This window comes from Caballeronia sp. LZ032 (assembly GCF_031451315.1).
Classification (GTDB): Bacteria; Pseudomonadota; Gammaproteobacteria; order Burkholderiales; family Burkholderiaceae; genus Caballeronia.
In genome coordinates this window covers 1-57,362 of the sequence record NZ_JARUXP010000011.1, presented here as the reverse complement: position 1 = coordinate 57,362, position 57,362 = coordinate 1, and the positions used below count along the sequence as shown (strand labels likewise).

Here is a 57,362-nt window from a genome sequence, read left to right as displayed (position 1 = left end):
GCGCGGCACTGTAACTCCGAACATTGAGCCGGGGCGATTCAGACCGTCCGCAGTGCCCATTTTGAGCGGAACCGAAACCCTCAAAGCCAGAGCTGCCGCTACTAAGTTCAAGCCATCATAGGCAGTGTCACCCCATGTTGAATTACCGCTCCGGCAAGGCCTGCCAGCGCGTTCGCCGTCACATTGCCCAGCGTCTTCGAACCCGTCGCGTCATCAACGCTGTCCACCATGCCGTTCAACTGCCGCGCAAGCCCCGCCGACACGCCCGCGCCCGCCGCACCGCCGATGCTTCCACCGCCCAGCCCGCCAATCAGACCACCGCCAATGATGTATGCAATGACGCGGTTACTCCCCCCTTCATTCCACGCGTCCGCTGCCGCCTGATCGTGATTGGCCTCCGCGATATTGTGCTGCACATCCGCATACGCCCCGATTCCCTGCGCCACCACCTGACCGGCCGCCTGCGCGGCCTGCATCGTGTCCGCCTGCTGGTTCAGGATCTCGTTCACGTCGGGCGTGGTCGCGACTGTCCCGTTCGTGTTCGTCATGTCGCGACTCAGGCTCGCGATTTCCTGCGCCTGATGAGCGCCGTCGGTCAACGTGATCGTTCCCGGGCTGATCGCGCTGCGGTCGTGGAACCGGCTCCATGGCCGGTTTTTTCATGAGAAAAACACGTTTTTAACAATGACGTACATGATGAAGGCAATGATTGCAGTGAAAACGACAATACCCGCAATTTTCTGACATCGTGTTTTAGGAGTCGATCCGGGAATTCCAACCATAGTCACCACCCCAATCCTGTTCGACCTTGATCGTTGCTGAACCCACCACTGATTCCACCGATGTTCGTGTGATTTTCCGCTGCATTCTTACCACCACCAATACCAATCACCGTCGCAGTTCCATTACCCGGTGAATACGTAAGACCTCCACCGACTATCCCGTAGGCGCCAGACATACCGCCAGCATAGCCGGCAGCAAAATTATTCACTTGGCCCGGTGAAACGCTTGATCGATTGAGCCATCCCATCGTAATACTTGCTGACGCCTGAACAGGATTAGGAAGCGCCGCATTTACGCCATAGCCAAAGAACGCATTTCCATCCCGCGTAAACGTCCCCCAAACACTCCCCACAAAATAATCAATCTGGAAATTCACGAAGTCTGGCAAACGAATCAACCCGGATTCGAACCTGTCGTCGTCGGCTGATAAGACAGTCCGCTGCCTTGCGCGCCCTTCGCAATATACGTCTGCAAATCAGGATCACCCGGCCCAAGACTCTGCGCCCAAACCTGCTGCCCTGCCTGATTCACGCCATAAGGCTGCCAGTCAGTTCCATCTTGCGGCTGTGCTCCTGTCGCAAGCCGAACTCCACCTGATTCCGTCTTGCCGTTCGCTGTCAGGTTCATCTGCGCCATCTGGTCTTCGATTTGTTGCTCGGTGTACTTACCGTCGCTCTTGTCCGCCAGGTCTTTCGCAATCTTCTTTTCATCCGGATGCAACTGCCGATTGTACAAATCCGCGTTACTGGCGGTCACGGCGCCTGCTTCGCCACCTGCCAACGCGCCGCCCGCGCCCGCGACTACATTCGCTGCGAAATTTCCAAGCGTCTTCGAGCCGGTCGCGTTTCCCACACCCTCGGCTATTTCACTCAGCTGTGGCGCGAATCCCGCCGCCACTCCCGCGCCCGCGGCCCCGCCTGCTGCCGTGTCGATGCCGCCGCCACCTAAACCGCCAATCAAGCCGCCGCCGATGACGTGCGCGATCACCCGGCCCCTTCCGCCCTCGGCCGTTGCATCGGCTGTCGCCTGATCGTGATCGGCGATGGCCAGCGCATGCTTCATATCAAAGTACGCGCCAATGCCTTGCGCGACCACTTGACCCGCCGCCTGTGCGGCCTGCATCGTGTCGGCCTGTTGGTTCAGTATCTCGTTCACGTCGGGCGTGCTCGCTACCGTGCCGTTCGTGTTCGTCGTGTCGCGGCTCAGGCTCGCAATGTCTTGCGCCTGATGAGCGTCATCGGTCAACGTGATCGTGCCCGGGCTGATCGCGCTGCGCGTGGTCGCGCTCTGGTCGCCGTTCTCATGCTGGCCGATCATCGGCACCGGGCCGCCCGAGCCCGGCACTGAAGCAGTGCCGACAGCCTTGTCGGAGCTCGGACCCGGCGACAGGCCCACCGATCCGCCAACACTGTTCGCCGAATAGTGCGAGTGGTTGCCGACGTCCGCGAACGTCAGCGTACCGGTGGACAGACTGTTCTTCGCCGCGTCATCCGCCCCCGCGATGACCGCCCCCGTGAGCGCCGTATTGCCTTTGACCGACACGTCAAAGCCGCCGTCGCCCGCAACCAGCCCCGCCTGTTCCTTGACCTGCGCGTAGCTGCCATCCGCATGGCCGTTCTGTGCGCTGAAGCTCGCGCCGCCGCCGCTCTGACTGATCGCAAAGCCGCCGCCGGCGCTGCTCTGGTGCGCCGCGCTGACGGTCGTATCCTGCACGCTCGCGATGTTCAGGTTGCCGCCGACGTCCGCCGCGATATGTCTTCCGGCGATCTGTGAGCCAATCACGTTCGTATCGCCGCCTGAGACGATCGCGACGCTATTAGCGCCCGTTACGTGCGACGCGTTCTGAATCGCTGCGTCGCTGTTGGCGTCGCCGTGCGCGTTCGCCATCGCCGCCGATATGCCGAATCCGTTCGTACCGACCGACACGCCGACGCTCGCGCTCTTGCTGCTGTTGGAGCTGCGCGTCGACGCCGTGTCGGTCGTGTTGACGACGTTCACCTGATCCTGCGCGGCGAGCAACACGTCGCTTGCGCTGATGTTCGAGCCGGCGATGTTCAGGTTTCGCTCGGCTGCCACGAATGCCGCCGAGCCGCCGGCGTTCACGGTTGAGCCGCGATGGATTGTCTGCGTCTCACTCGAAACGCTGTAGCTGCTGCTCGAATCGTGTCGGCCTGCTAGTTCAGAATTCAGCAGACCATCACAGGGCATTGACCGAACTTCGTCGTAACGACATATGACTCAAATCCATTGACTTCCGGCAGGATTCGAAGTCGCAGCGCGTTGTCGAAAGAAATTGATAGAACCGATTCGCTGTCGAATTCAGCACTGGAAACTCGATGATTTAGCATGTCGAATAGCAGCGTTGAGCTCCTAAGATGCTCGCCGTGTCCATGTTGCAGGTCTGAACCATGAATTCGCTCGAACGGGCATTGGATCAGGATTTGCGAGCCGTTAGAGAAAGTAAGCACCATCGAACCAACACCAATTGTCACTCCAGTAAGCAGGCCTTCGCGCAACTCATTCAAATCTTTCTCTTCTATCATGATGTCCTCTCTAGCGTTTCGGCGGCAATGAGTTGGGCGGGAGCGGAATATGCGTGTCCCCCTTCGTTCCTGTTCCGCCTGTGGCGGGATTGATCGGTTGGCCGTCCCTTACCGAAATCCAGTAACCTTCTTGCAGGCCGGGCACGGGCGTCGTTCCCGGAGGCATTACGCGAATGTACGTACTTCCCGGCGCGCTCGGGTCTGTTCCCGGCGGGTAGTAGATGGTACTTCCGGGCGATCTACCGTCACGGCTTTCCCAACTTGAAGGGATAATCGGTGCTTGCGGCGGATTTGAGAACGGTTGCAGATTTACTGGAATCTTCGGCGTTCCGCCAAGCGCCCCAACCGGCGGCCGCAAGGTCGCCGCTCCATTGTCCGCTTGCTGAATGCTTCTCTGCCCAAGCGCCGCCCGCTCTTGGTCCAGAATCTTGCGAAGTTCCTTCTGGTCCTTCGCCGCCTGCGTCTCGTTCTTGTCGTTCTGCTGGTTGTACAGGTTCAGGCTCGACGCCGTAGCCGCGCCTGCCGGTCCGCCGATGAGAACGCCGCCGACGCCGTTCACTACGTTGCCCGTCAAGTTGCCGACCAACCCACCGCCTACGCTGTCAGCAAACGCTCGGGTATGGCCTCCCATGTATGACGACAGCCCCGCACCCGCCGCACCGCCTGCGGCGCCTCCGATACTTCCAACGCCCAGCCCGCCAATCATACCGCCACCAATTACATGTAAAGCCGCACGATTGTTCAGACCTCCGTCAGACCACGCGTCCGCCGTATCCAGATAGCTCTGCATCGCATCAAGATCGCCGCGGTAGTACGCCGACTTCGCGCCTTCGATCGCTTCATCGCGCCTACCGTCCGCATACGCACCGATTCCCTGCGCCACCACCTGACCGGCCGCCTGCGCCGCCTGCATCGTGTCGGCTTGCTTGTTCAGGATCTCGTTCACGTCGGGCGTGGTTGCGACTGTCCCGTTCGTGTTCGTCATGTCGCGACTCAGGCTCGCGATGTCCTGCGCCTGATGATCGCCGTCAGTCAGCGTAATCGTGCCCGGGCTCACCGCGCTACGTGTCGTCGCGCTCTGGTCGCCGTTCTCATGCTGGCCGATCATCGGCACCAGCCCGCCCGATCCCGGCACTGAAGCAGGACCGACAGCCTTGTCGGAGCTCGGACCTGGCGACAGACCCACCGATCCGCCGACACTGTTCGCCGAGTAGTGCGAGTGGTTGCCGACGTCCGCGAACGTCAGCGTACCGGTGGACAGACTGTTCTTCGCCGCGTCATCCGCCCCCGCGATGACCGCCCCCGTGAGCGCCGTATTGCCTTTGACCGACACGTCAAAGCCGCCGTCGCCCGCAACCAGCCCCGCCTGTTCCTTGACCTGCGCGTAGCTGCCATCCGCATGGCCGTTCTGTGCGCTGAAGCTCGCGCCGCCGCCGCTCTGACTGATCGCAAAGCCGCCGCCGGCGCTGCTCTGGTGCGCCGCGCTGACGGTCGTATCCTGCACGCTCGCAATGTTCAGATTGCCACCGACGTCCGCCGCGATCTGTCTTCCGGCGATCTGCGAGCCGATGACGTTCGTATCACCGCCTGAGACGATCGCGACGCTATTCGCGCCCGTAACGTGCGACGCGTTCTGAATTGCCGCGTCGCTGTTGGCGTCGCCGTGCGCGTTCGCCATCGCCGCCGATATGCCGAAACCGTTCGTGCCGAACGACAGACCGACGCTCGTGCTCTTGGTGCTGCTGGAGCTGCGCGTCGACGCCGTGTCGGTCGTGTTGACGACGTTCACCTGATCCTTCGCGGCGAGCACCACGTCGCTTGCGCTGATGTTCGAGCCGGCGATGTTCAGGTTTCCCTCGGTTGCCACGAACGCCGCCGAGCCTCCTGCGTTCACCGACGAACCGCGATTTATCGTCTGCGTCTCGCTCGAATCGCTGCGGCTGCTGCTCGACCCGACGCTCAATTGAACGGCGATGCTCGGGTTCCGCATCAGCGCGCCGCCGGTCGCGCCGGCGACACCCATCGCCGCATTCCCCGCGGCCGCGATCGCGTGCAGCGTCGCCGCTCGATCGTTGCCCGTGCTCGCCGATTGACTCGCGGCGCGGCTCTGCGTGTAGGCGTTATTGATCGCGTCGCCCACTGAACCTGACAGCCCGAGCGCCAGCCCGCTCGTATGTGAGGTTTCCGTCCGCGAACGCTGCGCCGTATCCTTGGCCGCGTCGATGGTGACGTTCGCGCCCGTGCTGACGAGGTCCTTCGCCGCAATCAGATCGCTGCCGGTCACATGCAGGGTATTGCCGGCCTGAATCGAAAGATTGCCCGCCAGCGAGCCGACCGTGCTCGCGTTGTTCGTCACGTTCGAAGCCTGGTCGGTCGTCGCGTGATTGTTGCTGCCATAGGTCACGGTCAAGCCGCTGGTGCCGAGCCCGGAGCGCTTTTCCTGATAGCTGCTCGACGACGTCATGGTGTCCTGCGACGTGCCGATACTGACGTCATGCGCCGCGCTCAATGCCACATCGTTGGTGCCGACGATCGTACTGCCATTGACGTTGATGTCGCGGCCACTGACGATGGTCACCGCATCCGCGGAAACCATGCTGCCTTGTGCAAGCGTCGCCGTGCTGGCGCGCGAACTCGTGACCTCCTTTCCGCTGACCGCATTGCTGTGGCTGTGCTGCTCCTGCGTGTTCTCGACGTGCGTCTCGGTCGCGGCGGCAATATTGACGTTGCCGGTCGCCGCAAGCGCGGCCGTGCCGTGGTCGAGGTTGATCGTGCTGCCTGTGACGTTGATGTCCTTGCCCGACGCCACGACGAGCGAGTTACCCGCGTTGAGCACGGTGTTCGTGAGCGTGTCGTCGGAGCGGTGCAACGACTCCGAGTAAGTGCCGTGACCGTCGGCGCCTGCGCTGTTGCTGTCGACCGTCGAGGTCGCGCGCGCGGCCTGCAGGGTGACATTGCCATTCACCGCGAGCACGCCGCCGCCGTTCAAGTCGAGGCTCGCGCCGGTCGCGGTGAGGTCGCCGGCAACGCCGATCTGCGTCGCGCCGCCCACCTTGAGCGCGCTCCCGGTCGTCTGGTTGAGATTGGTATGCGACACGCCATTGGCGCGCTCGACGACCTTGTTCTCGCCGGTCTGCACCGAGCCGAGCTCATAGTTTCCGCCGACAAGCATGGCAAGGTTGCCGCCGACGTCCAGCGTGCCGGCGTTCTGCCGAACGTCGCCGCCGGTCACGATCGCCGCATCGCCTGCGACGTTCACGGTCGCGAGCGGCCCGAGCGTGCTCACGGTGCGCGTCGCGCCCGTCGCGCTGACCTGGTGGATTGTGTTGACGGCGGTATTGAGGAGAAGATTGCCGCCGGCATTCAGTGCCAGGCTACCCGCGTTGACGGTGGCGGATGTCAGATCGACGTCGCCTTGCGTGGTGAGGGACATCAGGCCGCCGCTGCGCAGCGCGCCGAAAGCGTTGTCGATCTGCTTGCCCTGAATCGAAAGCGTGTTGCCCGCCTGTATCGTGCCGCTGTTGCTGAAGGTCTGTGCGTCCTTCAGATCGACATCGGTCGCGGCGATCAGCGGCCCGTTCATGTTCTGCTGGCTTGCCTTCGCGAGGTACACGACGGGCGCGAGCACGGACTGACCGTCGACGATGACCGTCTGCATGATGACGACGTTGCTCGTGAGCGCCGCGACCTGTTCCGGCGACAGACTCATGCCGAGCGGCAGATCGAGCGACTTCGCGAGTGACGCGCCGGCGGCCAGCAGCGCCTCATACATGGCTTGCGTGTCAGTGTAGGGACCGAGCACGGCGCAGCCGGTCAACGCCGTGACCTGATTGCGCACGAGCTGCTGCTCGTACAGCCCATCGCCCAGGCGTTTCTGTACTTTCTGCGGATCGAGGTCGAGTTGCCGCAAGAAGTAGTCGCTCGAGATGAAGCTCCGCTTGTTCGTGAAAGCCGGATTGGTCACGATGAGATAGGTCGCATCCGGCGCGCTCGTGCGACTGAACAGACCGCCCTGCGGAACCGAGAGGTTCTGCAACACGCTCTGCGCCGTCGCGCCCGCGATCACGGGATCGACCCAGCTCGCGCCGCCGATCGCCGGTGATCCGGGCCGCGTGCCAAGGTCGCCAATCACGACGCCTGAACCCGCCTGAGCCGGAGCGAGTCCGATGGACGGCATGCCCGCGTTGGCCGCCGTGTTGTCGATGCTCACACCCGAGCCCGAGAGCGTGCGGCCTGCGACAAAGCTCGATTCGTAGGCGGGCAGCGCGTAGGTGCGGATATCGGCGGGCGCGATTTGCGCATAACCACCCGGACGACCGCCGACAAACGGCGCATCGCCGAACGGCAGCGTCCAGTTGTGTTCCGAGTCGTCGTAGTTGTTGTAGTGGTAGTAACCCGAGTACGTCACCTGCACGACGGGCGCGCTTTGTCCGCGCCAGCTGTTCTGATCGAGCGTTGCCGGCGCCGCGATGTCGCCGGCCGCCGCGACCGCGCTCCAGAAGTTCTGCAACAGGCCCACATGCGACGCGTCGAGACTGCCGCCGGCGATAATCTGCGCCTGCGGGCTGATCGACGCGATCAGGTTGGCGAGCGCGACGCCCGTGTAGGTCGTGTACTGATACCCGCTGTTCCACCGGCCGCCGTGCGGCGGTTCAATGTACGCGCCGCCGATGGCGTTCGGATCGGGCGGCGCGCCCCACGGCACGTTTTGCCCCGAGCAGGCGGCGGCGTACCAGGCGGTGCAGCCCGACATGCTGATGCCGAGTTGTTCCATCAACGCGGGGTCGAGCGGTTGATTCAAGCCGGTCGTGGTCATCGAGGTGCGCGTGTTCGTCACCTGAGCGGCATGGAGCGCCATGTCGCCCGCCGACTCGATCAGCGCCGACTGATTGCGGATCAGGTTCGCGTTCGTATAGTCGCCGTTGGCGTCCTTGCCGCCCGCAAGCACGACCTTGCCCAAGCCATAGATCGCGGTGCTCGCCTGCGTATCGGTCGCGGTGGTGTCGTCGCGATTGTCGATATCGGTGGCGAGCAGTTCGAGCGTGCCATCGCTATCGGTCGCGCCGATGAGTGCCGTCGGCCCGAGATTGAGGAGTGCGCCGCTTGCATTGAGCGAAACACTTCCGCCGACGATCACCCCGGTGTTGGTCAGGGTGTTCGAGTGCGTGGTGAGCGTGCCGCCCGCCATCATCGTGCCGCTGTTGCGGACATCGCCCGCGTTGACGTCGAGATTGCTCGCCGCCTGGAGCAGCACGCCGTTGGTGAACGTGCCGGGCAGCGTAAAGGCCAGGTCGTGCCCGGTGCTGAACTGGAAAGCAGCGGTTGGCGCAAAGTCGCCCTGGACGATCACGGCCACGTCATGCGCCGCGCTGTAGGCGCCGCCGCCCGTGAGCGTTGCCGCGTTGATCGTCAGGTCACGGGCCGCGCCGATCTGGCCGCTCGTGTTCGTGATCGCGCCGGAGGTCGTGATCGTCACGTCGCCATGCGAGCCGGCCACGCTGCCGATCCCGCCGCCGCTGTTGTCGACCGTGTCGGCCCGTACCGTCAAGTTTGCGCCGCTCAACTGCGCGCGTTGCGTGTTGACGAGCGCGGCGCTGTCGACCGAAATGCGGCCGTTGGCGGTCATCGTGCCGCCGCGGTTGACGATGCCGTTGCCGCCTCGCACGGCCACATCGCCCGTGCCAAGATTGCTCACGAGGCCGCTCGTGTTGTCGATGCCCGCCGCCTGAAGGTCGAGCGTGCTCAGATCAACGCCTGCGCCCGTGCCCGCTTGAATCTGCCCGTTCGTGTTCGTCAGGCCGCCGCCGCTGGCGAGCGACAGCGACCCGAGCGCGCGCATGGCGCCCCGTGTGTTGTCGACGTCGCCGGCGAAGCGTGCAGAGATCGCGCCTTGTGCGGCGAGCACGCCGTTCGCGTTGTTCAGGCCAGCGGCCTGCGCGGTGAGCGTGCCTGCCGAGATGATCCGGCCGCCGACGTTCGAGAAATAGCCGGCGCCGTTGGCGGGCGCAATCGTCAGCGTGCCCGTGCCAGCATCGATGATGGAGCCGCCGTCGTTGATGAGCGCGCCGGGCGCGAGCGTCAGATCCGTGCTGTTGGTCTGAAAAGTCCCGCCGTTGGAATTGTCGAACGTGCCGCTGACATGGAATCCCGTCGACGTTGCGCCGTATTGCGTGATCCGGCCCGCGCGATTGATAAGGTCTGTCGTGGTGATGTCGAGCGCGTTCGCCTCGATCGCGCCGCCGGTGTTGTCGATTGTGCTGGTACTCGTGACCGTGAGGTTCGGCGCGACGATCGAGCCGCCGCTATTGGTCAGTCGCCCGGTTCGAATCGTCTCGTTTGTGCCTGCGCCGATCTGCCCGCGCTCATTGTTGAGCGCAACGCTCACGAGATTCACGTCCGCGTTCGACAGCAGTTTGCCGCCGGCGTTGTCGAGCACGCCGTCGGCCGTCACCGCGAGGCCGCCTCGGGCCGTCATGGAGCCCGACGCGTTCACGACTGTGCCGGACACGACAGCCACACGTCCGTTACTGGCAATCGAGCCGCCGCGGTTCGAGAGCGACGCCGCGTCCAGTCGGATATCTGCCGCGCTGATCGTGCCTTGATCGTTGACCAGCGCATTCGCGGCGCTGACCTCGAGGCCGCCGCCCGCCGTAGTCGTCGCGCCCGACAGGTTCACATCGGCCGCGCGCGCCGCCAGTACAAGCGCGCCGTGTGCAGACGTGATGCTGCCGCCGAGATCGAGCGCGCTGCCGCTCAGGGCTGCATTGCCGCCGGCAACATTGCGGCCGGTCGCCGTCACGGCGCCTGATGCGCTCACGTCGAGGTCACCCGATAGTGCCAACGACCCATCACCGTTCGCGCCGGCCGCAAGCGTGCCCGTCGAGGCGATGCTGTCCGCGCGAAGCGTTGTCTGACGCTGCGCCGCAAGCAGGCCGCTGTTCGCCAGCACTCCTCCCGTCGTGGCGACGAGGTCGCCCTGCGCGTAGGTCGTGCCGCGATTGTCGATGCCGTCTCGCGCGGCAACGTTGAGCGTGCCGCTTGCGTTGGTCTGCCCCGCGAGCACGAGTTTCCCGTTCGACGTGAGTGTGAGCTCGCCCGCCTGAGCGGCAAGCACGCCACGCGTCGAGACGCCGACGCCATACTCGTTCGACGCGAGAAAGATGCGATTCGCATACATGCCGCCGAGCGCGCTCACGTCGAGCGCGACGGCGGGTGCCGTGCCGTTGCCCGCGACCGGCGTCGCGGCGAGCGAATCGTGCTCGATGCCGTTTGCGCCCGTGACCGCGTTGAGCCGGTTCGCGTAAATGGCCGCGTTCACCTGGATTGCGCGCGCGAGCAGGTCGACCTGATCGATGTTGGCGGCGTTCAAGCCCGCACCTTGCACGACGAGGTTGCCGCCGCTCACCGTGAAGCCCGACAGCGACCCGTTCGGCCCGAAGTTCGGCGTGCCCGTGGTCAGGATCGCGCGGCTCGTGTTGATGAAGCCGCCCCCGTCGACTATCAAACCGTTTGGATTGGCAACAACGACCTCGGCGCGAGGCCCGGCGACTTCGACGTACCCTCGAATCGCTGAGGGCGCGCTGCTCATCACCTGATTAACGATCACACGAGCAGAGCCGCCCGGCGCGAGGTTGGCGTTGCCGTTGATCAGTCCGGCCTGCTGCGTCTGCGTGATGGCGGGCGAGTTGTTGAGGATCGCGCCTTGTTGCGGAACGTCGAATTGCGAGTAATGATTGAGCGACACCCCCGCGCCCGAGGGCCTCGCAATGTTCACCTGTGCGAGGCCGTTCTGCGTCTGTATGACCTGCGCGCCAGAGCCCGGGACCGCGACGATCTGCGCACACGTGGGTGCAACTGAAGCAAGCGCTCCGAAGCACAGCAGGGTGGCGGCAACGAGCGGACGCAACAGGAGGTGCGGCGCCGCGCTGCGCGTGCCTGCGACCCACACGGCCGGTTCGCTACCGTGAGCACATGCGAAATCGGCGACAGCGACGTGCATGTTCCGCAGACGGTTGTACACCAGCTTGAAAAGACCGTGATTCATGTTCTTGCAGAAAGGGAGTCGGCGGAACCGGCTCGCGAGGCATGGCAACGTAAGCAAGCAGCACGTGTATTGTCAGCGCTCCGAATTGCCCGGCGTAGGCTGATAAATCTGAAAAAAAAGCCTCGCACGAGGCGAGGCGCAAAAATCAGAGGCGTGCCTGTTGCCAGTCCGTGGCGCGACGGCACGACCACGCGGAGCCTGGGATCGACGCCTCTCAGGGAGGCGAGGACAGGTCAGCCAAGCGCGGCGACCTCGTTTGCAATGAGCCCGCGCAGCTTGCTTGCGTGGTGAATCGTGATCGAGCATGTCGCCGGAAGCTGACTCAGGTACGCGCGGATAGCAGGGGGGCGGGTGGAATACGGGTATGGATTGCGGTGCCTCTGACGCTCACGGGTTCGCCCTTTTGTGGTGAGGGCCCGCGTCCCTCTCGAAGAGAGGCGACGGGCCAATAGCAGAGTTGAGCGTCTGGAGCGACGATGAACCCAAATCGCTCTGCACCCTCTACTACGGCCCGCCATTGAACGGTCGGACACGATGCACGTCCGTGCAAGGACGTGAGAGATCGGAAACCTGCGAATTCAACCGCCTCGCCCTTGACAGGCGAAGCAGGGTTCTTCTCATTTGCGGCTCACAGGTCGCTTAAAGCCTGCTTCCGCGATGCACTCGCCGAACCGCAAAAACTACGCACAATCGCGCCTAATTGCACTGAGAAGATTCTGAGTCTTGCGATGCGTTGAATGTGCGTGATTCGCTGCCCGTTGTCCATACTTGTGACGCGATCGCGCAAGGGTTTCGCGCACGCGGTGAAACGATGATGAGCACGGTACGCCGCGCGCCGGGCTTCTCTGCTCAATGTTTGAGGCACGTATCAACATTCTTCCACGTACACGTGTCAAGCCCCGTATGCACGATCGGCTTCACCGTCTTGCCCTCCGCAAGATCACGCATCACCATCGCCGCCTGATAACCCATCTCCTCCGGACGCTGACCCACCAGCACATTCACCTTGTGATCCTTCAAGGCCTGCAGTTCCGGCGCGAGCGTATCAGCCGACACAATCACGAACTTGCCGCTCTGGATCTTGTCCATGATTGGCGCAACCACCTGCGAATAGGCCTGCGGCGCAAACAGCGGCCAGCCACCCTCCAGCACGAACGCATCCAGTCCGCTGGCGTTCGCCGTCAACGTGTCCTGCATCATCTGGTTCGCTTTCGCCGCATCATCATTCACGTAGAGCGGGCACGCGCTGATCTCGTTCCAGCCATTCTCGCCCGCCAGCTTCGAGACGCCTTTCTTGCCCGCCAACGCATCGCGCGTCCCCTGAGCCCTCTGATTGATGTTCTCAGCAGCCGGGTTGCCCATCACCAGACATATCTTTCCACCCTTCGGCATCAACGTCTTCAACTGCTCGCCAAGCTTCACCCCCAGGTCGTAGTTGTCCGTGCCGACATAGCTCTTGCGCAACGACTGGTCCTTCGGCAACAAGTCCGCATCCGCAGTGATGACCGGAATCTTGCTGCCACGCCGGCGAATCACTTCGGCAATCGCCGGCGCATTCGATGGCGAAATCGCAATCGCTGCCACGCCCTTCGTCAGCAAGTCGTCGATGATCTGCACTTCCGCGCTTTCGTCAGCCGCCGTCGCCGGCCCCGTGTAGTAGCACGTATAGCCTTGCTTGCTCAGCTCCTTGTTCGCCCGGTCGCAGCCCTGATGCATGAGATCGAAATAGGGGTTGTCGAGGCCCTTCACCACCAGGGCCAAGGTCTTGTCCGCCGCGTGGGCAGGTGAGGCCAGCATCGCCAGGCTTCCCAGCGCAGCAAGGTACACCAATGCTTTCTTCATTTTCGTCTCCAGTAAGACAGCTCAGTCCGTCTGCCGGTCGCCGCCGAGCCGGTTGAAAAGCACCGCGACGATGATGAAGGAGCCCACCACCGTGCCCTGCCAGAATGAATCAACGCCGAGCAGGATCAGGCTGTTGCGGATGACCTCGATCAGCGCCGCCCCGACGACCGTGCCAAACGCGCTGCCCATGCCGCCCATCAGATTCGTGCCGCCGATCACCGTAGCCGCAATCACGCGCAGTTCGTCGCCCGTGCCGAGACCCGTCGTCACCGCGCCGAGCCAGCCAACCTCGAGGATCGCGGCGACACCCGCCATCAAGCCAGCCAGCACGTACACCGAGCAGATCACACGGCGCACCGGCACGCCGGTCAGGTTCGCTGCATGACGATTGCCGCCGACCGCGAAGACATAGCGGCCCCAGCGCGTCCAGCCAAACGCAAACCAGAACAGCAGCGCGAGCACGACGAGAAACCACACCGGATTGGCGACGCCGAGCGTCGATCCGCCGCCAAGCGCGAGCAGCTTGCTGCCGTCGGGACCAAAGTCGAAGATGGTGCGGCTGCGGGATATGACGAGCGCGAGACTGCGGCCGACGCTCAGCATGCCAAGCGTCACGACGAAAGGCTGCATGTTGAGATAGGCGATCAGGAAGCCATTCACCAGGCCGACGAGACCCGCGGTCAGCAAGCCCATGCCGATGCCGGCCCACAACGGATAGCCGGCGTTCATGACCACCGACAGCACGACGCCGCTGAGGCCGATGGTCGATCCGACCGAAATGTCGATGCCGCCCGTGACGATCACCGCCATCATGCCGAGCGCGACGATGGCGACGAATGCGAAGTTGCGCGTGACGTTGAACAGGTTTTGCGACGTGGCGAATGTCGAGGTCGCCAGAGACAGCACGATGCAGGCAACGATCGTCGCGAGCACCACCCAGAACACCTGGCTTGCAAGCATGCCGGACCAGCGCGTATGCGTCCGCGCTGACTGCGGATCATCGAGCACGACCGGAATCGGGTTCGGCCTCTGTTGGGCATCCTTCAAGTGAGGTCTCCAGGCGGTGAAAAGTCAGGCGACGGCGATGGCTCCGGTAATGAGACCGGTCACTTCTTCCGGCGATGTGTTGCCCGTCGGCTTGTCGGACACCTTGTGGCCCCGCCGCATGACGACCACGCGGTGCGCCACGGCAAACACGTCGGGCATGCGATGACTGATCAGAATGACCGCGATGCCATGTTCGGACAGCCGGCGGATCAGGTCGAGCACCTCGGCGACCTGACGCACGCTGATCGCAGCGGTCGGTTCGTCCATGATGACGAGCCGCGCTTCCGACAGACGCGTGCGCGCAATTGCCACGGCCTGCCGCTGACCACCCGACATCTGCCGCACGAGATCGCGGGGACGCGTTTCGGATTTCAATTCACGAAAGAGTTCGCCGGCCCGCTGATACATGGTGGCGTGATCGAGGACGCGGAAAGGCCAGACGCCGATGCGCGGTTCCCGGCCCAGAAAGACGTTGGCGGCGGCCGTCAGGTTGTCGCATAGCGCGAGGTCCTGATAGACGACCTCGATGCCCTGGGCGCGCGCATCGACAGGCTTGCTGAAGTGCACCGGCTGGCCGCTCATGCGGATCTCGCCCTGCGATGGCGGGAAATTCCCGGCGATGATCTTCACGAGCGTCGACTTGCCGGCGCCGTTGTCGCCCATCAGACCCACCACCTCGCCGGGCTCGAGGCTGAATGTCACGTCGGTCAAGGCCTGTATCGCGCCGAAGTGCTTCGAAACCTCCTTGAGTTCGAGAAGACTCATGGACGGGCGGGCTCGCGGTGGAGTCGTCCATGCTGCGGCGCGGGCGACGGTTGGATTCGCTGACTAGCTATTTTTTTAGAGCATGGCGCCCCTTTTAGCAAGGCACTTTCAATCAGCGCTTTCCCGAGTCCCGGCAGCGTCGCGAACGCCTTGTGTCCTGACTCGCACCTTACAGGCTTGCCGCAAGCAGTCGAAGCCTTACATTCCCCTCAGCGCTGCGACAGCGCCTGCGCCGATTGCAGCAGATCGTCCAGCATCGACTGACGGCGTTCAGGGTCCGTGTCGCGGCCCGTCATGAAGCACAGCGCGGCGATCGGAATGCCCATGCGGTCGCGCACGGGCGCGGCCATGCAGAGGCGGAACGCATTGGACAGACCTTCCGTGCAGCAATAGCCCAGTGCTTTCGCGTGCTGCACGTCGCGCATGAATTGGTCGAAATCGATGCGCACGCCGTTGTCCAGCACGAAGTCATCGGCGGGAATCAGCGCGCGGATGGCGTCCGCGTTCATGTGGCCGAGCAACAGGCGTCCGGTCGCGGTCCACGGAATGGGCACGCGCACGCCGATATCCGAGCTGATGTTGAAGGGACGCGCACTGTTCTCCGATAACACCACCGCGTACTTGTTTCCTTCGAGCATGCACAGCTGCGTGGTCTCGTCGTACTTGCGTACGAGCGCGAGAATGGACTGATGCGCGCGGCTGATGAGGTCGTTGTGCGCCGCGTAGTCCGAGCCGTAGTAATGCATCTCGCGTCCGAAGAACACACTGCCGTCCGCCGATGTTTCGAGCCAGCCCACGTCGGCGAGAATGGCAACGAGTTCATAGATGCTCGAACGCGGCGAGCCGGTCGCTTCGATCAGCTCGCGCATCGTCATGGGCCGCTGCGCATGATGCAGCTTCCTGAAGATATCGATGACACGGTCCACGCCTCGCGCGCGCGACGATTCCGTTGCTGCCATTCGCTCAGCCTTCAATGGTCGAGTACACGGCTGAGAAACTGCCGCGTGCGTTCGTTCGCCGGGTTGACGAAGATGTCCTCGGGACCGCCTTGCTCCGCAATCACGCCCTTGTCCATGAACACGACGCGATCCGCTGTCTTGCGCGCAAAGCCCATCTCGTGGGTGACGACGACCATCGTCATGCCGTCGCGCGCCAGGCCGCGCATCACTTCCGTCACCTCGCCGACGAGTTCGGGATCGAGTGCGGACGTGGCTTCATCGAAGAACATGATGCCCGGTTCGACCGCCAGCGCGCGCGCAATCGCGACACGCTGCTGCTGTCCGCCCGACAACTGGATTGGATAGTGCGAGGCACGGTCCGCGAGACCCACGCGGTCGAGCGTCTCCATGGCGCGGGTACGGGCGTCGGCAGGCGACATGCCGCGCGCCTTGATCAAGGCAAGCGTGACATTGCCGAGCGCGGTCTTGTGCGGGAACAGATTGAACTGCTGGAACACCATGCCGACGTGGCCGCGAATTTCGCGCGCGCGCTTCGGATCGTGCATCGGCACGTCATTGACCCAGACCTGGCCGGAGTCCGTCGTCTCCAGTCCGGCCATGATGCGCAGCACCGTGCTCTTGCCCGAACCGGATGCGCCAATCAGCACGAGCACTTCGCCCGCGCGCACGTCGAGATTGATGTCGTTGAGCACGCGCGTCGCGCCGAATGCCTTGCTCACGCCCGTCAGTGAAATGACGGGCTTGTTCTGGAGGGAATCGCTCACGTCAGTCTCCGGCGGTCATGATGGCGCACCCATTGCGAAAGCGGGAAGCACACGATGAAATAGATCAGCGCGACGAGTCCGTAGATCTCCACCGGCTTGCCGATGCGATCCACGATCGCCTGGCCGCCGTGCATCAGTTCGGACATGCCGATCATGCTGACGATCGACGTATCCTTGATGAGCGACAGATACTGACCGACGAGCGGCGGCAGCACGATGCGTCCGGTCTGCGGCAGCACGACCGAGGTGAAGGCCTGCACGCGCGACAGACCAAGGATCTGCGAGACTTCCCACTGTCCCTTCGGCACCGACTCGATGCCCGAGCGGAAGACTTCCGCGATATACGCGCCCTGATACACGCTCAGGCCGATCACGCCCGCTGCAAAGACATCGATGGCGTAGCCGAAGTACGAGACGCCGAAGTAGATGAACATCAGCGTGATGAGCACGGGCGTGCCGCGAAACAACTCCGTATAGAGCTTTGCGATGCGGTCCGTTCCCCACGGCCCGAACGAACGCAGCACGGCGGCAAGCAGGCCGATGAGCGTGCTTCCGACGATCGCCGCAAGCGACAGCAGCAGCGTCGTCACGAGCCCTTGCAGCAGGATCGACAGACTGTTTTTCAGCAGCTCGAGTGACATGGCTCAATCCCTTATGCACTTTTCGCACGATTCGCACGACGCAGCGAGAATCCCGCCCCGCGCGCGCCCGGCCTCACGATGAGCGGCGGATGAAACATGCGCGCGCCGAGCTGACTGGCAATCCACGACAGCACATTGCTCAGCACCAGATACGCGACCAGCACGACCGCGAACGTCTGGACGTACAGGAGCGTGCGCGAATTGATGACGGTGGCGGTGCCGGTGAGTTCGGGCAACGCAATGGCCGACAGCAGCGACGTACCGAGCAGCAACTGGATCAGATAATTGACGATGGCCGGATACACCGCGCGCGCTGCCTGCGGCAGCACGATCTCCCTGAAGATCTGCCCGCGTTCCAGCCCGAGAATGCCGGCTGCCTCGATCTGTCCGCGCGGCACGGACTGCATGCCCGCGCGAAACACTTCCGACAGATACGCGCCCACGTTCACGCCCAGCGCGATGACACCGGCCCAATAGGCATCGAGCGCGATGCCCATCGACGGCAAGCCGAAGAACACGATGAAGATCTGCAGCAGCACCGGCGTATTGCGGATGGCTTCGACATAAGCCCGCGCGATGAACCGCACGATGGACGACGGCGACATGCTGGCGAGCGCCGCGATCAGCCCGAGCGCAAGCGCCAGCACGAACGACAGCAACGTGACCTGCAAGGTCAGCCAGCCGGCCTTGAGGAACTCGGGGACATAGCCCCATAGCGTCATCCATTGATAGCTCATGTGCGCCTCCGCGTCAGAACTGCGGATTGAGCGGATATTTCGGATCCACGCCGAACCACTTCTTGTACAACTGCGCATTCAGCTTCGATGCATTGATGTTGAACAGGAACAGGTTCAGGTAGTTGAGCCACGCCTGGTCGCCTGCCTTCACGCCGAACGCGTTGTATTCGAGCGGCACAAGTGCTTCGTTGGTCACGGCCAGTTCCGGATCGAGCTTTGCCTGATACGCGAGGAAGTTGTTGTCCTCGATCATGGCATCGGCCTGGCCTTGCTTGACGGCGAGAATGGCCGCCTGCGAACTGTCGTATTCCTGGATCTTGACGGGGATGCCCATCGAGCGGACTTCGTCGCCGTTGGTCGAGCCCTTGACCGTGGCGATGGTGCGCCCGCTCATGTCCTTCGCCGACTGGATGCCGCTGCGCTTCTTCACGAGCATCGCTTCGCTGGCCACCACGTAGGGCGAGGTGAATTCGACGACCTTCGCGCGTTCGAGGTTGCGCGTGAAGTTGCAGAACACGACATCGACCTTGGCGGTCTGCAGGTTCGGGATACGGTTCGCGCTGGTCGTGTTCACGACTTCGAGCTTCACGCCCATCTGCTTCGCGAGTTCCTTGGCGAGGTCGACGTCATAGCCATCCGGATTGCCGTCCTTGTCGTAGAAGCCGAACGGCGCGAACGTGAGGCAGTCGCCGACGCGCAGCGTGCCGCGCTGAAGCACGGCTTGTAGCGTCGATGCGGGGGCCGCCGCGGATGAACCCTGCTCGGGCGTCGCCACTTTCGTGCAGGCGGAGAGGGCGAGGAGTCCGCTCACAGCGGTTGCGGCAAGCAGCAAGACGGCCTTGGTGCCCTTGATGCCCTGGGTGGCGAGCTTCATGTTCAGATCCTGGTCGAAGGGGTGGTCTGAGAAACCGCTTCCGGCTCGGTCTTGCATTGGCGATGCTTCCATCAGAGCAATCGTTTGTCCGGTATATCGGACAGCTATCTGGCGAGCCGGATTGATGCCAGAGTGTTGGACGTAAAAAAGGACTGTGCAAGCGGCCAGAACCCTTATTGCGTTTTGGATTTTGTTGGGCTAACTGGCGATCGCGCTTTTATCCCGGCAACCGATTCGGCCTACGCGCGTTCCGTAAAGTGCTTGGTCACGACCGCTGCCAATTCCTGCAATTCCGACTTCTCATCGAAACGCTCCTCGCGCCGTGACCTGAGGAAGAAGCGGGCCTTCGGAAGGGACGGAAGAGCAGGTTTCGACAAGGTCCGAAGTCCGGGCCGCGCGGCCGCGGAGGCGTTGAGACAACCCACGCCGAGCCCGGCTTCCAGGGCGGCGGTGAGGCCCTCGACGCCGGACGCGATATGACTCACGTAGAAAGGAATGCCTTTTTTCTGCAGGCTGTCCACCGCCAACCGATGCAGGGAACAGAACTCGGGCAGAAGGACGAGTGGCACGGGGCGCCCGCGAGGCAAATCCGGGCGGCCTGCGGCCGTCACCCATTGCAGCGGCTCGACACCGAGCTCCGTGCTGTCGTTCGAGCGGCGCGACTTCGCGCCGGTCAGGCTCATCAGCAACGCAAGATCGATTTCGCCGCGCTCATACGCTGTCTGAATATCGGACGTCATGCCGACCAGGCTGCGCAGCCGGATCCGGGGACAGTCCGTCACGGCTCGCGCGAGCAGTTGTCCGAGATCCGCGCTGCGGAAGTACCCCGTGACCCCGATGCCCACCTCGATGTCCTCGGGAATCTCGTGCATGTCGCGCCACGCAGCCTCCGACAAGCCGACAATCCGCCTCGCATGGCGCAGCAGTTGAACGCCTGCGGCGGTAGGCGTGACGCCGCTCTTGGCGCGCAGCAGCAGCGTCTGGCCCGCGCGGGCCTCCAGTTTGGCCAGTTGCTCGCTCAAGGCGGATTGCGAAAGGCTGCGCGCGGGCGCGGCCGCCGTGATGCTCTTCGCGTCCACCGCGGCAATAAAAGACTTCAGCTGTTCGATGTCGAATGCGTGCATTTTTATCCCCCGGATTTACCGATGGATATTAGACCATCTTCCCGCTTTTCGGGAGCGTCGGAGACGGGCACCATGAACGCATCCAATCACACACAGGAGCGAATCATGCCTCACATCACTATTCAACTCTCGGGATCCCGCGACCGCGCGCTGGGCCGGCAAGCAGCGGAAGCGGTCAGCCAGTTGACCGCGGACATTCTCGGCAAGAAGCCTTCCGACATGGCCGTGACGCTTGACTACATCGCCGATGAGGATTGGCTGGTGGGTGGGAAGAGCCTGGCTGAACTGTCGGCGGCATCGTATTTCGTCGAGGTGAGCATCACCGACGAGACGAATACCAAGGCGGAAAAGGCGGAGTTCATCCGCCAGGTGCACGAAGCGATGCGCGGCTTGCGCGCGGCTGTCCATGAAGTCTCGTACGTTTATCTGATCGACGCTCGCGCTACTGCTTATGGGTTCGGCGGACGGACGCAAGAGTGGCGGCATCAGCAGGCAGGCGTCTAAGCGCACTTCAGGGAGAGAGCCATGCTCGGAGACATCCTGGAAACGATCGGCTCACTGGGCGTGTTGGCCAGTGCGATGGTCCACTACAGCATTGCCGTCAGCGGTCGTGGTCAGGCGCCGGCGGAAGATCCGGGCGGTTACCTGGATCGTCGACAAGGAGCGTGTATCGACGATTCAGGCGCGGCGCACGACCGCGCTTCCGACCACTGACCGGGTCGGTCATTTGACCGATACCCGGCGCAGGAGTCGGATGCGATCGTGCATGCATTCCAGGCAACGAATCGCAGCATGACGTCGCCCTGACTGTCAGTCTTATCAAGAGGAGCATCCCTATGAAGTTGAAAGCATGTGCGGTCGCCGCCATGACGTGTATCGCGCTGTTCACTGCGAGTCCTGCTTTCGCGCAAACCGGCCAGGCTTCAGCGTGTGCTTCGGTCAGGAACGTGGTGTTGGTGCACGGGCTTTTCGCAGACGGTTCGAGCTGGATGAAGGTCATTCCGCTCTTGCAAGCCAAAGGACTGCACGTCACTGCCGTACAAAACCCGACCACTTCGCTGGATGCGGACGTTGCCGCCGTCAAGCGCGTCCTGGCCCAGCAGGACGGTCCGACGCTGCTGGTCGCTCATTCGTACGGCGGCATGGTGATCAGCCAGGCGGGCGACGATCCCAAGGTATGCGGGCTCGTCTACGTCGCCGCGCGCGCACCCGATGCCGGCGAGGACTACACGGCTCTCACGAAGACATTCCCGGCCGCGCCTGCGTCGGCAGGATTGCAGTGGTCGGTTGACGGCTATGGCAGTTTGTCAGAGCAGGCGTTCATCGACGACTTCGCGGGAGATCTCCCCAAGCCGGAAGCGAAGGCCTACTTTGCCGTTCAGCAGCCCATGGGGCGGGCAATCACATCGGCGAGAACGACCGTCGCCGCATGGCGTGACAAGCCGACATGGTACGTGGTGTCCAGCGAAGACCGCACCATCAATTCCGATCTAGAGCGCTTCATGGCCAGGCGCATGCACGCGCACACCGTCGAGATCAAGGCGAGCCACATCGTGCTGATATCGCATCCGAAGGAAGTCGCAGATCTGATTCTCGATGCCGTGGGTGAGAAAAACTGAGGCGACGAGCGTACTTGATTCACCTTCCTGCCGCGACCCGAGCCACGCCTCGGGGCCCGCAAAGCGTCTCCACGAGATCGACGAGGTGCCTGTTCCCGACGAGTGCGCCTTTGCGAAAGCAGACCCGATGATGACGGGCCGCCCAGGGCTCCTTCAGTTCCACGACGGTGACGTTCCCCGGTTTCCGTTTGCCGATCGCGGATCCCGGAACGATGCTGATGCCGGCGCCCGACGCAACCAGTCGCAGCACCGCATCGAAACTTGCGACTTGCACCCGTACGCCGAGGCCGCCGCCCAGCGCAGCGGCCTGACTCATGAGATAGGTGTGAAGCGCCGAGCCATTTTGCTGGCATATCCACGGCTCGCCGAAGCACTCGGTGAAGCGCACCGCGCCACGCCGCGCCAGCCGGCTTTCTGACGGCGCCACCACGACGAAGCGGTCTTCGCGATAGGGCGGGAACTCGAGATCGGGATGGTCCGAGTCGACCGCCACCACACCCAGGTCAGCGCGACCCTGCAGGACCGCCACGATGATGTCGGTGCCGAGCCGCTCTTCCAGGGTGATGCGCACGGACGGACGTGCAGCGAAGAAGCGGGCGAGGTCGTCCGGCAGATGGAAATTGACGACGTTGTTGGCGAAGAAGGTCAGGTGCGTCGTCAATCCGAGCGCGTAGGGCGAGAGATCCGCATGCATCTGCTCGTGCCGCGCCACACAGTGCCGCACGGGTTCGAGCATCACATTGCCGGCCGCGGTCAAGGACACGCCCCGTGCCTGACGCACGAAAAGGGCGACGCCCAGTGCCTCTTCCAGTCTCTTCAGCCGAAGGAACAAGCCGAAGGAAGCGAAGTGGCTTTCGCCGGAAGAGAACCAGCATCGGCAGTGCCGTCGCGTGTCCGCGATCTGCAACGGCCTGTCTGCGCTGGGATCGGCGGGATTGCTCGACAACAAGCTGGTGACGACGCACTGGATGGACGTGCCTCGTCTGGCCAGCATGTTTCCGAAGGCCCGCATCGAGCCAGATCATATCTTCGTCCGCGATGGCAGCATCTATACGACGGCGGGCGTGACGGCGGGCATCGACCTGTCGCTCGCGATGATCGAGGACGACTTCGTGCGGCAGCTGGCGCTCGATGTCGCCAAGTGCCTGATCGTCTATCTCCGGCGCGCGGGCGGCCAGTCGCAATTCAGTCCGCTGCTGGAAACGCAGGCGTCGCCGGGATCGCAAACGGTCGCGGTGCAGCAATACATGCTCGATAACCTGCATGTCGGTCATTCGGTGACCTCGCTCGCCGAGCGCGTGCATATGAGTGCCCGCAACCTGTCGCGGATCTTTTCGAAGGACTGCGGCATCACGCCCATGACCTTCCTCGCCAATGCGCGAATCGACGCCGCGCGGCGCTATCTCGAGGCGACCGAACTACCGCCGCGTGAGATTGCCCGCCGCTGCGGCTTTGACGATACCGACGGATTTCGCCGCACGTTCCTGCGCCGCTTGCAAATCAATCCCGCGGAGTATCGTGACCGGTTCAGATCCAGGGCCGCGGGCGAGAAGGCTTGACGGGCTCCGGGCGCATGCCCACATCGCGCACGGTCGCCCGGACGGCGGTTCAATCCTGGCGGGTGCAGCCGTTAAAATGGCGGCTTTCGCCCGGATTCCGTTCATGTCGTTCGCCTCGCTTGGTCTGATCGACCCGCTGCTGAAAAACGCGCAGCGTCTCAACTACCAGACACCCACGCCAATCCAGCTCAAGGCGATTCCGGCCGTGCTCGATGGCCGTGACGTCATGGCTTCGGCCCAGACCGGGACAGGCAAGACGGCGGGATTTGCTCTGCCGCTGCTGCAACGGCTGGTGCAACAAGGCCCAAGGGTGTCGAGCAACCGTGCGCGCGTGCTGGTGCTGGTGCCCACGCGTGAGCTGGCTGAGCAAGTGCTGCAAAGCTTCACTGATTACGGCGCAGGGCTCGATCTACGCTTCCTCGCGGCTTACGGCGGTGTCAGCATCAACCCGCAGATGATGAAGTTGCGCAAGGGCGTGGATGTGCTCGTCGCCACGCCCGGCCGTCTGCTGGATCTCCATCGTCAGAACGCGGTGCAGTTCGATCAGGTGGAAACGCTCGTGCTCGACGAAGCCGATCGCATGCTCGACCTGGGTTTCGCGCGCGAACTCGACGCGGTCTGCGCCGCCTTGCCTGCCGCGCGGCAGACCCTCTTGTTCTCCGCCACCTTCACCGACGAGATCCGCGCCATGGCGGCGAGTCTTCTGCGCAGCCCGGTCGATATCAGCGTCAGCCCGCCCAATGTCACTGCAAGCAAGATCAGGCAATGGGTGGTGCCGGTCGATAAGCGGAACAAGCCCGATCTCTTCATGCACCTCGTAGCCGAGAAGAAGTGGACGCACGCGCTGGTGTTCGTCAAGACCCGCAACGGCGCGGACTATCTGTCGGTCATGCTGGACGAAGCCGGTTACGCGGTGGACACCATCCACGGCGACAAGCCGCAGCCCGCGCGTTTGCGTGCGCTGGAGCGGTTCAAGACGGGCGAGGTACAGATGCTGGTTGCCACCGACGTCGCCGCGCGCGGGCTGGACATCGATGCATTGCCGCTTGTGATCAACGTCGATCTGCCGATCAAGCCGCAAGACTATGTTCATCGTATTGGCCGTACCGGGCGGGCGGGATCGAGCGGCGTGGCCGTGTCCCTCGTCTGTGCCGATGAAGCGCCGCAGCTGGCCGCGATCGAAGCATTGATCGGGCAAACGTTGCGTCGCGAAGAGGTGCCGGGGTTCGAAGCCGATCACCGCGTACCGGAAACCAGTGCGACGGGCCAGATCATCAAGAAACCGAAGAAGCCGAAAAAGCCCAAGGTGTGGCAAGCAGCGGCTGGGGGTGAAGACACCAGCCTGTCCGGCCCGAACCCGTTCAGCGTAGCAAAGCCGCGGAGCAAACCGGCCGGCAAAGCGTCTGCGGCGTCCCGCAAGCCAGCGGACAAACCCGTGGGCGGCCGCGGCAAACGCCCACGTTGAACCAGTTCGAACGAGAAGCTTGCTGCGATCAACGGCCGCGTCGCAACTTACGATGCGCATGCGCGGCCACTACATTCCCGCCATTGCAGCGGCGATTCTTGGTCGCGACGGCGTCTGTCCATTGAGCTGGCCGGGCGACCGTTTCGATCTGGTGTGGGTCCTCGACCGAACCAACGGCACGGGACCGTGGAGCTTTTCGCAGGTTCCGCAGTTGCTGCTCGCGGGGGATCAGGCGAGCGTCATTTCGGTCAGCGCCGCCGCGCAGGAGTAATGGCTTCGATCTCGCCGGAAGCACTCCGTCATCGTTGTCCAGGGACATGGCTACTCTACTGCGACAGCAAAAACCATCGTGAATCAATCACGCAAATCCTCAACTCCCTTGCCAGTCCACCGCTTCAGCGCCCGGCGAAAATTCGCCGCGTCGCTGAAGCCGAGCAGCATCGCGATATCTTCCGTACTCATCTTGGTCGTCCTGAGATATTCGAGCGCAAGCGAGCGTTTGACATCATCGACGATAGCCTGAAACGTCGTGCCTTCGTCATTCAGCCGCCGCCTGAGCGTGCGTGAAGTCAGATGCATCGATTTCGCGACGGCTTCCATGTCCGGAAAGCTTCCGGGCGTGGACATCAGGCTCTGATACACCTCGCCCGAGATGCCGCTCGATGTCTTCGCCTGTCCAATCAGGCGGTCGCAGGTCTCCTGGAGCATGGCCGTCGTCAGCGGATGAGCCAGTTGCGGCTTGCGGCCGAGGATAGCGCTGTCGTAAATCAGCTCGCACTGGTCCTGTCCAAAGAGACATTCGCATCCGAGATACTCGGGGTAGATGTCCGCGTGCAAGGGCGCGGCGTACGAGAAACATGCTCTCACCGGCGGGCAGAGTCCGCCCGCCACGTCCTGAAGATGTGTCACGTGCTGGGTGTATTGCTGCTCGATGATGAATTCGCGCAACTCGCGCGACGGACTCGAAACGAACGCGTCGGGAAACGTCCACACCATGCGATCCGGATACTCGGTCCATTCGATCGCAACCGTAGGCGTGGCCAGGCTGTGGTACTTCACGCCCAGCTTGAAATAGTCCCGCAACGACAGACACGACATCAGCGCATAGCCGTACATGCCGTATGCCGACAAATGCAGCTTGCGGCCCACCTTGAACGGCGTCGCCGGTTCGCAGCCGAGCAGGACCGCATTGCGGCAGACGGTGGCGTACTGGCCGACCGAAGTCAGCACCGATGCGTCCTGGAGTTCACCCACGGTGACGCCCGAGCCGTTCAGGCTGTCTTCGGGCGCAATCCCTTGCTCTTCGAGCACCTCGACCAGCGCGGCGATCTTGTAAGGCGCGAACATGCGTTCGTTCAACGGCGGTCGGATGGTAGCCATGCTTGCCTGGTGTTTTCCAATGTCCTCTGATGACGTCCGGGTGTCCGAAAAAGACCTTTCCCCGGGCATGCTATCTCAATAACATTCCGGTCACAAGGCGCCACTCCGTGCGAGCGGCCGACCCAAAAAACGGAGACAAGGACACACCGATGAGCGATTCCGCCCGCAAGGTCATTATTTCTTGCGCTGTGACCGGCGCGACGCATGTGCCGACTATGTCGGAGCATCTGCCGATCACCCCCGCCCAGATCCGCGATCAGGCGATCGAGGCCGCCGCGGCAGGCGCCGCGATCATCCATCTTCATGCACGCGATCCGCACGATGGCCGCCCGACGCCCAGTCCTGACATCTTCCGCCAGTTCGTGCCGGCGATTGCGGAAGCGACGGACGCGGTCATCAACATCACGACCGGCGGCAGCACCCGCATGACGCTCGAGGAACGGCTCGCTTATCCCTTGCTCGCCGCGCCGGAGATGTGTTCGCTCAATATGGGATCGATGAACTTCTCGATCCATCCGCTCGCAGCGAAGGTGTCGTCATGGCGCTACGACTGGGAGAAGGCTTATGTCGAAGGCATGGAGGACGGGATCTTCCGCAACACCTTCAAGGACATCCGCCACATCCTGCTCGAACTGGGCGGGCGGGGGACGCGCTTCGAGTTCGAATGCTATGACCTCGGCCACCTCTACAATCTCGCGCATTTCGTCGATCAGGGCTTGATCAAGCCGCCGTTCTTCATTCAGTCGGTGTTCGGCATTCTGGGCGGCATGGGTGCGGACCCCGAGAACATGACCGTGATGCGCACCACGGCCGACCGGCTGTTCGGACGCGAGAACTATCACTTCTCGGTGCTCGGCGCGGGCCGTCATCAGATGCCGCTCGTCACGATGAGCGCCATTCTCGGCGGCAATGTCCGCGTCGGGCTGGAGGATAGCGTCTACATCGCGAAAGGCGTCAAGGCCGAATCGAATGCGCAGCAAGTGCGCAAGATCCGCCGCATCCTCGAAGAGCTGTCGTTCGAGATCGCCACACCGGACGATGCGCGCGCCATGCTCGGCCTGAAAGGACGCGACACGGTTGCACCGTAAGACTTTCGATATTCAAAGACAGGGCGCAGACCCATCCTGGAGACACCATGAACCTCATCGACGATCTCGACAAGCTGCATCGCGTCGCCACGCACAAGGCGATGCAGCGGCTGATTCCCCTCATGTGTGCGATCTACTTCATGTCGTTCCTGGATCGCACGAACGTGGCGCTCGCGAAGGCGCAACTTGCCATCGATGTCGGCATCAGCGCGGCCGCATACGGACTGGGCTCGGGCATCTTCTTCATCGGCTATGCGCTGCTGGAAGTGCCGAGCAATCTCGCGGCGCACCGGGTCGGGCCGCGTCGATGGATTGCGCGCATCGCGGTGACATGGGGCATTCTCTCCACCGCGATGATGTTCGTGCAGGGCGAGTGGTCGTTCTACGTGCTGCGCGTGTTGCTGGGCATCGCCGAAGCCGGACTGTTCCCGGCGCTGATGTACATGGTCACGTTGTGGTTCGCACCGAACGACAAGCCTGTCGTGGTGGGCTGGATCTATATCGCGCCGGCGCTCGCACTGATGCTCGGCAGCCCGCTCGGCGGGGCGCTCATGCAGATGAACGGCCTGGGCGGCCTGCATGGCTGGCAATGGATGTTCATGATCGAAGGCATTCCGAGCGTGCTGGTGGGCATCCTGCTGTTCTTCAAGATGCCGGAACGTCCGCGCGATGCGCGCTGGCTGTCCGTCGATGAAGCCCGCGTGCTTGAAGCGCGCGCCGCCGCCGATGCGCACGCTCATCCCGAGCTGACCTCATCCGACTGGATGGCCGCATTGAAGCGTCCCACGACGGTGCTGATGGGACTGATCTACTTCCTCAATCAGGTCGCGTTCGTCGGTCTGTATTTCTTCGCGCCCTCGATGATCCAGCAGATGCATGTGAAGACGCCATTGCTCGTCGGCGTGCTGTCCGCGAGTGTGGGTCTCGGCTTCCTGCTAGGCGTGCTCGTGCTGCCGCGGATTCATCGGCGCTACGGCAATGACTGCGCGTTTCTGGGCATGCTCACGGTCGGACTCATCGCCGGTGCGTGCGCGTTCATCGCTACATCGAGCCCCGCGGCGCGCATGGTGCTGCTTGCGGTCACCGCGTTCTTTGCCGGCGGCGTGCTGCCCTCGTACTGGTCGATTGCGATGAAGCGGTTGCACGGCATTCAGGCGGCGGCTGGGCTCGCATTCATCAATACGATCGGGCTGATCGGCGGCTTCGTCGGACCGTATCTGTTCGGACTGACTGAGACCGTCACCGGACGCAGCGACTCCGGCTTTTACATCATCCTGGTGGCATCCTTGCTCGGCCTGCTGCTGGTGCCGGTGTTCGCCCGGGCCATTCGCCGCGAAGCCGAAGCGTCGCCGCCGCCTGGCAACGCCAGCGCTGCCGGCGTGCATTCCTGAACCACTGACGCCAGAGAAAAAAAGACATGAGACTACAAGACAAGGTTGCGTTGATCACGGGCGCGGGGCAGGGCATCGGCGCCGCCACAGCGCTCAAGTTCGCGCGCGAAGGCGCGATGGTCGTCGCGTGCGATATCAACCCATCCTCGCTCAACGCGATCACCGAAGCATGTACGAACGCAGGCGCGCAGACGGCGGCGTACTGCCTCGATACGACCGACCGGCACGGCGTGGACGAAGTGATCGCGAGCGTGCTCGATCGCTTCGGCCGGATCGACGTGCTGGTGAACAACGCAGGCATCACGCGCGATGCACGTCTCCAGAAGATGACGCTCGACCAGTTCGACGCTGTCATCGACGTCAATCTGCGCGGAGTCTTCCACCTGAGTCAGGCGGTTTCACACGGGATGGTCGCGCGCGGTTCGGGCGTAATCCTGAACGCGAGTTCGGTCGTGGGCATCCATGGCAACTTCGGGCAGACCAACTACGCCGCATCGAAATTCGGCGTGATCGGATTCACGAAGACATGGAGCCGTGAACTGGGTCCGAAGGGCATTCGTGTGAACGCGGTCGCGCCCGGCTTTATCGACACGGCCATCCTGTCGACGATTCCCGAAGACGTGCTGCGCAAGATGCGCGAGCAGGTTCCCCTGGCCCGGCTCGGGACAGCTGACGAGGTCGCGAACGTCTACGCCTTCCTGGCGAGCGACGAGGCGAGCTACATCAATGGCGCCGTCATCGAAGTGTCCGGCGGCATGACGCTCTAGAACTTTCTCCTTGCCATGAAACCTTTCGAACTGTTGAAGCCGCAGCCGGGTCTGCGGGTGTTGATCACCGGCGCGGCCTCGGGCATCGGCGCGGCGATGGCCCGCGCCTTTGTTGACGTGGACGCGCAAGTCGTGATCTGCGATGTCGATGCGGCCGCCGTCGAGCGCTTCACCTCGGCGAGCGCTTCGTTGTACGGCTGCGTTGCGGATGTCAGCGATGCGGCTCAGGTCGGGCAGGTCACGGCCCTGGCCGAACGCGCGCTGGGCGGACTGGATCTGCTGATCAACAACGCCGGCATTGCAGGGCCGACCGGAGCCATCGAAGAAATCGACGCGCAGCAATGGGAGCAAACCGTCACGACGAACCTGAACGGGCAGTTCAACTTCCTGCGCAAGGCCGTGCCGCTGATGAAAGCGACTTCGCAGCGTGCGGGCATCATTACGATGTCGTCCGTTGCAGGAAGGCTCGGCTACGCATTTCGCACGCCGTATGCCGCCACGAAGTGGGCGCTGGTTGGACTTACGCGATCCCTGGCCGTCGAACTGGGGCCCAGCGACATCCGGGTCAACGCCATTCTGCCGGGCGTGGTGGAGGGCGAGCGGATGGATCGCGTGATCGCGGCACGCGCCGAATCGCTCGGTGTGAGCGAGACGGCGATGCGTGACGAGTATCTGAAGAAGATCTCGCTGCGGCGCATGGTCACGGTCGACGACATCTCCGCGATGGCGCTTTTTCTTGCATCGCCGGCGGCCCGCAATATCACGGGACAGGCAATCAGCGTCGATGGGAATGTCGAGTATCTGTGAGCGCGCGACGCAGCTCAACGGTCTCTGCCGGCGTTATCCGGCCAGCGCTGGATGACGCTCTTGTAGTTCGTGTAGAAGCGCACGGCTTCTTCTCCGTGGGTGTGATGATCGCCAAACAGCGAGCGCTTCCAGCCGCCGAACGAATGCCACGCCGACGGCACCGGGCTGGGAACATTGATGCCCACCATGCCCACCTGGATCTGGCGAGAGAAGGCGCGCGCAGCGGCGCCGTCCGAGGTGTAGAGGGATACGCAATTGCCCAGTTCGTGCGCGTTGACGAGCGCGATGGCGCTGGCGAGATCGGGTACGCGCACGACCGACAGCACCGGCCCGAAAATCTCTTCGCGATAGATGCTCATGTCGGGCGTCACGTCATCGAAGAGCGAACCGCCGAGAAAGAATCCTTCCTCGTGGCCGCGCACGGTGTGTCCACGGCCATCGACCAGCAGCCTGGCGCCCGCCGCGACGCCGGCTTCGATATAACGTGTGACCTTGCTGCGATGAGCGGCGCTGATGAGCGGACCCATGTCCAGATCGGGCTCCATGCCGCCGCCGATCCTGAGCGAGCGCACGCGCGGAATGAGGCGCTCGACCAGTTCATCGCCGATAGCGCCGACCGCCACGGCCACCGATGTCGCCATGCAGCGTTCGCCTGCCGAGCCATACGACGAGTTGATCAAGGCATCGATCGTCTGGTCGAGATTGGCATCGGGCATCACGACCAGGTGATTCTTTGCGCTGCCAAGCGCCTGCACGCGCTTGGCGTGCCTTGCGCTTTCCGTATAGATGTACTCGGCCACGGGCGTCGAGGCGACAGCCGACACTGCCTTCACGTCGGGGTGGGCCATCAGCGCGTCGACGACCTCCCTGCTTCCATGCACGACGTTGAAGACGCCTTTCGGGAAGCCCGCCTCGAAGAACAGTTCGGCGAGCCGTATGGACGCCGATGGCGTGCGCTCGGAGGGCTTGAGGATGAAGGTATTGCCCGTGGCCGTTGCCATGACGAACATCCAGCACGGCACGACCACCGGAAAATTGAACGGCGTGACGCCCACCGCAACGCCGAGCGGCTGACGCAGATTCCATGCGTCGATGCCCACGCCGGTCTGATCGGTGAAGTCGGTCTTGAGCAGGTCGGGAATGCCGCAGGCGAATTCCACGATCTCCAGACCTCGCGACACTTCACCCCTGGCATCGTCGAACAGCTTGCCGTGATCGCGGGTAATGAGCTCCGCGACTTCGTCGGCGTGCGTCTCGAGCAGCGCCTTGAACTTGAACATCAGGCGCGCGCGAAGCAGCGGTGGCGTTTCGCTCCAGGCCGGGAATGCGGCTTGTGCCGCGCTCACGGCGGCGGCAACTTCGTCCGGCGTCGCGACCGGCACGCGCGCGGATACGCGCCCTTGCGCGGGATCGAATACGTCGGAAAACGACCCGCTGGTGCCGGCGACCCGTCGACCGTCGATGAAATGGCCCAGCTCCCGCACCGTGGATGACTTCGAATCGCTCGCTTCGCTCATTGCTTCCTCCTGTCTGTCCTGCGTGCGCCTAGAACCGCGCGCGCATGCCGATGGCCACGACCACCTGATTCGATGTCGAGGACGCGCCGCCGGAGTTATTGACGAACGCGACATAGCCGTGTCCGATTGCGTGCTGGAACATGCTTTCCATGTAGACATCGGTACGCTTCGACAAGGAATACACTGCCTGCAGGTTGACCTGATTCCATTTCGGATCCGCGCCATAGCTGGTGCTCTGCGTCACATGTCCGTCCGTGTAGGTGTAGGACAGGCCGAAGACCAGCACATGCGTGAACGCATACTTCGCGTTGAGTTCGTAGTTGTCGAATCTGAGCGTGCCGTTGTTCGAGCCGAATGACCGCGTACCCTGAAATTGACTGTGCGAGTAAGCAAATCCCACTGTCGCGCTGCCGAAGGCGTAATTGAGTGCGGCCGCGACGGTGCGCTGAACATCGGCTCCAAGCTGGAATCCGGCGGTGCCATTGGACTGGGTCTCAATTGAATCGATTGCACCCGAGGCGTTCGTCGTCGAGTTCGAGCCGTTTTCCTGCAGATACGCGGCGGCGGCATTGAACGAGCCGTGCGTATAAGTCCCGCCGACGCTGTAGGCACGATTGTTCGCGAAGGACGGACTGTTCGAGAACGCATAGAGTCCGCCGAGTTTCAAGCCGAAGTAATCGTCGCTCGTGTACTTGATGGCATTGTTCATGCGGATCGAGTGGTCGAGATTGTCGTTGTCGAACGGGTGAGCGAAGCTTGCGTCACCGAACGTCGTAGCAACACCTGTCAACGGCTCGACGAAGTCAGTCAGAAAGTCATATTGCCGGCCCACGGTCACGGTGCCGAGGCGCTTCGCATCGAGGCCCACGAAGGCTTGCCGGCCGAAGAAACGGTTGTCTTGTCCGAGCTTGCCATTCTGAAGATTGAAGCCGTTCTCCAGGACGAAGATGACGTGCAGTCCTCCACCCAGATCTTCCGTGCCGCGCACGCCGAAACGGCTGCCGTTGATCTGGCCGCTGGTCGTCTGAAACAGCCCGCCTTGCGAGCCGCCCTTGGCGACGTTGTTCGCATGGGAAAGCCCTGCATCGATCAATCCATACAACACGACAGAAGACTGCGCCTGGGCCGACGCCGCTACGATGCCGGATATCACGACTAGAGCGAGTCTCTTCATGTCACACCCCGGAGCGGACAGGACAAGTGGGTGTCTAAAGAGTATCGGCCGATGCGCTGCTGTTCAAACGCGCGGCGGTAAAAACAGCTTTCCCGCCGTGGCGAATATGCGTGTCATCCGGAATGCGCAAGCAGAACTATCCGCTGGTATGGCGTGGATATACGCAAGCATGTGCCCGGCACCTCAACGGACGCTGGAGCCGCCGGCGCTTTGCACCTAGTCTTCTTTCAGAGTGAATCGTGAGGTGCGAGATGGATCAGCTTTACATGTTGAGGGCATTCGTGGCGGCCGCGCGGTTCCAGAGTTTCAGCAAGGCCGCCGAATCGTTGAATGTCAGCACGGGCTCGATATCGAAGGCGATTGCGAAGCTCGAAACGTGCATGCAGACGAGGGTCTTGCTGAGAACGACGCGCTCCGTCTTCCTGACCGACGCCGCACGGCCGTACTTCGTCACGTGCAGCCGTCTGCTCGAAGAGCTCGATGAGGCCAACCGGCGCATCTCGCAAGAGCGGGAGTTCGATGGCGGCAGCCTTCGACTGGTGATTCATCCGACGCTGATGAGCGGCGAATTCGCGCGGCTGTTGCGTCATTATCGGCGCATCGCACCGCACATCAGGCTCGCGATTGCCGTGGAGGAGGGGCCGGTCAATCTCTACGGCGGCCGCTTCGATCTCGCGATGCTGCCGTCGCATCTGGTCGAGCAATCGACGGTGATCCGACGCACGTTATTGAGGTCGATGTCGATCCTGGTCGCTTCACCGGCCTATGTTGCCGAATATGGCTTGCCCCAATGTGCGGCGGATCTCGCCGGACATTTCCTGCTGGTTCAACACGGCGCAAGAGGAAAACGGCCCGGTGTGGTTGAACTGGACGAGGAGGGAAGCAAGGTGGCGATAGCCCCGATATCCTCGATGGAAGGCGACGAGGTGCTGCTACGCGCGGCAGCAATGTCCGGAATCGGCATTGCCATTCTTCCCGATACGATGGTCCGTGAAGACATCCTTGCGAGGCATCTCGTGCAGCTGCTGCCGGGAAGCACGGGTTCGAGCGGCAGCGTCGAAGTATGTCTGTTCTATCCGCATCGCGAACTGTTGCCTGCACGGCTGAGAAACTTTGTCGACTGTTGCATCGACTTCTTCAGAACCGCAACCGATAGCCCGGACGAGACGCAATGTCTCGAACAGGTGAGGTAACGGCGCTTTCCTCAGAAGGCCCTGTTTTGAAAGCGTGCTTCGCTTTCAGGGCAAGTTCGATCCGTTAAAAGTGTGACACGCTCAAATCGAAAGAACCACGGCAGCGGTCCCTTCGACTTGCGTAAAGGTCCGAACAAAGCGATAAAGCTGATCGCCGATCTGAACGCGATTTGGTCCGGATGATGTCAGCTTCAACATTTCATCCGCGATCTCGCGGGACACTTTCCCCACTCGGCGAAGCTGTTCTCGCGGCCCGGACGGGTCACCGAGATAGACAGTGCACACCTCCGGCACATGCCGAATCAGTACCACGCTCGTCGCCTCGTCGAGCGCACGTTCCAATACCCCAGCAAGTGCTTGAAGGGCCTGAATACTCTGGCTGTCGCCAATATCGGTCGTCTCGTTACCTGCTGCCATGTTGAGCCCCTGGAATAACAGACATCGGCGATGTCCAGCCAGCTTGTTCGCCAGGAACCAAACATACCACGGGGCGCTGGGGCGCATCTCCTCACGCCTTGCTGGAGTCCGCAGCGGTGACCACATCGCCGCCTTCGAGAACCGGTTCCCGCAAGGCGGTGGAGGTCCCCTTGCGTACGGCTCCGTGGATCTGGCGGCGCACGACCCATCGTTTCAGGAACAGGAGCGCGGCGCTGACGCATCCATACATCACGGTCACGATGAACGCCGCCTGCAGCAGCGACTCGGGCGCATAGCTCGATATGTCCTGTGACCGGTGCAGCAGTTCGTCGTAAGGGATCACATAACCGAGCGACGTGTCCTGCACGACGGCAAGCAACGAGCTGATCAGCGCCGGCAGCATGTTGCGCAGCGCCTGCGGCAGCACGACGTGCAGCATCGCCTGCCACGGACGCATGCCCAGCGCCAGCGCCGCTTCGCGTTGTCCGCGCGGCAGCGAGAGGATGCCTGCGCGCACCACTTCCGCGGTGAGCGCCGCGTGATGCAGCGCCATGGCCACGACGAAAAAGCCGAGGGCAGGCCAGTCGAAACCCGGCGCGGGCAGTTCGATCACCATGAACAGGATCAGCAACAACAACGGCACCGCGCGGAACAATTCGACATACGTGCCCGACAGCGCGCACACCCATCCGCGCGAGGACAACCTGCCGGGCGCGAGCGGTATGACCAGTACGAATTCAGCGAGCGCCGAGCACGGCGCCGCCTCGAGGGTCGAGACGAGTCGGTCGAAGAGGAATTTCGCGGTGCCCCAATGCCAGAAAATCGCCCACTTCGGCGCCTCGAACTGTCCGCTCGATTCGAGCCGCATGCCGGTCGCCACGAGCAGACCGAGCACGGCAACGGCGCTCACGATCAACTTTTCTTGTTGTAGCGGCTATATCCTAATGTCCTGTTCTGGCTATTTACAGATGTCGGGTTCAAACAAGTGGCAAGCTGGCGGCGGGGTCGTCCAGCGGGAGCTAAGGGTGTTCTTGATTTCGGTGCAATTTCCAGGTCGGGACGCTCTAACCCTGATAGTGCTGCGTCTTCCGCCCCTATGTTGATAGGGTTGCAAATCAAAAGATTGCTGTCTTCCCGGCGAGGTTGAACACGGCTAGACGTCGATCTACGGTCAAGGCAGGCACCATGAGGTCCTCGCGGGCCTGAAAGAGTAAGACGGTTTAAAGCGGACGGCGAGGGATACACGCCGGCTAGACCGCCGGCTGGGCTTAAGCAGGATCGGATCGAACATCGAGTTCGTCGTAATCCTTGATATGGTAAATGACCGCGGACACGATCCAGCTCACCACGAATATGCCAATGACCGCATAACCGAGCAAGCCGAAATTCTCATTGAGTTCGCCGACCCAATTCCAGAAGGCACCACTCAGATGCAGCTTGTCTGCGATTAGGCCGAGGCCCTCGATACTCCCGACGGCAAGCGCTACGACGACGGAAATGAGCGTGATCGTGATGTTGTAGTAGAGCTTGCGCACCGGTCTGACAAACGCCCAACCGTAAGCGCCAAGCATGAGAATGCTGTCGGTCGTATCGATCAGCGTCATGCCTGCAGTGAACAGGGCAGGGAAGACCAGAATCGACCAAATCGGCAAACCTTGTGATGCGCCAGCCGCTGAGATGCCAAGCAAGCCGATCTCAGTTGCAGTATCGAATCCCAAGCCGAACAGAAATCCGAGCGGATACATGTGCCAACTCTTCGTGACGAGCCGAAACACGGGACGAAAAATTCGCGCGAGCAATCCGCGGTTAGCAAGGAGCAAATCCAGGTTCTCGTCCGAATACGGTTCGCCACGGCGCACACGTCGAAAGGCGTCGATCACGGAACGCAGAATGATGAGGTTCATCAGCGCGATGGCAAACAGGAAAAACGTCGATACCAGCGTGCCGATCAGTCCGCCAATCTCCTTGAATCCATCCATCCGACTTTGCAGCGCAAGTGCGGTCGCCGCAATACCGACTGAGGCGAGTACGACGATGGTCGAATGTCCAAGCGAGAAGAACAGGCCGACGGTGACGGGACGCCTGCCCGCCTGCATCAACTTGCGTGTGACGTTGTCGATTGCAGCGATGTGGTCGGCGTCAACCGCGTGGCGAAGGCCCAGCGTATAGGCGAGCAGACTGGTGCCCATGAGAAGCGGATAACCGCGGAAAGCGACGTACGCCCAGATCCACGCGCCGATGTTGAAGACCGCGAGAAGCGCATATAGCCCGATCACTCTGCCCCGAACGTTCGAGTTATCCTGACTGACGAGTGTTTGGTCCACATGCATATCCGCTACCCCGATGATGGTTGCTATCCACGCAGTGTCGTGCGCGCGATCAGAGCGAATATTACCTTTATCAAAAAAGATCATACGTGTTTTGTCAAGTTACGATGGGTAGCGTGACGGCCGGACTATGCTCCGTTCGTAGTCGGTCCATACCCATTGTCGTGAGGCAAGCATGCAACGCATTTCGATCACCATTGACGACGACCTGCTCGACGTTGTCGACGCCCTGATGGAGGCACGCGGCTATAACAGTCGCTCGGAGGCTTTCCGCGATATCGTCCGTGAAAGTGCTTCACGTGAGAGGGAGCAAGCGCCGGAGCAACCGTGCGTTGCGACGCTCACCTATGTCTACGATCACGCGACCCGGGATCTCGCCCGGCGCGTGACCCAGGCTCACCACGATCGTCACGACCTTGCGGTGGCGAGCCTGCGCGTTCATCTTGACCACGAGAGCGTGCTGGAATCCTCGGTGCTGCGCGGGCGGGCAACCGACCTGCGGGCGTTTGCCGATAGCTTGTCCAGCCAGCGTGGCGTGCGGTACGCCAACTTGCACACCATTCCTGTGATTGTCGAACGGACCGAGCACAGTCATGGCGCGTCAACAGGTCATCACGACCATCTGCATGTTTGACCGTTTGCAGGCTGTTCGTAAGGAATGCCTTGGCGCGCCTTCTCGCTGATTTGATGACGCAATCGCTGTAGAATGCCGCGCTATGACTGCCCTTCGCCACCTCATCCGGCGAGGCGGCGCAATGCGGCACGCTTTGCTGGCAATGGTATTTGGCGTGCTTCTCGCGCGGGCCTTGCTTTCCAGCGCCGTCATGATCGATCCGGATCATGACGCGATGGGTGGTTTCTTGATGCTGTGCTCGGGTCATGGCGTGATGGTCGTCAAGGAGATGACTCACGACGACACGATGCAGATGTCCGCCTCAGATTCAATGGATGGGTCCATGCAGGCGATGCCCGGCATGGATATGTCAGGCATGTCAAATATGGCGATGCCAGTGGATCACGTAGACGTGACGGTGCATCACGCCGAGCATGACCAAGCGGGCGCCATGAGTCATTCCAGCGATCTGTGCGCCTTTAGCGCGGCACTTGCCACCGCGCTCGCCAGCATCGTCGTCTTTTTCTTCCTGTTCGCGCCACTACAGCTGCGTGAATCGTGGCGTCGGCCGCGTGCCACCGCGGTGCGTGCGCTCCTTCTTCATATCAGGCCGCCCACGCGCGCGCCTCCTGTGTTCGCCTGATAAGCACTGATCGGCGTCCGCACGCGAGTCCGGACGCGCTTATCCATCTACGAACGAAACAGTCATGAAACTCAGACCACGCCCGCATGGTGCGGGTGGCGTCGGCATGCGCGCACGCGAGTTACGACGCCGCGTGCCGTATTCGAACGCGCGCGCCGCATTGATCGCGATGTCCACATCGATTGCCGCCATGCATACAGCCTATGCCGCAGATGAACCCGCGTCTGGCAGCAGAACGAATGCTACGTCCACATTGCCGAGTGTGACCGTCTCAGCCAGCAAGGGCACGAGCCTTGACGACATGGATCTCAGCACGACCGCGTTGTCGCGCAAGCAGGTTCAGCAGGCGCCGCAGACCACGGTCGATCAGATCGTCAACAAGATTCCGGGCGTCTACACGCCACAGGTGTCGACCTTCGCGTTGCATCCGACTTCGTCGATCGTCGGCATTCGCGGTTTCGGCAATGCGTTCGGCACCAAAACGCTCGTGCTTGTCGACGGCGTGCCGATCAACGACGGCTATTTCCGCACAGTGGATTGGTCGATCGTGCCAAAGGGCCGTGTCGACCAGATCGAGGTGATTCGCGGCGGTGGCGCGACGAGCCTGTGGGGCAACCTGGCGATGGGCGGGGTCATCGACATCATCACCAAGGAGCCGCAACCGGGCGAGAAAACGCTCGACGTGTCCTACGGCAGCTACAACACGCGCACGGCGGATGCCGCCATTACGCTGCTGTCCACGCCGGTGCTGACCGTCGGGTTGACCGCGAACACGTATCACACGGACGGCTATAACCTCACGCCGGAGCAATATCGCAATGCGTCGAACGTCGCGACGTCGGGCTTTGCGAACAATGTCGCGCTGTCGTTCTACCTGACGCCGGATGCGGCATCGAAGTACTACCTGCAGGTCTACGAGCACGACAAGCACGAAGACGGCCTGGTCTACGCCAACGCACAGAACACGTGGGAGCGCTACGGACTGCGCGCAGGCGCCACCCGCAAGCTCGACGACGGCAGCAGCCTGAACGCCTACGCGTGGGTGGATCGCACGAATTATTTCACCCAGAACGCCAGCCAGACTGGCGGCTACTCGCTTTCGACGCCGACGCTCGGTTACTCGTACGTGTCGCAGATCGAAAGCGCGCCGTACAAGACCGCGGGCGGCTCCGTGTACTGGCAGAAGGACATTGGCCCGATCCACGATCTGAAGGTCGGTGTGGACTATCGCTATCTCGGTGTCGACGACCAGAACAATCTGTACAACGTGGCCGGCACCAACACGTCCACCTTCACGGTGCACGGGCAGCATCAGTTCTTCGGTGTGTTCTCTCAGGGCACGTACCGGCCGCAGTCGATTCCGCTGGACATCACGCTCGGGCTGCGGGGCGATTACTGGCGGGCGAACAACGCGTCGATCGCCGGGCAGTCGCTGGCCGGCAGTCTGAATCAGCAGCTCAACGATGCAAGCAAATTCACCTTCAATCCGCGGCTGGGCGCGAAGTATTACTTCGACAACGGGCTGGACGTGCACGCGGCGGTCTATCGCGATTTCTCCGCGCCGGGAATGAATCAGATGTACCGCGCGTATGTATCGGGAGGGACGTATAACTCGACCAATCCGAATCTGGTGCCGGAGACGAATGTGGGCGAGGAGATCGGTTTCGATCTGAAGAAGAGCCTCTACAACGTATCGTTCACCGCATTCCACAACCGCGTGAGCAACTACATCGACTACCCGACGCTGTGTTCGACAGCGGCGAGTTGCGCGGGCATTCTCGCGGGGACAGGACTCTCCAGCATCACGTCGGTGCGGCAGTATCAGAACGTCGGCAAGGCGACCATCATGGGGGCGGAGTTGTTCGGCGATGTGAAGGTCACGCCGACGCTCACGCTCAACAGCGGGCTGACCTACACCGAGGCGTATTTGACCGAATCCAATACGCCGTCGACGTCGCCCACACATAACCAGCTCGGGCAGGTGCCGCACTGGGTATGGACGGGCGGAGCGAGCTGGGAAGCGATCCCCGCGCTCACGCTGACCGCGCAAGTCAAGGCGTGGACGGGCTATTGGTACAACACGGCGCATACGGTCAGAAACGGCGGAGCGGCCATCATCGATCTGGGCGCGTCGTACCAGATCAACAAGACGGTTCAAGTCTATGGGCTGATTCAGAACCTGGGCGGTCATTTGTACTACGACACCGGCGCGCAAGGCACGACCACGCCTCCGCAGTACGGCCAGCCATTCAGCGTCTATGGCGGCCTGAGGATCACGCTCTGACCGAACGCATTTTCAAATGACGCACCGGCCTGTCCTATACGGCGGGCCGGCATGCAGTAGCAACACGTAATCGGAGGATGCATGTCCACTACCTTCAAGGACACCACCGCGGCCGCACCGCAAACCGGCAATGGCTACCGCACGCTTTGGCGGTGGCACTTCTACGCGGGTCTTTTCGTGATGCCGTTCCTTGTCGTGCTCGCGATCACGGGCACCTTGTATTGCTTTCAGCCGCAGATCGAGCCGCTGCTGTATCCGCATCGCATGGTCGTGCAACCGGAGGCGACGTCGAAGTTGAGTCAGGAGGCGCTCCTTGCACGCGCGCAAGCCGCGTTGCCGGCCGGATCGAAACCGTCTGGCGTGCGCCTGCCCGACGAGCCGAATCGCAGTGCGGAGTTCGTATTCCGAGTGCCCAAAGAAGGCAGCCAGAGCGTGTTCGTCAATCCGTACAGCGGCGTAGTGCTCGGCACGCTAAGCGTCGACGATCGCTTCATGCAGGTCACGCGCATGCTGCATCGCAAGCTCCTGCTCGGCAAGTTCGGCGAATTGCTGATGGAGCTGGTCGCATGTTGGACGCTGGTGATGATCGGCACGGGTATCGCGCTGTGGTGGCCACAAGGTGCGGCGCGCATGAGCCGCGCGTTCGTGCCGGATTTCGCGCTGAAGGGGCGGCCGTTCTGGAAGAGCCTGCATGCGTCGATCGGCATATGGCTGGCCATTGGCGCAGTGGCGTTTGTGCTCACGGGGCTGCCGTGGACCGGATCGTGGGGACAGGGCTTCAAGTCGCTTGCGACCAGCGCGAATATGGGCGCGCCTGAGGGATCGTGGGGTGGGCTGCCGTTGCGTTCGAACGTGCCGGGGCAGCAAGCACCGGCCGCACAGGAGCCGACTCAGACGGCGGGCCATCATCACATGAGCGACATGGAGTCGATGCCCGGCATGACGATGGACGAAATGCCGCTTGCCAACGTTCCCTGGGCGGTGGGTGCCGTAAAAGTGCCGAGCGCGCCGGCGGGCGAGAGCGGGGCGCGCATCACCGTCGACCGGGTCGTCGACATGATGCGTCACGAAGGAATCGACGGGGGTTACGAGATCGCGTTGCCTGCATCGACTGACGGCGTCTATACGGTGTCGTATTTTCCGGCGGACCCTGAAGCGGAGCGAACCATCTACATCGACCAGTACAGCGGTGCGGTGATGAAGGACATCCGCTATACAGACTATGGCGCTGTGTCGAAAGCCGTGTCCTACGGCACGGCGCTGCACATGGGCCGCTATTTCGGGCTCGCCAATCAGATCATCTGCGCGGCGATCTCGCTCGGGCTCGCAACGCTTGCCGTGACCGGTTTCGTGATGTGGTGGAAACGTCGACCCGCGAAATCGGTCGGCGCACCGTCGCGAGAACGTGTGGCGCCGCCGATGCGTGGCTGGAAGGTCGGCATGGTGCTACTCGCCGTGATCTTCCCGTTGATGGGAGCGACGATGATCGCGGTGTGGCTGGCAGATCGTGCCGTGTTCAGACCTTATGCGCGGCAGGCAAGCTGATTGCCGAGATGGTGTAGAGCACGCTCGGCGCTGCGTCAGGGACGTCGTCGAGTGTGCCGCATACCTTCATGCCCGCCTTCTCCAGTACCTTGCGTGACGCGGTGTGTGCTGGCCGGACGAAGGCCAGCACTTCATCCAGCGACAAATCGCGGAGACCGAACTCGATCGCATACCTGGCGAGTTCGGTTGCATAGCCCTGGCCCCACGCCTCCACCGCAAAGCGATATCCGACATGCACGCGGGCGGAGCGGGGATGTCAAGCAAGAGGCTCATCGATCAGGGGCGGCAGGGCTTGCTCAACTTTCTGGCGCATGTCGGTGCATTGCGCGGTGAACTGGTGCCGGAAGGACCGCCCGCCGAGACGCGCTTTCTCCGCGTCGAGGGATCACATCACTATGTCTACGCGCACGACGATGGTCTTTATGAGCCGCTTGCGGAATTCGGCGAGCGGGTGACGAAGGGGCAGGCGGCTGCACGCATTCATTTCCCCGACACGCCGCTTCGTGAGCCGGTGACGGTGTATTTCGGCGGTCAGGGAGAGATTGCATGCAGGCGGGTGCAGGCGCAGGTGCGTCGCGGTGACTGCCTGTTTCAACTCGCCGACGACGATCGTCAATATGCCTGAGCGTTCGGGTCGCGCGCCAGAGCCAGGCGTGCGACGGCCGCGAAATAGCGCGCGCCGGTTTCGAGTATCTCGTCGTTGAAGTCGTAGCTTGGGTTGTGCAGCGGCTCGCCCGTTTCGCCATTGCCGATAAAGATGAAGTTGCCCGGCACCACTTGCAGAAACGCGCCGAAGTCTTCGGAGATCATCATCGGCGTGACGTTGGTGTCGACGGAATCGATGCCCGCCACGTTGGCCGCCGCGCGTGCCGCCGTCTCGACCCACTCGATTGAATTGACCGTCGGCGCGAACTCGTGCGTGTACTCGAAGTTGCATTGCGCGCCGTGCGTGCGGCAGATGCCTTCGCTTACTTCGCGCATGCGCGTTTCGAGCATTGCCTGCACGTCGCGCGAGTAGCTGCGCGTGTCGCCCTTGATGGTCACCGTCGACGGGATCACGTTGCGCAGGCCGTCGGTGAGAAACTCGGTGCAGGAAATCACCGCCGATTGCGACGGATCGAGATTACGCGACACGATGGTCTGCAATCCCAGCACGATCTGCGCGCCAATCACGATCGGATCGATACCCATATGCGGCCGCGCCGCATGCGTCCCGCGCGCCTCGATTCCGATGACGAAATTATCCTCGCTCGCCATGATGCCACCGCCGCGCGTCGCGAACGTGCCGGCCTTCATGCCGGGCATGTTGTGCGCGCCAAAAATGGCATCGACGGGAAAGCGCTCGAACAGGCCGTCGGCCATCATCGCTTTTGCGCCGCGGCCGTGTTCTTCGGCAGGCTGGAAGATGAAGCGCACGGTGCCGTCGAAATCGCGTTGTTCGGCCAGTTGACGCGCCGCGCCGAGCAGCATCGCCATGTGACCGTCGTGGCCGCAGGCGTGCATCTTGCCCGGCGTGAGCGAGATATGCGCGCGGGCGGGCGCGTGCTCGCTGATGGCAAGCGCATCCATATCGGCGCGCAGGCCCACGGCACGCATGCCGTTACCCGCGCGAAGACTGGCCACCAGCCCCGTTCCGCCGATACCGCGCGCCACTTCGTAACCAAGCGCGCCGAGAATGGACGCAGCGAAGTCCGACGTGCGGTGCTCCTCGAATCCCGTCTCCGGATAGCGGTGCAACTGTCTGCGCCAGTCCTGCAAGCGCGCCTGAAGTGTGGTTTCCATGTGATTCTCCTCAGGCAAGATGGCTGATCGTGCGCTGACGCGCGAGCACGTCTTCGGGGTGCTGGCCGGTGAGCTCTTCGTACAACGCGGGTGCGGTCGCGCCTTCGGTGTTGATGACCAGCACGCGCGATTGCGAATTGAGTCCGGCGAGTGCGGCCAGCGAGCGCTCGCGCATCAGTGCCGCCAGTCCCGCGAAACCCGCCGCGCCCGATTCGCCCGCGACGATCGGGACATCGTTCGTGCTGGGATCGGAGAGCACGCGCATGGCAGCGATGGCTTCGTCGTCGCTGATGGTCATGAAGGTATCGATGCACGGCTCCAGCACGCGCCACGCCAGCGGCGATGCTGCGCCGCATGCGAGACCGGCCATGATCGAATCGACCGAACCGGTTGCGTGTGCGGCGTGCCCTGCCAGCGCGCTTTGATAGAGACAGTCCGCCTGATGCGGCTCGACCACGATGAAATGCGGCCGCCGCGCGCCGTGCCATTCGCAGAAGTAACTCGCCACACCGGCAGCGAGCCCGCCGACGCCGCCTTGCAGCAGCACATGCGTGAATGCGGGTGTATCGCGCGCACTGGTGGTCTGTTCGATGATCTCGGCGGGAATGGTGCCGTAGCCCTGCATCACATCGCGCGGAATCTCGGTATAGCCATCGTATGACGTATCCGACACCACATGCCAGCCGTTGACATGCGCGAGACGCGCGGCCTCGGCGACCGAGGCATCGTAATTCCCGTCGATACGCATGATGCGCGCGCCTTCACTGGCGATAGCCCGTTCGCGCTCGGCGCTCACCTGGGCATGCAGCACGATCACGCATTGGCAGCCTAGCGAACGCGCGGCCGCAGCGAGCGCCTTGCCGTGATTGCCATCGGTCGCGCTGATGACGGTGAGATGCGCGAGCAGCGACGCATGTTGTCCTTCGAACAACGCGCGCGGGTCGAGACGGTGCGTGTGCCACAGACGCGTGACAAGCCGCAGCAGCGCGACCGGCGCACCGAGCGCCTTGAAGCTGCCAAGCGCGGAGCGCTGCGATTCGTCCTTCACATGCAGCGAAGCGATACCGAAATGCGCCGCTGCATGCGCAAGGCTGTAAAGCGGCGTCGGCGCGGGATTGAGACGCGGCCATGTCGAAAGCCATGCGCGGCTTTCATCGGCCTGCGCGATGCTCAGAATGTCGCGCAATGCGTATTCGCTTCGTTGGGCGCGAGGGTTGTTAATCAACATCTGCGGGGTGCTCCGGGAAATTGACGAGTTGACGCTCGAAGCGGCATTGCCAAATAATATTCATGCGGACCATCAAGCCGGTTCGAAAATTACTGCTATCCGCGCAAAAAAATTTCGTTCGCAAGGGGAGTGCTGTCATGTCCGTGTCGCTCGACATTTTCGATCGCAAGCTGCTCATGGAGGTCCAGCAGGACGCGCACACTCCGCAAAACGAACTGGGCGCGCGCGTCAATCTCTCCACCGCCGCCGTCAACCGCCGTCTGCGGCGCTTGTCCGACGAAGGCGTGATCGAACATTACGCGGCCATCGTCGCACCGGAGAAAGTGGGCTGTGCGCTGACCATCGTGACCATGGTCGAAGTCGAAAGCGAACAGATTGATCTGCTCGATGCAATGAAGCGCACCTTCGCGCAATGTCCGCATATCCAGCAGTGTTATTACGTGGCGGGCGAGTGGGACTTCGTGCTGGTGCTGACCATGCAGAATATGGATCAATACACGGAACTCACGCGGCAGCTCTTCTTTTCCAACAACAACGTCAAGCGCTTCAAGACGCTGGTGAGCATGAGCCGCGTGAAGGTCGGACTGGGCGTGCCGGTGCTGATCGACGAATAAAAGCTCAACGCACCACGGTCAGATCGTTCCACGCGCCGTTGCCGTATTGGCGCACGGTGATGGCGCCGTTGCGCATATCGCCTTTGTCGTCGAAGCGGATTACGCCGGTGACGCCGTTCATCGAGAGTTCGCGCAGCTTCGGCAGATAGACGTGCGGATCGGTCGATCCGGCGGCCTGCATCGCGGTGGCCATGGCCATCACGGCATCGTACGCGTAGGGCGCATAGAGTTGCACGGGCGCGCCGAATCGCTCTTGATAACGCTTGAAAAAAGTCTCGCCGCCGGGCATCTGCGAGCGCGGCACGCCGGCGAGCGTGCAGTATTTTTCAGTGTTCATCGCCGCGCCCGCAAGCGTGATGAACTGTGGCGTGCAGGCTTCGTCGCCCGCGATCAGCCTGGCTTTGATGCCGAGCTTCTGCGCCTGTTGCGCGAACGCCGCCGCCTGCGTATCGCCACCCGTGAACACGATACCGCCCGGCACCGCGCTCTTGATGGTGGTCAGCACGCTCATCCAGTTGGTGGTCTTATCGGTGCCGTATTCGCGCGCCACCACCGTGCCGCCCGCGGCCTTGACTGCCTTCTCGACCTCATCCGCGAGACCTTGTCCGTAGGCGGTGCGATCATCGACGATCGCGACCTTGCTTACGTGCAGATCGCGGACCAGATACGTGCCGATCACCGTGCCTTGCCGCACGTCGTTCGCGACCATGCGAAATACCGACTGGAAGCCTTGCGCCGTCAGTTTGGGATTGGTGGCGGATTCGGTGATCATCGGAATGCCGGCGTCGGCGTAGATGCGCGAGGCCGGAATTGACGTGCCGGAGTTGGCGTGACCGACCACGCCGGACACGCGATCGTCGACGAGCTTCTGCGCGACGGTCACAGCGGTTTTCGGATCGGCGGCGTCGTCTTGTGAGTCGAGCACGAAGGTGACGGGCTGACCGCCGATCTGAATCTTCTTCGCGTTCAGATCTTCGATAGCGAGGCGCACGCCGTTTTCGTCGTCCTTGCCGATGTGCGCCAGTTCGCCTGTGAGCGGCGAGACCTGACCAATTTTGACGGCGACATCGGCATGCGCGGACGCGGTGGCAGTGAGAAGTGCGGCGCTCAGAAGCGCGGATACGGGCAGTCGATGGCGCATGGCGAGTCTCGTGTGATAAGTGACAAGACTCAATCGTAGAGAGCGGGCGCGAGCGCCAAAATTGAAGGAAGGGGCCCGCGCGAGAATATCGTGCGCTGAACTCAGGCGAGACGCAATTTTTTACCGGTGAAACGGGTGGCGTCCGGTGACGCGCCCTCGAAGCCCCTGAAAAAAGCACTAGAAGCGGTAATTCACCAGCAACTCCAGCCGCCGATCGTTGCCGAGCAAGAACTGCGTTTCATCGTAATAAGCGCTCTGCACGTAATGGCGATTGAACACGTTATAGGCGCGCGCCGTGACCGTCGTGTTTTTGCGTGGCGTCCATGCGAGCGCCAGATCGACGGTCGTGTACGACGGCATCTCGATCTGGTTGGCCGTATCCGCATAACGCTTGCCGACGTACTTCAATCCGGCAATGCCGGTCCACTCCTGAAGAAAGCGCCAGCTTACCCAGAGATTGGCGAGTCGCTGCGGCGCGGACACCGGCACATTGCCCGCACGCGAGACGACACCGCTGCCGGTGCTTTCATCGAAATCGTCGTACTTGGCTCGCAGGATCGACACATTCGCGTCGATGCGCCAGTCGCGCGCGACCTCGGCACCGAGCGTGGCCTCGATGCCGCGCGAAGACTGCTGGCCGACCTGGATCGAATTGTTCGGATTCAAAGGATCTGCCGTCACCAGATTGTTTTTGACGATGCGGTACGCCGCCAGCGTCCAGTCGGCCTTGCCATTCAGGAACGACTGCTTGATGCCAACTTCGATCTGCCTGCCCGTCGCCAGAGTGAAATTCGCTTTGGACGCGTTGAGCATCAGCAACGAACTGAGCGGGTCGGCGGCGACTGAATATTGGCCGTACACCGCAAGCGTCGGTGTGATGTCATACACGCTGCCGATGCGCCAGCTGGTGTTCGGAAATACCTTGGTGAAAGCGCCGCCGTTGATCAGATCGTCGCGATTCACACTCGCATGGTCGTAGCGCAGACCGCCGACGATCGACCAGCGCGGGGTGATGGCCAGTCGGTCCTCGGCAAAGAACGCGTACTGATTCGCCTGCGTGCGGTATTTCGGCAGCGTACCGGCCTGGTTGATGAACAGGCCCGGATCGAAGTTGTACGGATCGACGAAAGACTCGCCACCATAGGGCGAGTTGTTGTCGTGCTGGAACGTCGTGTGGTTGAATTCGACGCCCGCAGATGCGGTATTGCGCATGCCGAACAAACCGCTTTCGAGCGTGGCATAGGTGACATTGCCGATCTGCTCCTGATCATGAAAGATCTCCGTGTAACTGCTGCGCTCGATCAAACCCGACGACGGAATATAGCTGTAATACTCGGCATCCTTCCAGTGCCGATTGCTTTTCATGCGATACAGCGTGCTCGTCACGCTCAGGTTGTCGCTTGGCTGCCATGTCGCGGCGAACGTGGCCCAGCTATCGCGATAGGAAATCAGGCTGTCGCTCACGTTGTAGTTCTTCTTCACCAGCGAGCGCTCGAAGGCGCCATTGACCAGCGGAATGCCGAAATATTCCATCGGATGCTGATAACCCTGCGCATACGAGGCCGTGACGTTCAGCTCGGGCGTGATGTCGTAACGCAGCGCGCCGGACACGGATAGATCGCGCGAGTTGCCGGAATCGACCCAGTTCGCGGAGCGGTTGCCACTGACATCGAATCGATACGACAGTTTGTCATTGATGGCGCCGCCGCTGCCGAAGGCGAGCCGCGCCGTGCGTTCGGTGCCAATGCCGAGCCGGATTTCGCTCTCGATCGGCGTGCGGGTCGGTTTCTTCGGCACCACGTTGACGATACCTCCGATCGCGCCTTCGCCATAGATCACTGAAGCAGGACCGCGCAGCACGTCGATGTGATCGATGGCCCAGGTATCGAACGGATAGGTCACGCCGATTGCGCCGTAAGGTCGCACCCCATCGTAGAGCTGCGTCACCGAGGACGTGCCGACAAATCCTCGCGCCGACAACTCCGCGCCACCGTTGCCCGGATGCGGCGATTCGCTGATGCCGGTTGCGCGGCTCACGGCATCGAGAATGGTTTCATCGCCGCGTTCGTCGAGCTGCCGGCGATCGATCTGCTCGACGCTGGCCGGTGTTTCCATCGAAGTGAGACCGAGGCGCGTGCCGGTGTTCAGAGGCCGTTCGAGCTCGTTCTGTCTGGGTGCGCTGACGGATATCGCGGGCAGGCTCGTGCTGGATGGATCGTCGTTTGTCTGGGCGTGAACGAGAGAAGGACCTACCGCGACGGATACCGTCGAAACAAAAGTGATGGTTCGGATCATAAGTGATTGGCAGCACGACGCCCACCGGTCCTGTCAAGGAACGGCAAGGGCGGTCTTGGATGCGAGAGCGCAGGGCGAAGCTCACCATCGTTCAATTCAACGCATGGTGTTCGCGCAGACAAAGCGGTGCCACGCTTCATGAGCGGGCAGCGACTCAGGAAAGGAAATCAGATTGAAGCGGGTGGCGCGCGTGGCTGGGCCTGACTGAACCGCGCAACGCTCGTGTCTGCACGCACGGTGACAACGACGTACGTGCCATAAGACGTGCGCTGCGGCGACGCAGCGGACAGTGCATTCGCTATGCCGGGTGCGTGAGTGAAGAATTGGCAATAGCCGCAAGCCTGGCCATCGAAATGACTGTCGGCCGAGGAAGTCGAGTGCTGATGGGTCGAGGCTTGAGATACATGCACCGAGCACAACTCGGCGGTGAGCTCGACCGGATGCGCGCGTGCTGCGATGAGTTGCGAGACTGCCGGGGCGAACGTGATCAGCAGCATGGCGAACCATGCCAACAACCATCCCGTTCGCTGATAGAGGCGGCGACGCAACACGTTCACATTCCAAGAAGATAAGATGCCCGAATTATGCCTTTCTTTACTTTCCTTTACAAAAAGAAATAGGGCGGTGTGCGTCCAGTCCAACCATTGCATTCGAGCGATGGCGTACTGTCTGGTTCATTTTGAAACGACGTGACTCAAGCGTTCGGAACGTGGCAGAGAGGGCGCGAAAACTCGGTATTTGAGTCGTCTGAAAAGGCGAACGAATGTTACACTGCACGCGCTAAACGGGCATCCACATGACTATTCATGCACATCGAAGACTAAGCGCTTGGCTTGGCATCATTGCGATGTGCCTGATCACGCTCGTGCCGCTCGTCAGTCAAATGGTTCAAGCACATCAGGCGCAACAACCTGCCGCTGTGCTGTGTTCGTCGGATCATCAATCACATCAGGCGCGCCAGTCGGAAAACATGTTAAGCGCATGTGCCTACTGTGACTTGCTGACTACGCATGCGGCCATGCCCTCAGCTCCGCCGCGCGTGGATATGCCGGTCATCCTCGCGATTGCCAGTGCGGTCCTAATCCTGTCAGTACGCTTCATTCCCTCCGGCGCGTTCCCTTCGGGACGCCCTCGCGGTCCTCCCGTTTTTTCCTGACCGATTTCGGCGCCCGTTTTGTCCGGCGCACGCTTTCGTGCCACCGTTCACCATAGTCGAGAGACATTCCGAGCGTCGCATCGCTGGATAAGTCCTGCGCGTAGTGCCCGCGCATGGTTTCTCGACTTGCGAACGCGAAGCAGTGAAAAACATTCGAACGTTCTGCGTTTGCCCGACCGGGCAGGCGTTTGCTCGTTCGTCTCCGGGAGATATCCATGCGGGTCATGGAGCAAATGATGCGTTTAACGACGCATCTGAATATCGGTGCCTTGATTGCAGTCGTGTTGTGGGTCATCTGGATAGCCGCGATCACCGCGTCTCCGGGTTGGGCCGATCCTGCACCGTCCGTCACGATTCTCAAGCCATGCGCGTGTTCGCATCACGGAAACACGGCATTCGTTGCGAAACGCACATGATGCGCCACACGATCAACCCTGTTCCGCGCCGGAACTCGGCCCGTCAAACGATGCTCGCCGCAGTGTTGGTGCAAGCAATGTTTTGCACGCATATCGCGCAGGCGTCGGAGGATGACGTGCAACAGATTCGCGCTTTGCTTTCCCGCAACTACGATCGACCACAGCAAAAGCTCGAGGTTGCGCCCGTCGCAGTCGAGCAGCACGTAGCAATCGCCGACTGGATTCAGGGCGAGATGGGCGGACGTGCCTTGCTCAGGAAGAAAGATGGCGCGTGGACGATCGCCGCTTGCGGCGGAGACTCCATGAAGGACATGCGGCAACTGCGTGACGCCGGCATTCCGGCTTTGACGGCGCGTGCGCTGATCGAAAAACTGGAGCAGTCGGAGCGCGCGCTCGATCCCAAACGCGTTCGGAAATTTGATCTGTTCGGTGCGCGGAGCGGCCGAATGTAGACGAACCGCCATGCCTGATCGCGGGGGGAGGCCATTCAAACGATAGATAAGAATGACCGAGTTTCCATCGACACGCGATTTTCTTTGACCAGAAAGAAAGGGCGACGCAGGCCATTTCGTCACTCGAGTAAGCACGTTCAACCGATATCACAATCATGAACAGATTGACCTTGGTGGCTGCCGCATCGATCGCGGCGTTCGCTGCGCCGCTGCATGCGCAGCAAGCAGATGCCAACGCAAACAAAGCGCAGGAAAGCGACGTTGCCGACATATCGACTTTGCCTTCTGTGGTCGTCAAGGCGAAGCGATATCCATTCACCACGCCCTACACGGCGACGGACACCACGGCTGCAACGCGCACCGCTACGCCTCTGATCGAAGTGCCTCAATCGGTCCAGGTGCTCACGCACACACTGCTTGAAGAGCAGGACGCCCACACGCTCGCCGATGCGCTGGTGAATGTCTCTGGCGTTATACCCAGCCAGCCGGAAGAAAACCTCTTCGTGGCGCCGATCGTGCGAGGCTTTCCTGCGGAGATCTATCGGGATGGTCTGCCGATGTATGGCATGAATGCGGCCAACAGCCCGACGAGTCTGGTTGGCATCGAGCAGATCGACGTGCTCAAGGGACCGAGTTCGACACTCTACGGTGGCGGCCTGGGTTCGCCGCTGGGCGGTCTGATCAACCTCCAGTCCGAGTTGCCGGACAGCAAGGCGGGCGGCTACGTGGCGATGCGCACCGGCAGCTATGGAACGGTCAACCCGTACTTCGACCTGACCGGGCCGCTGACGTCCTCGATCAACGGTCGAATCGCGGCGGAGTATCAGAGCAACGGCAGCTGGATCGATCAGGTGAAGGGCGAGCGGTGGTCGGTGAAACCCAGCGTGTCGTTCAAGCTCGATCCGAACACCGTTCTGCTGCTGCAGGCGGAAGTCAATCACAGCAGCCAAGTTGAATATTCGGGATTGCCGGCTGCGCAGGCGCTGGCGGGCGATCTCGACCGCCACGCGTTTCCGGGGACGACCATCGGGCAGCCTCGCACCACGATCGACAATCAGTTGGCAACCGTCCAGCTACAGCACGATTTCAACGAAAGCATGCGGCTGACCGTCAGTGGCCGCTACTTCAACAGCAGGATCCCCGAGTACGGCAGCTTCGTGTATCCGGGCATGTATCCGCCCGATCCCGCGACGCCCACTACCTATCCGATCCTGCCGCTCAACATGCTGACCACCACCAGGGAGGCAACGTTCGATGCGAACGTGTCGGCAAAGGTCAATGCGTTGGGTGGACGCCATGAACTGATGGCGGGCGTCGACTACGACCACACCAGTTTTTCCTCCGACATGGGCTTCGAGGGCGTCCCTGTCGGCTCGCTCGATCTGGCGCAGCCGAATTACAACCTCGGATATGGTTCACTAGCGCCGCTTAGCCTCACTCAGAATGATCAGTATCAGACGATAGCGGCTTACGTGCAGGATCAGGCGACCTACGGCCGCTTCCATCTGACCGGTTCGCTGCGCTACACGCGGCTCGTGTTCAAAGAAACCGAGCAAAGCACCAACGACACTTACCACCGCGTGTCGCCCAGAGTCGGCGCCACGTTCGATCTTGCGCCCGGTGTTGCCGCTTATGCCGCGTATGCCACGGCGTTTCGCGCGGCGTTCGGGTTCATCGGTGCGCAGGCTCCAAAGCCCGAGACGTCGCGCAATATCGAGGCGGGTATCAAGCTCGCGCTGAAGGACATCGGCTTGTCCGGCACGATCGCGCTGTTCGAGCAGACGCGCAATAACGTCGCCACGCCCGATCCCAATAATCCGCTCTTTTCGATTCAGGCCGGCCAGCAACGTGCGCGTGGTATCGAAACGGATCTGGTCTGGGAACCTGCGCCGGCCTTATCGCTTCTGGCTAACTACGCGTACACCCGCGCGAAGGTCACAGAAGACAACGCCATTTCGGTCGGCGACACGCTGGCGCGCGTACCCAAAAACAGCGGCCGCTTTGCCTTCCGCTACCGACTGTTGAATGGGCCGGCCGCGGGGCTGTCGTTCGGCGCGGGCATCACAGCCTTAGGCTCGCGCGAGGTCACCTTACCCAACACCATTTCGGTGCCGGGATACGCGGTCGTCGATGCGCAGGTCGCGTACATGTTCGACCGTTACACGATCGGGCTGTCCGGCGTGAACCTGACCAATCGCCGAGCCTACGCGCCCTATGAATACCTTTCCTTTCCGGTTGTGATGCCGATCCAGCCGCGCTCCGTCTATCTCACACTGAAAGCACAAATATGATCGATACCGACCGCCGAAATCTCCTGCTCGCTGCGCTCCTTGCTCCTTTGACCGTCGGTGCCGCCAACGCGAGCGCGCATGACATGGATCATGCGGGTCATGCGGGTCACGCGGATCACCCGGATGCTCACATGTACATGCCCGATAGCACGGTGCATTGGGAAGGCGACGAGGAGATTGCCATGCTGATGTACCCAGGCATGACCGTGATGGATCTGATCGGGCCGCAGTCCATGTTCGGTTCGCTGATGGGCGCGAAGATTCATCTGGTTGCGAAGACCATGGAGCCAGTCACAAGCGATGCAGGCGTCATTATCGTGCCTACGGCGACGTTCGACACATGTCCTCGCGACCTCACCGTGATCTTTACGCCGGGCGGCACCGATGGCACGCTGGCTGCGGCCAAGGACCACGACACGCTCGCGTTCATGTCCGACCGCGGTAGCCGCGCGAAATACGTCACCAGCGTCTGCTCAGGATCGCTGATTCTGGGCGCTGCCGGATTGCTGAAGGGCTACAAGGCGACTTCGCACTGGTCATGTCGGGATGCACTCACTGGATTCGGCGCGATCCCATCGAGTGCGCGCGTGGTGCGCGACCGTAACCGGATCACAGGCGCGGGTGTAACCGCCGGGCTCGACTTTGGTCTGACGATGGTGGCCGAGCTCCGCAGTCGTTTTTACGCCGAATGTACCCAGCTCGTGAGCGAATACGACCCTCATCCGCCGTTTAACGCAGGCTCGATGAAGACGGCGCCCGCGAAAGTCAAAGCCGACATGATCCAGTTGCTTTCAGGATTCAGGAAGAAGGCTGAGCAGTTGGCGTCTGACAGCGCAATGAGCAATCGCAAAGCGTGACGCGACCGGCGATCAGCAAGCCGTGGGCGAGCGTGCATACCGACGCGGCCAGTTTCGGCGCGTTTTGGTCAATTCGGCGTGCAATTGCCGTCAGTGGGTGTGGTGATGATGGACGTATGGTGCGGGCGAGCAATACGCGTTCGCCAGTGCCGCTTCCACCGGATCGGGCGCGTCAAGCAGACACCAGCCAATCTCGGCAATGGCGAGCAAGAGGGTGAACAGAACGCAGGTTCGAAATTCCATACAACGAGCGTAGTGGGTGAATCGATGAAAACCGCACATTGAAAGAGGCGTCCCTCTCCGGCCAGATTCTACGGTAAAGCGCTGACAGCGCCGCTGCGAGGCGTAAAAGTCGAGTGCTACACTGCGCGAATTGTCCGATCCAACTTCTCGATTCGGTGCCCAACAATCAATAAAGGAGGCGCGATGAAAGCATCCATCAAATGGTCCTTGGCCGCGTTGCTCGGTACATGCGCAATGCATGCGGGGGCCGCATCTTCGTCGATGATGGTGTCCGATTGCTGGATCCGGCCGTTGCCGGGCAACGTTCCATCCGGTGGTTACTTCAAGGCGATGAATATGAGCGCGAAGCCCATCGACCTGACTGGCGTCGAAACCGACGCGTTCGGCATGGCGATGCTGCATCGGACGGAGAAAAGCGGCGATACGTCAAAAATGGTGATGGTCGATCAGGTGTCGGTGCCGGCGGGTGGCACGCTGGCGTTTACGCCCGGAAGCTATCACCTGATGTTGGAGCAGCCCAAACACGCCCTCAAACCGGGTTCGAGCCTCCCATTCACCTTCGTGTTCAGCGACGGCGAAAAGGTCAAAGCGAACTGTGCGGTGAAGACTCCTGGCGCCATGGCCGAGTAACACCTGCGCAGGGCATCGTTTCGTCAATCCTGACGCGCTATGCAAACTTACGGCATGGCCCATGTATGGGCGCAGGGCGACTTCATTACACGCGGAATTCTCGTGGTGTTGTTGCTAATGTCCGTCACCTCCTGGACGGTGATCGCGGTCAAGTACATGAATGTGCTGCGGTTGAAGCGCCTGATGTGCCACGCCGAGCGCACATTCTGGGACGCCAACGACTTCAGTGAGGGTGTGGCGAGGCTTGCGACGGCGACTCCGTCCGTGGGTGCCAATCCGTTTCTGGCACTGGCCCTGTCAGGACTGGATGCGGCCGATCACCACCAGCTTACACAAACGCATCTTCACGACCGGCTTGATGTATCCGACTGGATCACTCGAAATCTGCGCGCCACCATGGACGATTGCGTCGCGCACCTGCAAAGCGGGCTTGCCGTGCTTGCGTCGATCGGAAGCACCTCTCCTTTCGTAGGGTTGTTCGGGACGGTATGGGGGATATACCATGCGATGCTGACGATCGGCGCAAGCGGGCAGGCGTCGATTGATCAAGTAGCGGGTCCGGTGGGTGAGGCGTTGATCATGACCGCATTCGGACTGTGCGTGGCCATCCCCGCGGTCCTTGGTTATAACGCGTTGAACAGTGCAAACAAGTCGACCGTGCGCAAGCTCAATCGGTTCGCCCACAGTCTCCATGCGTTTTTTGTGACGGGTGCGAGCCTCGTGCCGTCGGGGCACGCCGCGCGTCAATCGGACGGCCTTTCGACCGATCTATGAGTCGCACTTGCAGGACCAAGTGCGTTGTGTTGGTTGAGCGAATATCCGGGGTGACAGACAATGCGCGTCTGGTTCCGATTCGACAGGATCTTTTTCGCTTTCGCTTGCGTGGCGACGCCTTGCCTGTCCGCGGAAATTCTGCGAACGGACGGTACGCGCTACATCGGACAGGTCGTCGACGGCAAGGCTGAAGGGCAGGGAACAGAAACCAGGCCCGATGGGACAATTTTCAAAGGTCGCTTTTCGAAAGACGCATTTGTCGAAGGCACGATGCGACAGGGCGGCTGGGTCGTGCCCTTCTCGAACTGTCATTCGCCCGATAGAACGACCAGGGCGACGGATTGAGGCGGCGTTGCCATCACTGCGGCATCCATTGAAGAATCCACGCGAATTGAAGTCAACTATATAGTCCGGTCTCGCGTCCAGCCGAATGGCACGCGCGTTTATGCTGCTGCGTTGCAGACGGTACCCCATGTCCATCCACTTTCTCTATATTCGGCTTCGGTCGTACAGGCTGCCACGACGCGGGCTCGCGACTGCCTTAGTTGCCGCCGTGGCAGTCGCAGTCCTTTGTGACCAACTTGGCGTCTATACAGTTCAGCCTCTCGGCGCGGTTCCGGAAGGGGTGACCTATGTTGTCAGGCGGAATTCGGGAGAGCCTTTCTTTAACTCGATCGACGGCACATGTGATCGCTGGGGGAGGAAGTGACGGTCTCCTGTCGTGGTCGGGCCATCCGTCAAGCTCCACTGCACCGCATCTTGATCGAACTTCCATATCAGCGAACTGCCTACCGCCTTTCGGTTCAGGCGCACACGTATGCGCGCAGGTCAGTACCGCCTGATAGCGGCCAATGGGCCGACCAAAACGCCACCTTGCAGTAGTCGCTAGCGTGCCATTGGTGGGCAGCGTCATCTTCTCCAACGAGACTCCCCGAAATCAAATATTTGACATAACCTAACTTATCGCATTTAAATTTGTTACGGCTTTTTAGATGGAATGGTCGCCTCCCGCCTTAGCGGTCGGTATGGCGCAGCAGGCTCGTCCGCAGATCGTGTGACATTGCTAATTGCGGCACGACAGCCGCCCAGGAGAATCCAGATGGAACCCATGACCATTGCCATCGATCTGGCCAAGCGCGTTTTCCAGATTCACTACGTCGATCCTGTGACCGGCGCGATCTACAGCAAGGCGCTGAAACGCGCGCAACTCGTGCCGTTCTTCGCCAACCGGCCTGCGAGCCGTGTCGTCATCGAAGCTTGCGGCAGCGCTCACTACTGGGCCCGAGCACTTGCGCGGCTCGGTCACGATGTGCGGCTCATCGCGGCGCAGTTCGTGCGACCGTTTGTGAAGTCGAACAAAAATGATGCGGCCGACGCCGCAGCGATCTGGGAGGCCGCTCAGCGCCCTGGTATGAGATTCGTGGCAGTCAAGACCGAGGATCAGCAGGCCATGTTGTCGCTACATCGGATACGTGGAGGGCGACAATCATTTTGGCCGGTGTAGCGGCGAAGGTTTTGGCCGGTGGGGAGAAGTCAGAGGCGGCGTAGCCGCCGGAGAGTTCTCCCCACCG

General features: G+C 61.9%; 49 protein-coding genes and 3 pseudogenes. 25 read left to right on the top strand and 27 right to left on the bottom strand.

The features are described 5' to 3' along the window. Nucleotides 1-107 precede the first annotated feature (107 nt). From QCE69_RS38490 to QCE69_RS38425, 14 genes and pseudogenes are all read right to left on the bottom strand, one after another. On the bottom strand, nt 108-599 hold the full coding sequence (locus tag QCE69_RS38490) for a hypothetical protein (protein ID WP_309936038.1): 492 nt from the start codon (nt 597-599) through the stop codon (nt 108-110). A 185-nt stretch (nt 600-784) separates the two neighbouring features. Next, the gene (locus QCE69_RS38485; protein WP_309936037.1) at nt 785-1,159 is read right to left on the bottom strand and encodes a hypothetical protein; all 375 of its coding nucleotides are present in this window, start codon (nt 1,157-1,159) and stop codon (nt 785-787) included. 329 nt (nt 1,160-1,488) lie between these two features. Then, nucleotides 1,489-2,943, bottom strand: a pseudogene (locus QCE69_RS38480) (hemagglutinin repeat-containing protein); the annotation flags it as partial. 26 nt (nt 2,944-2,969) lie between these two features. After that, a complete protein-coding gene (locus QCE69_RS38475) occupies nt 2,970-3,326 on the bottom strand; it encodes a DUF6188 family protein (RefSeq protein WP_309921863.1) in 357 nt (118 codons plus the stop codon). Nucleotides 3,327-3,336: 10 nt separating this feature from the next. Then, nucleotides 3,337-11,370: a hemagglutinin repeat-containing protein gene (locus QCE69_RS38470; RefSeq protein WP_309936036.1), complete on the bottom strand. Its 8,034-nt coding sequence runs from the start codon at nt 11,368-11,370 to the stop codon at nt 3,337-3,339. Nucleotides 11,371-12,219: 849 nt separating this feature from the next. Then, nucleotides 12,220-13,212, bottom strand: a complete 993-nt coding sequence (locus QCE69_RS38465) for a sugar-binding protein (protein ID WP_309927822.1) — start codon at nt 13,210-13,212, stop codon at nt 12,220-12,222. Nucleotides 13,213-13,233: 21 nt separating this feature from the next. Beyond that, the gene (locus tag QCE69_RS38460) at nt 13,234-14,259 is read right to left on the bottom strand and encodes an ABC transporter permease (protein WP_309813138.1); all 1,026 of its coding nucleotides are present in this window, start codon (nt 14,257-14,259) and stop codon (nt 13,234-13,236) included. 24 nt (nt 14,260-14,283) lie between these two features. Next, on the bottom strand, nt 14,284-15,024 hold the full coding sequence (locus QCE69_RS38455; protein ID WP_309927826.1) for an ATP-binding cassette domain-containing protein: 741 nt from the start codon (nt 15,022-15,024) through the stop codon (nt 14,284-14,286). 209 nt (nt 15,025-15,233) lie between these two features. Continuing rightward, a complete protein-coding gene (locus QCE69_RS38450; RefSeq protein WP_309927828.1) occupies nt 15,234-15,983 on the bottom strand; it encodes an IclR family transcriptional regulator in 750 nt (249 codons plus the stop codon). Between the two features lie 11 nt (nt 15,984-15,994). Then, a complete protein-coding gene (locus QCE69_RS38445) occupies nt 15,995-16,747 on the bottom strand; it encodes an amino acid ABC transporter ATP-binding protein (RefSeq protein ID WP_309936035.1) in 753 nt (250 codons plus the stop codon). Further along, entirely contained in the window at nt 16,744-17,388 is a 645-nt protein-coding gene (locus QCE69_RS38440; protein WP_309936034.1) for an amino acid ABC transporter permease, read from the bottom strand. The genes QCE69_RS38445 and QCE69_RS38440 overlap by 4 nt, the downstream gene beginning before the upstream one ends. Before the next feature lie 11 nt (nt 17,389-17,399). After that, the gene (locus tag QCE69_RS38435) at nt 17,400-18,125 is read right to left on the bottom strand and encodes an amino acid ABC transporter permease (protein WP_309927835.1); all 726 of its coding nucleotides are present in this window, start codon (nt 18,123-18,125) and stop codon (nt 17,400-17,402) included. A gap of 13 nt (nt 18,126-18,138) precedes the next feature. Then, a complete protein-coding gene (locus QCE69_RS38430; RefSeq protein WP_309927836.1) occupies nt 18,139-18,999 on the bottom strand; it encodes a transporter substrate-binding domain-containing protein in 861 nt (286 codons plus the stop codon). 239 nt (nt 19,000-19,238) lie between these two features. Next, nucleotides 19,239-20,123: a LysR family transcriptional regulator gene (locus tag QCE69_RS38425; protein WP_309936033.1), complete on the bottom strand. Its 885-nt coding sequence runs from the start codon at nt 20,121-20,123 to the stop codon at nt 19,239-19,241. Between the two features lie 105 nt (nt 20,124-20,228). On the opposite strand from QCE69_RS38425, the gene QCE69_RS38420 reads away from it, so the two are divergent. The 3 genes from QCE69_RS38420 to QCE69_RS38410 all read left to right on the top strand — a co-directional run bounded on the left by QCE69_RS38420 (nt 20,229) and on the right by QCE69_RS38410 (nt 21,742). Beyond that, on the top strand, nt 20,229-20,627 hold the full coding sequence (locus QCE69_RS38420) for a 4-oxalocrotonate tautomerase family protein (RefSeq protein ID WP_309927901.1): 399 nt from the start codon (nt 20,229-20,231) through the stop codon (nt 20,625-20,627). Between the two features lie 21 nt (nt 20,628-20,648). Beyond that, entirely contained in the window at nt 20,649-20,837 is a 189-nt protein-coding gene (locus tag QCE69_RS38415; protein ID WP_309927840.1) for a hypothetical protein, read from the top strand. 122 nt (nt 20,838-20,959) lie between these two features. Next, nucleotides 20,960-21,742 (top strand): alpha/beta hydrolase, encoded by a 783-nt coding sequence (locus QCE69_RS38410; RefSeq protein ID WP_309936032.1) that lies wholly within the window; start codon nt 20,960-20,962, stop codon nt 21,740-21,742. A 19-nt stretch (nt 21,743-21,761) separates the two neighbouring features. Here the strand turns inward: QCE69_RS38410 and QCE69_RS38405 are convergent, their stop codons facing one another. Next, nucleotides 21,762-22,649: a LysR family transcriptional regulator gene (locus QCE69_RS38405; protein ID WP_309936031.1), complete on the bottom strand. Its 888-nt coding sequence runs from the start codon at nt 22,647-22,649 to the stop codon at nt 21,762-21,764. Between QCE69_RS38405 and QCE69_RS38400 the strand changes: the two genes are divergently transcribed. From QCE69_RS38400 to QCE69_RS38390, 3 genes are all read left to right on the top strand, one after another. After that, on the top strand, nt 22,633-23,301 hold the full coding sequence (locus QCE69_RS38400; protein ID WP_309936030.1) for a helix-turn-helix domain-containing protein: 669 nt from the start codon (nt 22,633-22,635) through the stop codon (nt 23,299-23,301). The two genes, QCE69_RS38405 and QCE69_RS38400, sit on opposite strands and share 17 nt — an antisense overlap. 103 nt (nt 23,302-23,404) lie before the next feature. Then, nucleotides 23,405-24,766: a DEAD/DEAH box helicase gene (locus QCE69_RS38395; protein ID WP_309936029.1), complete on the top strand. Its 1,362-nt coding sequence runs from the start codon at nt 23,405-23,407 to the stop codon at nt 24,764-24,766. 19 nt (nt 24,767-24,785) lie between these two features. Then, a complete protein-coding gene (locus QCE69_RS38390; RefSeq protein WP_309936028.1) occupies nt 24,786-25,037 on the top strand; it encodes a hypothetical protein in 252 nt (83 codons plus the stop codon). An 83-nt stretch (nt 25,038-25,120) separates the two neighbouring features. Here the strand turns inward: QCE69_RS38390 and QCE69_RS38385 are convergent, their stop codons facing one another. Next, a complete protein-coding gene (locus QCE69_RS38385; RefSeq protein WP_309927852.1) occupies nt 25,121-26,146 on the bottom strand; it encodes an AraC family transcriptional regulator in 1,026 nt (341 codons plus the stop codon). Between the two features lie 149 nt (nt 26,147-26,295). On the opposite strand from QCE69_RS38385, the gene QCE69_RS38380 reads away from it, so the two are divergent. The 4 genes from QCE69_RS38380 to QCE69_RS38365 are packed head-to-tail and all read left to right on the top strand — an operon-like array spanning nt 26,296 to nt 30,199. Further along, nucleotides 26,296-27,234, top strand: a complete 939-nt coding sequence (locus QCE69_RS38380; RefSeq protein WP_309927853.1) for a 3-keto-5-aminohexanoate cleavage protein — start codon at nt 26,296-26,298, stop codon at nt 27,232-27,234. Between the two features lie 47 nt (nt 27,235-27,281). Further along, on the top strand, nt 27,282-28,625 hold the full coding sequence (locus tag QCE69_RS38375; RefSeq protein WP_309927854.1) for an MFS transporter: 1,344 nt from the start codon (nt 27,282-27,284) through the stop codon (nt 28,623-28,625). 26 nt (nt 28,626-28,651) lie between these two features. Further along, nucleotides 28,652-29,392, top strand: a complete 741-nt coding sequence (locus tag QCE69_RS38370; protein WP_309936027.1) for a beta-ketoacyl-ACP reductase — start codon at nt 28,652-28,654, stop codon at nt 29,390-29,392. Nucleotides 29,393-29,407: 15 nt separating this feature from the next. Beyond that, complete coding sequence (locus QCE69_RS38365) at nt 29,408-30,199, top strand: SDR family oxidoreductase (RefSeq protein WP_309936026.1); 792 nt, start codon at nt 29,408-29,410, stop codon at nt 30,197-30,199. Nucleotides 30,200-30,213: 14 nt separating this feature from the next. Here the strand turns inward: QCE69_RS38365 and QCE69_RS38360 are convergent, their stop codons facing one another. Both QCE69_RS38360 and QCE69_RS38355 read right to left on the bottom strand, forming a co-directional pair. Then, the gene (locus QCE69_RS38360) at nt 30,214-31,716 is read right to left on the bottom strand and encodes a CoA-acylating methylmalonate-semialdehyde dehydrogenase (protein WP_309936025.1); all 1,503 of its coding nucleotides are present in this window, start codon (nt 31,714-31,716) and stop codon (nt 30,214-30,216) included. 28 nt (nt 31,717-31,744) lie between these two features. Further along, entirely contained in the window at nt 31,745-32,890 is a 1,146-nt protein-coding gene (locus QCE69_RS38355) for a porin (protein ID WP_309936024.1), read from the bottom strand. Between the two features lie 266 nt (nt 32,891-33,156). Here QCE69_RS38355 and QCE69_RS38350 point away from each other — a divergent pair, with 266 nt between their 5' ends. Continuing rightward, entirely contained in the window at nt 33,157-34,083 is a 927-nt protein-coding gene (locus QCE69_RS38350) for a LysR family transcriptional regulator (RefSeq protein ID WP_309936023.1), read from the top strand. 81 nt (nt 34,084-34,164) lie between these two features. On the opposite strand, the gene QCE69_RS38345 is transcribed toward QCE69_RS38350, so the two are convergent. The 3 genes from QCE69_RS38345 to QCE69_RS38335 all read right to left on the bottom strand — a co-directional run bounded on the left by QCE69_RS38345 (nt 34,165) and on the right by QCE69_RS38335 (nt 36,830). Further along, nucleotides 34,165-34,500 carry a hypothetical protein gene (locus QCE69_RS38345; protein ID WP_309927866.1) on the bottom strand — a complete coding sequence of 112 codons (336 nt, stop codon included), beginning with the start codon at nt 34,498-34,500 and terminating at the stop codon, nt 34,165-34,167. A 91-nt stretch (nt 34,501-34,591) separates the two neighbouring features. After that, nucleotides 34,592-35,410 (bottom strand): amino acid ABC transporter permease, encoded by an 819-nt coding sequence (locus tag QCE69_RS38340; RefSeq protein ID WP_309936022.1) that lies wholly within the window; start codon nt 35,408-35,410, stop codon nt 34,592-34,594. Nucleotides 35,411-35,768: 358 nt separating this feature from the next. Further along, nucleotides 35,769-36,830, bottom strand: coding sequence for a HoxN/HupN/NixA family nickel/cobalt transporter (locus tag QCE69_RS38335; protein ID WP_309936039.1), 1,062 nt, complete (start codon nt 36,828-36,830; stop codon nt 35,769-35,771). Nucleotides 36,831-37,002: 172 nt separating this feature from the next. On the opposite strand from QCE69_RS38335, the gene nikR reads away from it, so the two are divergent. The 4 genes from nikR (at nt 37,003) to QCE69_RS38315 (ending at nt 41,912) form a co-directional block, all read left to right on the top strand. Next, entirely contained in the window at nt 37,003-37,461 is a 459-nt protein-coding gene (gene nikR / locus QCE69_RS38330) for a nickel-responsive transcriptional regulator NikR (protein WP_309936021.1), read from the top strand. 121 nt (nt 37,462-37,582) lie between these two features. Then, the gene (locus QCE69_RS38325; RefSeq protein ID WP_309927871.1) at nt 37,583-38,083 is read left to right on the top strand and encodes a hypothetical protein; all 501 of its coding nucleotides are present in this window, start codon (nt 37,583-37,585) and stop codon (nt 38,081-38,083) included. A gap of 64 nt (nt 38,084-38,147) precedes the next feature. Beyond that, a complete protein-coding gene (locus QCE69_RS38320; protein ID WP_309936020.1) occupies nt 38,148-40,367 on the top strand; it encodes a TonB-dependent receptor in 2,220 nt (739 codons plus the stop codon). A gap of 81 nt (nt 40,368-40,448) precedes the next feature. Beyond that, nucleotides 40,449-41,912: a PepSY domain-containing protein gene (locus QCE69_RS38315; RefSeq protein WP_309936019.1), complete on the top strand. Its 1,464-nt coding sequence runs from the start codon at nt 40,449-40,451 to the stop codon at nt 41,910-41,912. Here the strand turns inward: QCE69_RS38315 and QCE69_RS38310 are convergent. Beyond that, entirely contained in the window at nt 41,884-42,150 is a 267-nt protein-coding gene (locus tag QCE69_RS38310; protein WP_309927876.1) for a GNAT family N-acetyltransferase, read from the bottom strand. The genes QCE69_RS38315 and QCE69_RS38310 overlap by 29 nt on opposite strands. A 3-nt stretch (nt 42,151-42,153) precedes the next feature. Here QCE69_RS38310 and QCE69_RS38305 point away from each other — a divergent pair. Further along, a pseudogene (locus QCE69_RS38305) lies at nt 42,154-42,537 on the top strand (succinylglutamate desuccinylase/aspartoacylase family protein); the annotation flags it as partial. On the opposite strand, the gene QCE69_RS38300 reads toward QCE69_RS38305, so the two are convergent. Next, entirely contained in the window at nt 42,525-43,694 is a 1,170-nt protein-coding gene (locus QCE69_RS38300; RefSeq protein ID WP_309936018.1) for a M20 aminoacylase family protein, read from the bottom strand. The pseudogene QCE69_RS38305 and the gene QCE69_RS38300 sit on opposite strands and share 13 nt — an antisense overlap. 10 nt (nt 43,695-43,704) lie before the next feature. Continuing rightward, a complete protein-coding gene (locus QCE69_RS38295; protein ID WP_309936017.1) occupies nt 43,705-44,922 on the bottom strand; it encodes a diaminopropionate ammonia-lyase in 1,218 nt (405 codons plus the stop codon). A 137-nt stretch (nt 44,923-45,059) separates the two neighbouring features. On the opposite strand from QCE69_RS38295, the gene QCE69_RS38290 reads away from it, so the two are divergent. Further along, complete coding sequence (locus QCE69_RS38290; RefSeq protein WP_309927884.1) at nt 45,060-45,536, top strand: Lrp/AsnC family transcriptional regulator; 477 nt, start codon at nt 45,060-45,062, stop codon at nt 45,534-45,536. 4 nt (nt 45,537-45,540) lie between these two features. On the opposite strand, the gene QCE69_RS38285 is transcribed toward QCE69_RS38290, so the two are convergent. The 3 genes from QCE69_RS38285 to QCE69_RS38275 form a co-directional block, all read right to left on the bottom strand. Further along, nucleotides 45,541-46,677, bottom strand: coding sequence for a branched-chain amino acid ABC transporter substrate-binding protein (locus QCE69_RS38285; RefSeq protein ID WP_309927887.1), 1,137 nt, complete (start codon nt 46,675-46,677; stop codon nt 45,541-45,543). Nucleotides 46,678-46,854: 177 nt separating this feature from the next. After that, on the bottom strand, nt 46,855-48,792 hold the full coding sequence (locus QCE69_RS38280) for a TonB-dependent receptor (protein ID WP_309936015.1): 1,938 nt from the start codon (nt 48,790-48,792) through the stop codon (nt 46,855-46,857). Between the two features lie 347 nt (nt 48,793-49,139). Next, nucleotides 49,140-49,613 (bottom strand): DUF2946 domain-containing protein, encoded by a 474-nt coding sequence (locus QCE69_RS38275; protein WP_309936014.1) that lies wholly within the window; start codon nt 49,611-49,613, stop codon nt 49,140-49,142. A 155-nt stretch (nt 49,614-49,768) separates the two neighbouring features. Here QCE69_RS38275 and QCE69_RS38270 point away from each other — a divergent pair, with 155 nt between their 5' ends. The 8 genes and pseudogenes from QCE69_RS38270 to QCE69_RS38240 form a co-directional block, all read left to right on the top strand. After that, nucleotides 49,769-50,128, top strand: a complete 360-nt coding sequence (locus QCE69_RS38270) for a DUF2946 domain-containing protein (RefSeq protein WP_309936013.1) — start codon at nt 49,769-49,771, stop codon at nt 50,126-50,128. Nucleotides 50,129-50,492: 364 nt separating this feature from the next. Next, nucleotides 50,493-50,996 (top strand): copper uptake system-associated protein, encoded by a 504-nt coding sequence (locus QCE69_RS38265; protein ID WP_309936012.1) that lies wholly within the window; start codon nt 50,493-50,495, stop codon nt 50,994-50,996. A 155-nt stretch (nt 50,997-51,151) separates the two neighbouring features. Further along, nucleotides 51,152-53,287, top strand: a complete 2,136-nt coding sequence (locus QCE69_RS38260) for a TonB-dependent siderophore receptor (RefSeq protein ID WP_309936011.1) — start codon at nt 51,152-51,154, stop codon at nt 53,285-53,287. Continuing rightward, entirely contained in the window at nt 53,284-54,144 is an 861-nt protein-coding gene (locus tag QCE69_RS38255) for a DJ-1/PfpI family protein (RefSeq protein ID WP_309927896.1), read from the top strand. The genes QCE69_RS38260 and QCE69_RS38255 overlap by 4 nt, the downstream gene beginning before the upstream one ends. A 426-nt stretch (nt 54,145-54,570) precedes the next feature. Continuing rightward, nucleotides 54,571-55,017 (top strand): copper chaperone PCu(A)C, encoded by a 447-nt coding sequence (locus tag QCE69_RS38250; protein ID WP_309936010.1) that lies wholly within the window; start codon nt 54,571-54,573, stop codon nt 55,015-55,017. A gap of 39 nt (nt 55,018-55,056) precedes the next feature. Next, the gene (locus tag QCE69_RS38245; RefSeq protein ID WP_309936008.1) at nt 55,057-55,791 is read left to right on the top strand and encodes a MotA/TolQ/ExbB proton channel family protein; all 735 of its coding nucleotides are present in this window, start codon (nt 55,057-55,059) and stop codon (nt 55,789-55,791) included. A 60-nt stretch (nt 55,792-55,851) separates the two neighbouring features. Beyond that, nucleotides 55,852-56,136, top strand: coding sequence for a hypothetical protein (locus QCE69_RS39685; protein ID WP_409021281.1), 285 nt, complete (start codon nt 55,852-55,854; stop codon nt 56,134-56,136). 754 nt (nt 56,137-56,890) lie between these two features. After that, a pseudogene (locus QCE69_RS38240) lies at nt 56,891-57,265 on the top strand (IS110 family transposase); the annotation flags it as partial. Nucleotides 57,266-57,362 lie beyond the last annotated feature (97 nt).

Bases quoted from the DNA above. Each gene is read 5' to 3' on its own strand.
- QCE69_RS38455 (WP_309927826.1), bottom strand. From the start codon at position 15,024: ATGAGTCTTCTCGAACTCAAGGAGGTTTCGAAGCACTTCGGCGCGATA.
- QCE69_RS38410 (WP_309936032.1), top strand. From the start codon at position 20,960: ATGAAGTTGAAAGCATGTGCGGTCGCCGCCATGACGTGTATCGCGCTG.
- QCE69_RS38270 (WP_309936013.1), top strand. From the start codon at position 49,769: ATGACTATTCATGCACATCGAAGACTAAGCGCTTGGCTTGGCATCATT.
- QCE69_RS38370 (WP_309936027.1), top strand. From the start codon at position 28,652: ATGAGACTACAAGACAAGGTTGCGTTGATCACGGGCGCGGGGCAGGGC.
- QCE69_RS38255 (WP_309927896.1), top strand. From the start codon at position 53,284: ATGATCGATACCGACCGCCGAAATCTCCTGCTCGCTGCGCTCCTTGCT.
- QCE69_RS38380 (WP_309927853.1), top strand. From the start codon at position 26,296: ATGAGCGATTCCGCCCGCAAGGTCATTATTTCTTGCGCTGTGACCGGC.
- QCE69_RS38395 (WP_309936029.1), top strand. From the start codon at position 23,405: ATGTCGTTCGCCTCGCTTGGTCTGATCGACCCGCTGCTGAAAAACGCG.
- QCE69_RS38300 (WP_309936018.1), bottom strand. From the start codon at position 43,694: ATGGAAACCACACTTCAGGCGCGCTTGCAGGACTGGCGCAGACAGTTG.
- QCE69_RS38290 (WP_309927884.1), top strand. From the start codon at position 45,060: ATGTCCGTGTCGCTCGACATTTTCGATCGCAAGCTGCTCATGGAGGTC.
- QCE69_RS38415 (WP_309927840.1), top strand. From the start codon at position 20,649: ATGCTCGGAGACATCCTGGAAACGATCGGCTCACTGGGCGTGTTGGCC.
- QCE69_RS38435 (WP_309927835.1), bottom strand. From the start codon at position 18,125: ATGAGCTATCAATGGATGACGCTATGGGGCTATGTCCCCGAGTTCCTC.
- QCE69_RS38450 (WP_309927828.1), bottom strand. From the start codon at position 15,983: ATGGCAGCAACGGAATCGTCGCGCGCGCGAGGCGTGGACCGTGTCATC.
- QCE69_RS38360 (WP_309936025.1), bottom strand. From the start codon at position 31,716: ATGAGCGAAGCGAGCGATTCGAAGTCATCCACGGTGCGGGAGCTGGGC.
- QCE69_RS38295 (WP_309936017.1), bottom strand. From the start codon at position 44,922: ATGTTGATTAACAACCCTCGCGCCCAACGAAGCGAATACGCATTGCGC.
- QCE69_RS39685 (WP_409021281.1), top strand. From the start codon at position 55,852: ATGCGCGTCTGGTTCCGATTCGACAGGATCTTTTTCGCTTTCGCTTGC.
- QCE69_RS38385 (WP_309927852.1), bottom strand. From the start codon at position 26,146: ATGGCTACCATCCGACCGCCGTTGAACGAACGCATGTTCGCGCCTTAC.
- QCE69_RS38250 (WP_309936010.1), top strand. From the start codon at position 54,571: ATGAAAGCATCCATCAAATGGTCCTTGGCCGCGTTGCTCGGTACATGC.
- QCE69_RS38475 (WP_309921863.1), bottom strand. From the start codon at position 3,326: ATGATAGAAGAGAAAGATTTGAATGAGTTGCGCGAAGGCCTGCTTACT.
- QCE69_RS38430 (WP_309927836.1), bottom strand. From the start codon at position 18,999: ATGAAGCTCGCCACCCAGGGCATCAAGGGCACCAAGGCCGTCTTGCTG.
- QCE69_RS38260 (WP_309936011.1), top strand. From the start codon at position 51,152: ATGAACAGATTGACCTTGGTGGCTGCCGCATCGATCGCGGCGTTCGCT.
- QCE69_RS38265 (WP_309936012.1), top strand. From the start codon at position 50,493: ATGCGCGTGTTCGCATCACGGAAACACGGCATTCGTTGCGAAACGCAC.
- QCE69_RS38440 (WP_309936034.1), bottom strand. From the start codon at position 17,388: ATGTCACTCGAGCTGCTGAAAAACAGTCTGTCGATCCTGCTGCAAGGG.
- QCE69_RS38420 (WP_309927901.1), top strand. From the start codon at position 20,229: ATGCCTCACATCACTATTCAACTCTCGGGATCCCGCGACCGCGCGCTG.
- QCE69_RS38285 (WP_309927887.1), bottom strand. From the start codon at position 46,677: ATGCGCCATCGACTGCCCGTATCCGCGCTTCTGAGCGCCGCACTTCTC.
- QCE69_RS38350 (WP_309936023.1), top strand. From the start codon at position 33,157: ATGTTGAGGGCATTCGTGGCGGCCGCGCGGTTCCAGAGTTTCAGCAAG.
- QCE69_RS38465 (WP_309927822.1), bottom strand. From the start codon at position 13,212: ATGAAGAAAGCATTGGTGTACCTTGCTGCGCTGGGAAGCCTGGCGATG.
- QCE69_RS38365 (WP_309936026.1), top strand. From the start codon at position 29,408: ATGAAACCTTTCGAACTGTTGAAGCCGCAGCCGGGTCTGCGGGTGTTG.
- QCE69_RS38325 (WP_309927871.1), top strand. From the start codon at position 37,583: ATGCGGCACGCTTTGCTGGCAATGGTATTTGGCGTGCTTCTCGCGCGG.
- QCE69_RS38345 (WP_309927866.1), bottom strand. From the start codon at position 34,500: ATGGCAGCAGGTAACGAGACGACCGATATTGGCGACAGCCAGAGTATT.
- QCE69_RS38245 (WP_309936008.1), top strand. From the start codon at position 55,057: ATGCAAACTTACGGCATGGCCCATGTATGGGCGCAGGGCGACTTCATT.
- nikR (WP_309936021.1), top strand. From the start codon at position 37,003: ATGCAACGCATTTCGATCACCATTGACGACGACCTGCTCGACGTTGTC.
- QCE69_RS38315 (WP_309936019.1), top strand. From the start codon at position 40,449: ATGTCCACTACCTTCAAGGACACCACCGCGGCCGCACCGCAAACCGGC.
- QCE69_RS38355 (WP_309936024.1), bottom strand. From the start codon at position 32,890: ATGAAGAGACTCGCTCTAGTCGTGATATCCGGCATCGTAGCGGCGTCG.
- QCE69_RS38375 (WP_309927854.1), top strand. From the start codon at position 27,282: ATGAACCTCATCGACGATCTCGACAAGCTGCATCGCGTCGCCACGCAC.
- QCE69_RS38425 (WP_309936033.1), bottom strand. From the start codon at position 20,123: ATGCACGCATTCGACATCGAACAGCTGAAGTCTTTTATTGCCGCGGTG.
- QCE69_RS38320 (WP_309936020.1), top strand. From the start codon at position 38,148: ATGAAACTCAGACCACGCCCGCATGGTGCGGGTGGCGTCGGCATGCGC.
- QCE69_RS38335 (WP_309936039.1), bottom strand. From the start codon at position 36,830: ATGCATGTGGACCAAACACTCGTCAGTCAGGATAACTCGAACGTTCGG.
- QCE69_RS38280 (WP_309936015.1), bottom strand. From the start codon at position 48,792: ATGGAAACACCGGCCAGCGTCGAGCAGATCGATCGCCGGCAGCTCGAC.
- QCE69_RS38470 (WP_309936036.1), bottom strand. From the start codon at position 11,370: ATGAATCACGGTCTTTTCAAGCTGGTGTACAACCGTCTGCGGAACATG.